The organism is Streptomyces sp. WAC03905 (assembly GCF_057371075.1).
This window is the reverse complement of sequence record NZ_JBXYDZ010000003.1, coordinates 3123586-3179211: the sequence shown is the minus strand read 5'-3', so window position 1 is coordinate 3179211 and position 55626 is coordinate 3123586. Positions and strand designations below refer to the sequence as shown.

General features: G+C 72.2%; 52 protein-coding genes and 3 pseudogenes (2 of these 55 cut by a window edge). 33 read left to right on the top strand and 22 right to left on the bottom strand.

Annotation, left to right across the window (positions count from 1 at the left end; all coding sequences use genetic code 11):
* A protein-coding gene (locus tag AC2RP6_RS16665) for an RNA polymerase sigma factor (protein WP_486450358.1) crosses the window boundary here: on the top strand, positions 1 to 534 show its 3' portion. Its footprint begins 219 nt before the window's first position; the window shows 534 of its 753 coding nt (coding positions 220–753); the start codon falls outside the window, past its left edge; the stop codon is at positions 532 to 534.
* A 496-nt stretch (positions 535 to 1030) separates the two neighbouring features.
* Positions 1031 to 1567: a hypothetical protein gene (locus AC2RP6_RS16660; protein ID WP_486446928.1), complete on the top strand. Its 537-nt coding sequence runs from the start codon at positions 1031 to 1033 to the stop codon at positions 1565 to 1567.
* A 332-nt stretch (positions 1568 to 1899) separates the two neighbouring features.
* Here the strand turns inward: AC2RP6_RS16660 and AC2RP6_RS16655 are convergent, their stop codons facing one another.
* A complete protein-coding gene (locus AC2RP6_RS16655) occupies positions 1900 to 2778 on the bottom strand; it encodes a L,D-transpeptidase family protein (protein ID WP_486444426.1) in 879 nt (292 codons plus the stop codon).
* Between the two features lie 179 nt (positions 2779 to 2957).
* Between AC2RP6_RS16655 and AC2RP6_RS16650 the strand changes: the two genes are divergently transcribed.
* The gene (locus tag AC2RP6_RS16650; RefSeq protein WP_486446927.1) at positions 2958 to 4538 is read left to right on the top strand and encodes an acyl-CoA mutase large subunit family protein; all 1581 of its coding nucleotides are present in this window, start codon (positions 2958 to 2960) and stop codon (positions 4536 to 4538) included.
* A gap of 45 nt (positions 4539 to 4583) precedes the next feature.
* Positions 4584 to 5234, top strand: coding sequence for a leucine efflux protein LeuE (gene leuE, locus AC2RP6_RS16645; protein ID WP_486446926.1), 651 nt, complete (start codon positions 4584 to 4586; stop codon positions 5232 to 5234).
* Positions 5235 to 5256: 22 nt separating this feature from the next.
* On the opposite strand, the gene AC2RP6_RS16640 is transcribed toward leuE, so the two are convergent.
* Positions 5257 to 6591, bottom strand: a complete 1335-nt coding sequence (locus AC2RP6_RS16640; protein ID WP_486446925.1) for a polysialyltransferase family glycosyltransferase — start codon at positions 6589 to 6591, stop codon at positions 5257 to 5259.
* Positions 6591 to 7571, bottom strand: a complete 981-nt coding sequence (locus AC2RP6_RS16635; protein ID WP_486446924.1) for a glycosyltransferase family 2 protein — start codon at positions 7569 to 7571, stop codon at positions 6591 to 6593. The genes AC2RP6_RS16640 and AC2RP6_RS16635 overlap by 1 nt, the downstream gene beginning before the upstream one ends.
* A 176-nt stretch (positions 7572 to 7747) precedes the next feature.
* Here AC2RP6_RS16635 and AC2RP6_RS16630 point away from each other — a divergent pair, with 176 nt between their 5' ends.
* From AC2RP6_RS16630 to AC2RP6_RS16570, 13 genes and pseudogenes are all read left to right on the top strand, one after another.
* A complete protein-coding gene (locus AC2RP6_RS16630; RefSeq protein WP_486446923.1) occupies positions 7748 to 9154 on the top strand; it encodes a DUF6716 putative glycosyltransferase in 1407 nt (468 codons plus the stop codon).
* Positions 9151 to 9516: pseudogene (locus tag AC2RP6_RS16625) on the top strand (acylneuraminate cytidylyltransferase family protein); the annotation flags it as partial. The gene AC2RP6_RS16630 and the pseudogene AC2RP6_RS16625, both read left to right, overlap by 4 nt.
* Before the next feature lie 420 nt (positions 9517 to 9936).
* Positions 9937 to 10845 carry an N-acetylneuraminate synthase family protein gene (locus AC2RP6_RS16620; RefSeq protein ID WP_486450357.1) on the top strand — a complete coding sequence of 303 codons (909 nt, stop codon included), beginning with the start codon at positions 9937 to 9939 and terminating at the stop codon, positions 10843 to 10845.
* Between the two features lie 209 nt (positions 10846 to 11054).
* The gene (locus tag AC2RP6_RS16615) at positions 11055 to 12221 is read left to right on the top strand and encodes a hypothetical protein (protein ID WP_486446922.1); all 1167 of its coding nucleotides are present in this window, start codon (positions 11055 to 11057) and stop codon (positions 12219 to 12221) included.
* Positions 12222 to 12358: 137 nt separating this feature from the next.
* Positions 12359 to 13602 (top strand): annotated as a pseudogene (locus AC2RP6_RS16610) (amidohydrolase).
* Positions 13603 to 13831: 229 nt separating this feature from the next.
* Positions 13832 to 14890, top strand: coding sequence for a BMP family lipoprotein (locus AC2RP6_RS16605; protein WP_486446921.1), 1059 nt, complete (start codon positions 13832 to 13834; stop codon positions 14888 to 14890).
* 232 nt (positions 14891 to 15122) lie between these two features.
* Entirely contained in the window at positions 15123 to 16784 is a 1662-nt protein-coding gene (locus AC2RP6_RS16600) for an ABC transporter ATP-binding protein (protein WP_486450356.1), read from the top strand.
* A complete protein-coding gene (locus tag AC2RP6_RS16595; RefSeq protein ID WP_486446920.1) occupies positions 16781 to 17896 on the top strand; it encodes an ABC transporter permease in 1116 nt (371 codons plus the stop codon). Before AC2RP6_RS16600 ends, AC2RP6_RS16595 begins: the two co-directional genes overlap by 4 nt.
* Positions 17893 to 19155 carry an ABC transporter permease gene (locus AC2RP6_RS16590; protein WP_486446919.1) on the top strand — a complete coding sequence of 421 codons (1263 nt, stop codon included), beginning with the start codon at positions 17893 to 17895 and terminating at the stop codon, positions 19153 to 19155. Before AC2RP6_RS16595 ends, AC2RP6_RS16590 begins: the two co-directional genes overlap by 4 nt.
* Complete coding sequence (locus AC2RP6_RS16585) at positions 19152 to 19550, top strand: cytidine deaminase (protein WP_486446918.1); 399 nt, start codon at positions 19152 to 19154, stop codon at positions 19548 to 19550. Before AC2RP6_RS16590 ends, AC2RP6_RS16585 begins: the two co-directional genes overlap by 4 nt.
* 96 nt (positions 19551 to 19646) lie before the next feature.
* On the top strand, positions 19647 to 20924 hold the full coding sequence (locus AC2RP6_RS16580; RefSeq protein ID WP_486446917.1) for a thymidine phosphorylase: 1278 nt from the start codon (positions 19647 to 19649) through the stop codon (positions 20922 to 20924).
* Between the two features lie 96 nt (positions 20925 to 21020).
* On the top strand, positions 21021 to 21611 hold the full coding sequence (locus AC2RP6_RS16575) for a Uma2 family endonuclease (protein ID WP_486446916.1): 591 nt from the start codon (positions 21021 to 21023) through the stop codon (positions 21609 to 21611).
* A 96-nt stretch (positions 21612 to 21707) separates the two neighbouring features.
* Positions 21708 to 22043, top strand: a complete 336-nt coding sequence (locus AC2RP6_RS16570) for an STAS domain-containing protein (RefSeq protein ID WP_486446915.1) — start codon at positions 21708 to 21710, stop codon at positions 22041 to 22043.
* Here the strand turns inward: AC2RP6_RS16570 and AC2RP6_RS16565 are convergent.
* Complete coding sequence (locus AC2RP6_RS16565; protein WP_486446914.1) at positions 21930 to 22940, bottom strand: sigma-70 family RNA polymerase sigma factor; 1011 nt, start codon at positions 22938 to 22940, stop codon at positions 21930 to 21932. The two genes, AC2RP6_RS16570 and AC2RP6_RS16565, sit on opposite strands and share 114 nt — an antisense overlap.
* 189 nt (positions 22941 to 23129) lie before the next feature.
* On the opposite strand from AC2RP6_RS16565, the gene AC2RP6_RS16560 reads away from it, so the two are divergent.
* Complete coding sequence (locus AC2RP6_RS16560) at positions 23130 to 24554, top strand: MFS transporter (RefSeq protein ID WP_486446913.1); 1425 nt, start codon at positions 23130 to 23132, stop codon at positions 24552 to 24554.
* 2 nt (positions 24555 to 24556) lie between these two features.
* Here AC2RP6_RS16560 and AC2RP6_RS16555 read toward each other — a convergent pair whose 3' ends face one another.
* Together AC2RP6_RS16555 and AC2RP6_RS16550 are read right to left on the bottom strand one after the other, a co-directional pair.
* A complete protein-coding gene (locus tag AC2RP6_RS16555; protein WP_486446912.1) occupies positions 24557 to 25270 on the bottom strand; it encodes a L,D-transpeptidase family protein in 714 nt (237 codons plus the stop codon).
* A gap of 89 nt (positions 25271 to 25359) precedes the next feature.
* Positions 25360 to 26643: an MFS transporter gene (locus AC2RP6_RS16550; protein WP_486446911.1), complete on the bottom strand. Its 1284-nt coding sequence runs from the start codon at positions 26641 to 26643 to the stop codon at positions 25360 to 25362.
* A gap of 93 nt (positions 26644 to 26736) precedes the next feature.
* Here AC2RP6_RS16550 and AC2RP6_RS16545 point away from each other — a divergent pair, with 93 nt between their 5' ends.
* Positions 26737 to 27708 carry a LysR family transcriptional regulator gene (locus AC2RP6_RS16545; RefSeq protein WP_486446910.1) on the top strand — a complete coding sequence of 324 codons (972 nt, stop codon included), beginning with the start codon at positions 26737 to 26739 and terminating at the stop codon, positions 27706 to 27708.
* Positions 27709 to 27770: 62 nt separating this feature from the next.
* A complete protein-coding gene (locus tag AC2RP6_RS16540; protein ID WP_486446909.1) occupies positions 27771 to 28883 on the top strand; it encodes a hypothetical protein in 1113 nt (370 codons plus the stop codon).
* Here AC2RP6_RS16540 and AC2RP6_RS16535 read toward each other — a convergent pair.
* The 3 genes from AC2RP6_RS16535 to AC2RP6_RS16525 form a co-directional block, all read right to left on the bottom strand.
* Positions 28787 to 29884: a helix-turn-helix transcriptional regulator gene (locus tag AC2RP6_RS16535; protein WP_486446908.1), complete on the bottom strand. Its 1098-nt coding sequence runs from the start codon at positions 29882 to 29884 to the stop codon at positions 28787 to 28789. The two genes, AC2RP6_RS16540 and AC2RP6_RS16535, sit on opposite strands and share 97 nt — an antisense overlap.
* A 280-nt stretch (positions 29885 to 30164) precedes the next feature.
* On the bottom strand, positions 30165 to 30533 hold the full coding sequence (locus AC2RP6_RS16530; protein ID WP_486446907.1) for a cupin domain-containing protein: 369 nt from the start codon (positions 30531 to 30533) through the stop codon (positions 30165 to 30167).
* Positions 30534 to 30642: 109 nt separating this feature from the next.
* Entirely contained in the window at positions 30643 to 31377 is a 735-nt protein-coding gene (locus AC2RP6_RS16525) for an alpha/beta hydrolase (protein ID WP_486446906.1), read from the bottom strand.
* Positions 31378 to 31490: 113 nt separating this feature from the next.
* Between AC2RP6_RS16525 and AC2RP6_RS16520 the strand changes: the two genes are divergently transcribed.
* From AC2RP6_RS16520 to AC2RP6_RS16510, 3 genes are all read left to right on the top strand, one after another.
* Positions 31491 to 32639: an adenosine deaminase gene (locus AC2RP6_RS16520; protein WP_486446905.1), complete on the top strand. Its 1149-nt coding sequence runs from the start codon at positions 31491 to 31493 to the stop codon at positions 32637 to 32639.
* Between the two features lie 139 nt (positions 32640 to 32778).
* Positions 32779 to 33027 carry a hypothetical protein gene (locus AC2RP6_RS16515; RefSeq protein WP_030663834.1) on the top strand — a complete coding sequence of 83 codons (249 nt, stop codon included), beginning with the start codon at positions 32779 to 32781 and terminating at the stop codon, positions 33025 to 33027.
* 131 nt (positions 33028 to 33158) lie between these two features.
* Complete coding sequence (locus AC2RP6_RS16510; RefSeq protein WP_486446904.1) at positions 33159 to 33926, top strand: hypothetical protein; 768 nt, start codon at positions 33159 to 33161, stop codon at positions 33924 to 33926.
* A 9-nt stretch (positions 33927 to 33935) separates the two neighbouring features.
* Here AC2RP6_RS16510 and AC2RP6_RS16505 read toward each other — a convergent pair whose 3' ends face one another.
* The 3 genes from AC2RP6_RS16505 to AC2RP6_RS16495 form a co-directional block, all read right to left on the bottom strand.
* A complete protein-coding gene (locus AC2RP6_RS16505) occupies positions 33936 to 34136 on the bottom strand; it encodes a PspC domain-containing protein (protein WP_486446903.1) in 201 nt (66 codons plus the stop codon).
* 38 nt (positions 34137 to 34174) lie between these two features.
* Positions 34175 to 34744: a VanZ family protein gene (locus AC2RP6_RS16500; protein ID WP_486450355.1), complete on the bottom strand. Its 570-nt coding sequence runs from the start codon at positions 34742 to 34744 to the stop codon at positions 34175 to 34177.
* A 94-nt stretch (positions 34745 to 34838) separates the two neighbouring features.
* Positions 34839 to 35486 carry a PH domain-containing protein gene (locus tag AC2RP6_RS16495; protein ID WP_486446902.1) on the bottom strand — a complete coding sequence of 216 codons (648 nt, stop codon included), beginning with the start codon at positions 35484 to 35486 and terminating at the stop codon, positions 34839 to 34841.
* 185 nt (positions 35487 to 35671) lie between these two features.
* Here AC2RP6_RS16495 and deoC point away from each other — a divergent pair, with 185 nt between their 5' ends.
* Genes deoC through AC2RP6_RS16480 form a run of 3 tightly spaced genes read left to right on the top strand, consistent with a single transcriptional unit; the run spans position 35672 to position 39005 of the window.
* Positions 35672 to 36634: a deoxyribose-phosphate aldolase gene (deoC, locus tag AC2RP6_RS16490; RefSeq protein WP_486450354.1), complete on the top strand. Its 963-nt coding sequence runs from the start codon at positions 35672 to 35674 to the stop codon at positions 36632 to 36634.
* A 6-nt stretch (positions 36635 to 36640) separates the two neighbouring features.
* Positions 36641 to 38092, top strand: coding sequence for an aldehyde dehydrogenase family protein (locus tag AC2RP6_RS16485; protein WP_486446901.1), 1452 nt, complete (start codon positions 36641 to 36643; stop codon positions 38090 to 38092).
* Positions 38085 to 39005: an aldehyde dehydrogenase family protein gene (locus AC2RP6_RS16480; RefSeq protein ID WP_486446900.1), complete on the top strand. Its 921-nt coding sequence runs from the start codon at positions 38085 to 38087 to the stop codon at positions 39003 to 39005. The genes AC2RP6_RS16485 and AC2RP6_RS16480 overlap by 8 nt, the downstream gene beginning before the upstream one ends.
* A gap of 198 nt (positions 39006 to 39203) precedes the next feature.
* Here the strand turns inward: AC2RP6_RS16480 and AC2RP6_RS16475 are convergent, their stop codons facing one another.
* Entirely contained in the window at positions 39204 to 39563 is a 360-nt protein-coding gene (locus AC2RP6_RS16475; RefSeq protein ID WP_486446899.1) for a hypothetical protein, read from the bottom strand.
* A gap of 50 nt (positions 39564 to 39613) precedes the next feature.
* On the opposite strand from AC2RP6_RS16475, the gene AC2RP6_RS16470 reads away from it, so the two are divergent.
* A complete protein-coding gene (locus AC2RP6_RS16470) occupies positions 39614 to 40315 on the top strand; it encodes a uridine kinase family protein (protein ID WP_486446898.1) in 702 nt (233 codons plus the stop codon).
* A 153-nt stretch (positions 40316 to 40468) separates the two neighbouring features.
* Here the strand turns inward: AC2RP6_RS16470 and AC2RP6_RS16465 are convergent, their stop codons facing one another.
* Positions 40469 to 41167 carry a SigE family RNA polymerase sigma factor gene (locus tag AC2RP6_RS16465; protein WP_486446897.1) on the bottom strand — a complete coding sequence of 233 codons (699 nt, stop codon included), beginning with the start codon at positions 41165 to 41167 and terminating at the stop codon, positions 40469 to 40471.
* 200 nt (positions 41168 to 41367) lie between these two features.
* Between AC2RP6_RS16465 and afsQ1 the strand changes: the two genes are divergently transcribed.
* The 3 genes from afsQ1 to AC2RP6_RS16450 are packed head-to-tail and all read left to right on the top strand — an operon-like array spanning position 41368 to position 44187.
* Positions 41368 to 42045, top strand: a complete 678-nt coding sequence (gene afsQ1, locus AC2RP6_RS16460) for a two-component system response regulator AfsQ1 (RefSeq protein ID WP_063754818.1) — start codon at positions 41368 to 41370, stop codon at positions 42043 to 42045.
* Positions 41943 to 43529 carry a sensor histidine kinase gene (locus tag AC2RP6_RS16455; protein ID WP_486450353.1) on the top strand — a complete coding sequence of 529 codons (1587 nt, stop codon included), beginning with the start codon at positions 41943 to 41945 and terminating at the stop codon, positions 43527 to 43529. Before afsQ1 ends, AC2RP6_RS16455 begins: the two co-directional genes overlap by 103 nt.
* Positions 43522 to 44187 carry a hypothetical protein gene (locus tag AC2RP6_RS16450; protein ID WP_486446896.1) on the top strand — a complete coding sequence of 222 codons (666 nt, stop codon included), beginning with the start codon at positions 43522 to 43524 and terminating at the stop codon, positions 44185 to 44187. The genes AC2RP6_RS16455 and AC2RP6_RS16450 overlap by 8 nt, the downstream gene beginning before the upstream one ends.
* A 259-nt stretch (positions 44188 to 44446) precedes the next feature.
* Here the strand turns inward: AC2RP6_RS16450 and AC2RP6_RS16445 are convergent, their stop codons facing one another.
* The 3 genes from AC2RP6_RS16445 to AC2RP6_RS16435 all read right to left on the bottom strand — a co-directional run bounded on the left by AC2RP6_RS16445 (position 44447) and on the right by AC2RP6_RS16435 (position 47549).
* The gene (locus AC2RP6_RS16445; protein ID WP_486446895.1) at positions 44447 to 46093 is read right to left on the bottom strand and encodes a phospho-sugar mutase; all 1647 of its coding nucleotides are present in this window, start codon (positions 46091 to 46093) and stop codon (positions 44447 to 44449) included.
* A 35-nt stretch (positions 46094 to 46128) separates the two neighbouring features.
* Positions 46129 to 46935 (bottom strand): purine-nucleoside phosphorylase, encoded by an 807-nt coding sequence (locus AC2RP6_RS16440; RefSeq protein ID WP_486446894.1) that lies wholly within the window; start codon positions 46933 to 46935, stop codon positions 46129 to 46131.
* A gap of 176 nt (positions 46936 to 47111) precedes the next feature.
* The gene (locus AC2RP6_RS16435) at positions 47112 to 47549 is read right to left on the bottom strand and encodes a gamma-glutamylcyclotransferase family protein (RefSeq protein ID WP_030029477.1); all 438 of its coding nucleotides are present in this window, start codon (positions 47547 to 47549) and stop codon (positions 47112 to 47114) included.
* Positions 47550 to 47747: 198 nt separating this feature from the next.
* Between AC2RP6_RS16435 and AC2RP6_RS16430 the strand changes: the two genes are divergently transcribed.
* Positions 47748 to 49187 (top strand): NAD(P)H-quinone dehydrogenase, encoded by a 1440-nt coding sequence (locus AC2RP6_RS16430; RefSeq protein WP_486446893.1) that lies wholly within the window; start codon positions 47748 to 47750, stop codon positions 49185 to 49187.
* A gap of 212 nt (positions 49188 to 49399) precedes the next feature.
* A pseudogene (locus AC2RP6_RS16425) lies at positions 49400 to 50315 on the top strand (DeoR/GlpR family DNA-binding transcription regulator).
* Between the two features lie 82 nt (positions 50316 to 50397).
* Here the strand turns inward: AC2RP6_RS16425 and AC2RP6_RS16420 are convergent.
* Entirely contained in the window at positions 50398 to 52161 is a 1764-nt protein-coding gene (locus AC2RP6_RS16420; protein ID WP_486446892.1) for an acetyl/propionyl/methylcrotonyl-CoA carboxylase subunit alpha, read from the bottom strand.
* A gap of 592 nt (positions 52162 to 52753) precedes the next feature.
* Between AC2RP6_RS16420 and AC2RP6_RS16415 the strand changes: the two genes are divergently transcribed.
* The gene (locus tag AC2RP6_RS16415) at positions 52754 to 53233 is read left to right on the top strand and encodes a hypothetical protein (RefSeq protein WP_486446891.1); all 480 of its coding nucleotides are present in this window, start codon (positions 52754 to 52756) and stop codon (positions 53231 to 53233) included.
* Here the strand turns inward: AC2RP6_RS16415 and AC2RP6_RS16410 are convergent.
* The 4 genes from AC2RP6_RS16410 to AC2RP6_RS16395 form a co-directional block, all read right to left on the bottom strand.
* Positions 53214 to 53843, bottom strand: a complete 630-nt coding sequence (locus AC2RP6_RS16410) for a Maf family protein (protein WP_486446890.1) — start codon at positions 53841 to 53843, stop codon at positions 53214 to 53216. The two genes, AC2RP6_RS16415 and AC2RP6_RS16410, sit on opposite strands and share 20 nt — an antisense overlap.
* A gap of 22 nt (positions 53844 to 53865) precedes the next feature.
* Positions 53866 to 54000, bottom strand: coding sequence for a morphogenic membrane protein MmpB (gene mmpB, locus AC2RP6_RS16405; protein WP_257856429.1), 135 nt, complete (start codon positions 53998 to 54000; stop codon positions 53866 to 53868).
* 80 nt (positions 54001 to 54080) lie between these two features.
* Positions 54081 to 54293, bottom strand: a complete 213-nt coding sequence (locus AC2RP6_RS16400; RefSeq protein ID WP_486446889.1) for an acyl-CoA carboxylase subunit epsilon — start codon at positions 54291 to 54293, stop codon at positions 54081 to 54083.
* Positions 54294 to 54311: 18 nt separating this feature from the next.
* Positions 54312 to 55626 carry the 3' portion of an acyl-CoA carboxylase subunit beta gene (locus tag AC2RP6_RS16395; protein ID WP_486446888.1) on the bottom strand. 278 nt of this gene lie beyond the right edge of the window, so only the last 1315 of its 1593 coding nucleotides appear in the window; the start codon falls outside the window, past its right edge — the gene reads right to left on this strand; the stop codon is at positions 54312 to 54314.

The following is a 55626-nucleotide window of genomic DNA, read 5'->3' as shown; positions in this document are numbered from 1 at the left end:
GGCTGGGCGGCCCGGATCGCCCGCAACCGGGCCCTGGACCACATACGCATGCGCGGACGCCGGCCCGCCATCGGCGGCGACGACACCGAGCTGACGGGCTGGGCCGCCGAGTGCGACACCGCCGGCGCGGCGATGGAGTCCCTCGACACCGGGCGCACCATGGCGCTCATAGCCCAGCTGCCCCAGGACCAGGCCGAGGCCGTCGTCCTGCGCGTCGTGGTCGGCCTCGACGCCAAGAGCGCGGCCGAGACCCTGGGCAAGCGGCCCGGAGCCGTACGCACCGCCGCGCACCGCGGCCTGAAGAAGCTGGCGGAACTGCTCGCCGCACAGGGTGCGGACGGCGGCTTCGAAGCCGGTCCGGGCACCGGCGCCAAGGCGGGCGTCACGGTCGGCCATAATGCCGAAGGCCATGCGTGGGACGGCGGGGGCGGGAGGGATCTCGACGCCGTACCCGCACAGCGTGGCCGGGGCGGCAGCTACGCAGAACAAACCGGTGTGACGCATTCACGTTGGCGGACGCAGAAGGACATGTGATGGCCGACGAGCGCGACAGGTGGCTGGACGAGGCCGCGGCGGAAGCATTCCTGCGCGGCGGACCGACGGAACCTGTGGGGCCCGCCGCCGACACGCGTGCCGCGATGGAGGCCGCCCGGTTGCGGGCCGCCCTGGACTCCCTGGCCGCGATGGCGGCGCCGGCGCCCCCGGGCACGGAACTGCCCGGCGAGGGCGTGGCGGTGGACGCCTACCGCGCGGCGCGCGGCGCGGCGCGCCCCGCCGACGTCCGCCCCGTCCCCCGGCCGTCCGCGGCCGAAGGCTCCGGTGAACCCCTGATCGACCTCGGCCGGGTCGTCCCCGTGCCCGCACCGGCCCGACGGCGTGCCCGCACCGTGAGCCTCGGCCTGGCCGCCGCCCTCGCGAGCGTCGCCGCCGGCGGCCTGGCCGCCGCGGCCGGCGCCGGGCTGCTGGACCGGTCCCGCCACGACACCGCGGGACCGGGCCGGCGACGTCCGTCAGTGCCGGCGAGAGCCCGGTGCCGGGCGTCGGTACCAGCGCCCCGACCCTCACCCCGAAGCTGCGCCCCACCCCGCTGCCGGACGGATCGAACCCGGCGTTCGCCCCCGTCGCGCCGTCACCGGGCCCGGACGTGCCCACGGCGCCCGGCACCGCGCAGGGCCCCGACGCCTCCACGGGCACCGCCACGACCGGCGGCGGCGCGGGCAAGGACACCCCGGACGACCGCGGCGGCCCCGGCGACCGGGAGGCCGGGCGCGACACCCTGGGCACCGGGGAACTCGGCAAGGACCGCCAGCGCGAGCAGGACAGCCGGCTCAAGGCGGACCTCTGCCAGGAGTACCGCAAGGGCCGCCTCAACGACGACCGGCGCGAGCGGCTCACGCGGCTGGCCGACGGGCTCCTGCGGATCCCCGCCTACTGCGCCTCGGTGCTGGACGGGGAGTCCGACGGAACCAAGCGCCGCGACGCCCCGATGGGGGGCGGGGCGCTCCGGGCGCCGTCCCTGTCGCCGGCCGTCCCGCAGGGCTCCACGCCGCTGCGCGTGGGCCGCTGACACCCGTGCCGACCTGCCTGTAACACTTTTCGAACCCCTGGCGCAGTACCTATCGAGCCGACTGGTCATCGGCCGCGCATGAGCCGGGGTTCCCCCCGTACCCCTGGGCTCTGCGCAACCGGCGCGGGCGGGGCACGTTCCCCCGGCCCTGCCCGCGCCCTTTACTTCGACCCGGTCCACCACCTCGACCCGGTCAACGGAACAGGCCGTCCGTTTCGCAGCACCCCGCCGGGGGCGGCGCGAAAGGGACGGCCTGATGTGTTCCTCCGGCCGGTGGCCGGTCGTGCGGTCGGGGCCCGGCCCGCGGGCCCCGGGGATCACCCGGCGCGGGCTCACCAGTAGACGACGACCTTGTCGCCGACCTGGACGTCGTCGAAGAGCTTCGACAGCTTGCCCTTGTCCCGGACGTTCACGCAGCCGTGCGAGGCGCCGGCGTAGCCGCGGGCCGCGAAGTCCGCGGAGTAGTGCACCGCCTGGCCGCCGCTGAAGAACATCGCGTACGGCATCGGCGTGTGGTAGATCGTCGACGTCCACTCCTTGGCCTTCCAGCCCACGTTGAACACGCCCTCGCGGGTCGGGGTGTTCTCCGAGCCGAAGCGCACGTCCATCGTGGAGACGACCTTGCCGTCGATCATCCAGGCGAGCGTGCGGCTCTCCTTGCTGATGCACATGACGCGGCCCGTCATGCAGCGCGGGTCCGGCGCGGCGACCTCGTTGGTGGTCGGCGGGCGCAGCTCTTCGGCGGTGGGCTTCTTGCTGGAGCTCTGGATCTTCTTCCAGGTCTTCTCGTCGACGCCGCCGGTCGCGTCCAGACCGTTCTTCGCCTGGAAGGACTTCACCGCGGCCGTGGTCTTCGACCCGTAGAAGCCGGTCGGCGCCACCGTCATCAGCTTGAGCTGCTTGAGGCGGGCCTGGAGCTCGCGGACCTGCTCGCTCTCGTCGCCGTTGGCCATGATCTGCTTCACCGAGGGCGAAGGGGAGGCCGACGCGGAAGCGGAGGCGGAGGCGGACGCCGACGCCGAGGCCGAGGGCTCGCCGGGCTTGTTGTCGGTGGACGGAGAGGCTTCGGGGGTGGCGCCCGCCGTGGGCGATGACGGTGCCGCGGAGGAGGAGCCGGAGGACTCCGTCTTCTGCGGACCGCAGGCGGTCGCGGCGAGCGCGACGGCGGTGGCAACCCCGATCGTGCGGATTATGGCTCTCTGGCGCTGCATTGCAGTCCCCCGGTTTCTACGTCGTGTATCTAGGTGATGCCTGGCGCGCGTGGAGAGTTGCACAGGGTCCCGGGATGTTGCGCCATTGTGACCAGCAACCGTCCGCAGCCTTACGAAGCGACGCGCGGGCACGGTTGTACCAGCCCCGGGCCCGGTTGCTCTACGGAGGACTTCGTCACATGGCAAGCACGGAGAGCGGAATCCCGGTCGAACCTGTCTACGGGCCGGGCGATCTGACGGAATGGGACCCCGAGGTCCAATTGGGTGCACCAGGGGACTTCCCATACACCCGGGGGATTTATCCGAACATGTACACCGGGCGGCCGTGGACGATGCGGCAGTACGCCGGCTTCGGTACCGCCACCGAGTCCAACGCCCGCTACCGGCAGCTCATCGCGGGCGGCGGCACCGGACTGTCCGTCGCCTTCGACCTGCCCACCCAGATGGGACACGACTCCGACGCACCCCTCGCCCACGGCGAAGTCGGCAAGGTCGGGGTCGCCGTCGACTCGCTCGACGACATGCGGACGCTGTTCGACGGGATCCCCCTCGACCGGGTCTCCACCTCCATGACGATCAACGCACCCGCGGCGCTGCTCCTGCTCCTCTACCAGCTGGTCGCGGAGGAACAGGGCATCGCGGGCACACAGCTGACGGGGACGATCCAGAACGACGTCCTGAAGGAGTACATCGCCCGGGGGACGTACATCTTCCCGCCCGGCCCCTCGCTCAGGCTGACCGCCGACACCTTCCGCTACTGCCGGGCCGAGATCCCCCGGTGGAACACCATCTCCATCTCCGGCTACCACATGGCCGAAGCGGGAGCCTCCCCCGCGCAGGAGGTCGCCTTCACCCTCGCCGACGGCATCGCCTACGTCCGTACGGCCCTGGCGGCCGGGATGGCGGTCGACGCGTTCGCGCCCCGCCTCTCCTTCTTCTTCGTCGCCCGCACCACCCTGCTGGAGGAGGTCGCGAAGTTCCGCGCGGCCCGGCGGATCTGGGCCCGCGTCATGCGGGAGGAGTTCGGGGCGCGGGACCCGAAGTCGATGATGCTGCGCTTCCACACCCAGACCGCCGGCGTCCAGCTCACCGCGCAGCAGCCCGAGCTGAACCTCGTACGCGTCGCCGTGCAGGCGCTCGCCGCCGTCCTGGGCGGCACGCAGTCACTGCACACCAACTCCTTCGACGAGGCCATCGCGCTGCCCACGGAGAAGTCGGCCCGCCTCGCGCTGCGCACCCAGCAGGTCCTCGCCCACGAGACGGACGTCACCCACACCGTGGACCCCTTCGCCGGGTCGTACGCGGTGGAGCGGATGACGGACGACCTGGAGGCGGCGGCCCTGGACCTGATGCGGCGGGTCGAGGAACGGGGCGGGGCCGTGGCCGCCATCGAGGCCGGCTTCCAGAAGGCGGAGATCGAGCGGAACGCCTACCGCATCGCGCGGGAGACCGACAGCGGGGAGCGGGTCGTGGTCGGGGTCAACCGCTTCGCGCTGGAGCGCGAGGAGCCGTACGAGCCGCTGCGCGTGGACCCGGCGATCGAGGAACGGCAGTGCGCGGCGCTGGCGCGGCTGCGCGCGGAGCGCGACGGGACGGCGGTGACGGCGGCGCTCGGGGCCCTGCGGCAGGCGGCCGCGGGCACGGAGAACGTGCTGTACCCGATGAAGGAGGCGCTGCGCGCCCGCGCCACGGTGGGCGAGGTGTGCGGGGCGCTGCGGGAGGTCTGGGGGACGTACGAACCCACCGGGTCCACATGGTGAAACCCCCTGGACCGTCAGGTGCGTCCTCATGGGACACTCCTGCCCATGCTGGGTGTCACCGATCTGCCGACGTACCTCGCCGGCCTCGTCCTGATCATTCTGTTGCCGGGACCGAACTCGCTCTACGTGCTGTCCGTCGCCGCCCGCCGCGGGGTGCGCACGGGCTACAAGGCCGCCGCCGGGGTGTTCACCGGCGACGCCGTGCTGATGGCGCTGACCGCCGTGGGCGCCGGGGCGCTGCTCCGCGCGAGCCCGCTGGTCTTCACCGTGGTGAAGTTCCTCGGCGCCGGCTACCTGGCCTGGCTGGCCGTCGGGATGATGCGGGGGGCCTGGGCGCTGTGGCGCACGCGCCGGGAGCGGGACGAGGCGCGGGCCGCGGGCCCCGCCGACCCGGCCGAGAACGAGCGGCCCTACCGCCGCGCCCTGCTGATCAGCCTCCTCAACCCGAAGGCCATCCTCTTCCTGATGTCCTTCTTCGTGCAGTTCGTGGACCCCTCCTACGCCTACCCGGCGCTGTCGTTCCTGGTGCTCGGCGGACTGCTGCAGACCGGCAGCTTCCTCTACCTGACGCTGCTGATCTTCGGCGGCACCCGCCTGTCGGAGGCCTTCCGCCGCCGCAAGCGGCTGTCGGCCGGGGCCACCTCGGCTGCGGGTGTGCTGTTCCTCGGCTTCGCGGCCAAGCTGGCCGCGAGCTGAGACCGTTCGGCCCGGGGCCGCGTCAGGTGAGGACGCGGCGCAGGGTCCGGGCCATGCGCCGCACCGTCCGGCTGCGCGGCAGGAACGACAGCTGGGCGGGGATGCCGCCGGGCAGGCCCAGCGTCGTCAGCCGGCGCCGGGTGAAGTACCGCCAGGTCGCGGGCGTCAGATGTGCGGCGAGGTACGCCTCGGCCGCGGCCCGGCGCGCGGCCAGGATCTGCGGCTGCATGGTGAACCCGACCGCCGTCAGCAGCCCGGCCCGCTCCGGCGCCGCCCGCCCGACGGAAGCGGGCGTCCACGCGCGGACCGCCTCTGGGTCCGCCAGGTCCGGCAGCAGCGAGTCCACCAGCGCCAGCGGCACCCGGTTGCTGTTCTGGTACGGGGTCAGGCGGGCCAGCACGTCACCGGTGCCGGTGCGCGCGACGGGCAGCCCGTACAGCGTCGCGGCGGTCAGCAGGCCCGTGGAGAAGCAGCCGACGACCAGCGCCGGGCGCAGCCGCCGGTAGAGGATCTCGGCGAGCACCGGGGTGCTCGTCACGGTGAGCCGGGCGCCGAGCCGTTCGGCCTCCGCCGCGGCCCGGCCGGCGTACTCGGCCGGCGCGCCGGGGTGGGGCTTGAAGACCAGCTCCCGGTGGCCGAGCGCGACGGCGCCCCGGACCATCGAGGCGTGCAGCTCCTCCTCCTCGTCCGCGGTCATCAGGTCGAGCGCCGACAGGTACTGCCCCAGCAGCAGGGCCGGGGACCCACCGACGCCGGCCGGCTCCGCGCCGTCCGGGGGGAGTTCCGCGAGGACCTTCAGGAAGGACTCCGTGGGCACCAGCTCCCGTCGCGCCCCGAACTCCGTCAGCAGCAGCGGCTCCAGGCCGGGCACCAGATCCAGGTGCAGCACCCGCCGTACGCGCATCCCGAGCTGCGGGTCGAGGCGGAAGCGGGTGGGGCCGTAGCTCATCAGCCCGTCGGCGTAGACGTCGACGGCCGCGCCCGGGAAGAGCCGGCACAGGGATTGCGCCGGGGGTACCTGCAGGGACTCCACGATCAGCTCGACCCGGTCTTCGCCGAGGCCCCACAGCGTGCGCAGCTGCCGCTCCCAGATCGGGACGTCCTCGGCGCGCGGGGCCCAGCTGCTCGGGTGCTGCGGCGCGATCACCGCGTTCCAGTCCAGCACCTCGTCGAAGCGGGTGCGCAGGGCGGCGAAACCCGGCATGCCCGCCACCCCCGGGCTCACCTCGGCGGTGACGGCGTGGTTGCTGGTCAGCAGGATCCGGCGGTCCGCGGGCGGGAAGCAGCCCGCGTCGACGCCCGCCGCGAGCGTGGCCGCACCGTAGAGGGTGGAGGCCAGGAAGATCTGCGTGAGCATCAGGCGGTCGCCCCCGACGGGGTGCGGCGGCTGCCGCGCAGCCGCCGCAGAACCGTGGAGCGCTCGGCGTCCATCGTGTCCAGCACCTGGTCCAGCACGTCCTGGGGCATGCGGCCGAGCGCGGCCGCGCTCATGAGGCGGAGTTTCTTGGCCACTGCCGGTTCGTACCTTTCCACGGACCCGAAATGGTGCGCGATGATTGCGCAATACGTTCGGACAGATTTGGGGAGCAGGAGATCGGATTCGGGGTCGGTGGCGACCTCGGCGAGTACCTGGTCGAATGCCCGGATGAAATCGAGCTGCCGTTCGTCCTTGATCTGCGTCAACGACGTGGAAACCCCGCGCCGGTAGAAGACCCCGGGCAGGCCGACCGCGGCGAAGGACTCCGCCTGCCGGTGCAGCCGCCAGATCCACGGCCGGTCCTCCGCCGTGCGCAGCCCGTCGGTGAAGTGCAGCAGTCCGCGGTCCAGCAGCCGCCGGTGGTACATGCCGGCCCAGGCGTACGGATAGTCCACCGAGGTCGCCCGGTCGGCGGGCAGGATGGCGCCGCGCGGATCGGCCACCACGGACTGCGGACCGAACGGGACGCGCTGCACGCTGCGCGTCCGGCCCGTGCACCGCACATGGTCGGTCCGGATGAAATCGCAGCTCAGAGCCTCTATGGCAGCCAGCATCCGGGCCAGGTGGCCGGGCGCCAGCCAGTCGTCCCCGTCCAGGAAGGCGAGGTACTCGCCGCGGGCCGCGTCCAGCCCGGTGTTCCGCGCGGTGGCCAGGCCGCCGTTGCGCCCGTGTCTGAGGTGCACCGCGCCGGGCAGCTCGCGCGCCGCCCGTTCCAGCAGGTCGGGCGTGCCGTCCGTGGAGCAGTCGTCGACGAGCAGGAACTCGAAATCCTCCCGGGCGTTCAGTTCGAGACTCTTCAGGGCGTCCGGTGCGTATGTCTGCACGTTGTAGAACGGCACGACAACAGAGAGCTTGGGCACCCGCGAGACATTAGGACGCCGCCCGGCATTCACTGTGGCCCGGATGCGGACTTCATGTGAACGGCGCGGGGCGGACGGGTTAACCCGTGCGCTTTCGCATTCAGTCGACGTTTTGTTAACCCGCTGTTGCGCACTCGTTGGGCCGATCACCGAATTTGCGGAATAGCTTTTGCCGCGTGCCAGAACGCAAACGCGTCGCCGTACTCGCCGATTCCGACACGAGATGGAAATGGGGCGCCTCGACCGCCCGCCGTCTCGTGCCCGACCCCGAGCTCACCGGATACCTGCTGCGCGGCCGTGCCACGCCCACCGCGCGCCAGCTCGGCGAGGTGGGGGAGCGGGCCGACCGGCTGGCCGAGGTGACCTGCGCCGACTTCCTCGCCGAGATCGAACGCGAGCACTACGACGTGGTCGTCCTCGCGCTCGTCGGAGGGGCCGTCCAGGCCGTCCTGCACGGCGCCCGCGCCCTGTGGCCGGCCCCCGCCAGGCGCCCCGTACTCGTCACCGGCTACGTCGGGGTCGTCTACGAGAAGCTCGCCGACGGGCTGCTGCTGCGGCACGGGGCCGACCTCGTCCTCGCCAACTCCCGCCACGACGCGGAGCGCTTCCGCGCCGTGTACGAGGGGGTCGGAGCGGACGCCGGCGCCGTCACCGAGACCGCGCTGCCCTTCCTCGGCGGAGCGCCGTACGAGCCGGCCGGGAGCCGGGCCCACACGGTGGTCTTCGCCGTGCAGCCCTCCGTGCCCGACAACCGGGCCGACCGCGCCTACCTGCTGGAACGTGCCGCCCGGCACGCCCGCAAGCACCCCGACCGGGAGGTGCTGATCAAGCTGCGCAGCAGGCCCGGTGAGCACACCACGCACCTGGAGGAACAGCCCTACCAGCGGCTCGCCGAGCGCGTGCCGGGCGGACTGCCCGCCAACTGCCGACTGGTGTACGGGAACATGAGCGAGGTCCTCGACGGCACCGACCTGCTGGTCACCGTCTCCTCCACGGCCGCCCTGGAGTCCCTGCACCGCTCCATCCCGACGGCGGTCCTCACCGACCTCGGCATCCGCGAGACGCTCGGCAACCACCACTTCCTCGGCTCCGGCTGCCTGGCCTCGTGGGACCAGCTCGACTCCGGGCTGCTGCCCGAGGGCGACCCGGTCTGGCTGGCCGCCCACGGCGTACGGCCGACCGGCCTCCCGGACCCGACCGCGGCTCCGGGCCCGACTGCGGCTCCGGGCCCGAGCGGACCGGTCCCGCAGGCCGCGCCCGGGACGGCCGCCGATGCCGATGCCGGTGCCGACGCCTACGCCGTCGCCCGGGCCAAGGTCGCCGGGCTGCTCGCCGCCGCCCGACTGCCCTCGCCCGCGCCCCACTACACGCTCACCACCGCCCCCGGATACCTCCCCGGCATCCTCGCCCGGCACCGACTCGCACCCGACGGACGCCCCCTGCCCGGCGCCGCCCGGCAGGAGGCGGGGCAGTCCCGGCTGCGCCGCCGGCTCCGCGCCCACCTGCGCGAGGCCGCCCGCGGGGCGTACCGGCACGGGGTGCAGCGCGTCGCCCCGGTGATCCGCAGGCTGGGGGAGCTGTGAGGGTCCTCGCCGTCGTCCCCGCCCGCGGCGGTTCCAAGGGCGTCCCCGGCAAGAACCTCGCCGACGTCCGCGGCACCCCGCTCGTCGCCCGCGCCGTCCTCGCCTGCCGGGCCGCGCCGACCGTCACCGACGTCGTCGTCTCCACCGACTCGGAGGACATCGCCGGGGCCGCCCGCGCCGCGGGCGCCGACGTGATCGCCCGCCCCACCGCCCTCTCCGGCGACACCGCCAGCAGCGAGGCCGCCGTCCTGCACGCGCTCGCCACCTTCGAGGAACTGCACTCCCTCACCGTGGACGTGGTCCTCCTCGTCCAGTGCACCAGCCCCTTCCTCACGGCCTCCGACGTCGAGTCGGTCGCCGTGGCCGTCGCCACCGGCGCCGCCGACTCGGCCCTGACCGTGGCCCCCTTCCACGGCTTCCTCTGGCGCGAGGACCCCGACGGCTCCGGGACCGGGGTCAACCACGACCCCGCCCACCGGCCCCGCCGCCAGGACCGGCCGCGGGACCTGCTGGAGACCGGCGCCGCCTACGCCATGGACGCCGCCGGCTTCCGCACCGCCCGCCACCGCTTCTTCGGCCGCACCCTGCCCGTCCCCACCGACCCCGCCCGGGTCCTGGAGATCGACGACCCGCACGACCTGGACCGCGCCCGGCTGCTCGCCCCGCTGCTCGACCCGCGCCCCGGCGCACCGGCCGACCCGCGGCCCGGCGCGGACACCGCCCCGCACCCCGAGCCGCAGCCCACACCCCGTACACCCCCGCACCGAAGGACGCCCCCTGCCATGACCTCCCTCCCCGACCCGCGCCTGCGCGCCTTCGGAGCGCGCACCGCCGGTCCCGGCCGCCCCGTCTACGTCGTCGGCGAGATCGGCATCAACCACAACGGCGACCTCGGCAACGCCTTCGCCCTCATCGACGCCGCCGCCGAAGCGGGCTGCGACGCCGTGAAGTTCCAGAAGCGCACCCCGGAGATCTGCACCCCGCGCGACCAGTGGGACATCGAGCGCGACACCCCCTGGGGCCGGATGACCTACATCGACTACCGCCACCGCGTCGAGTTCGGTGAGGACGAGTACCGGGCCATCGACGAGCACTGCGCCAGGCGGGGCATCGACTGGTTCGCCTCGCCGTGGGACACCGAGGCCGTCGCCTTCCTGGAGAAGTTCGACGTCCCCGCCCACAAGGTGGCCTCCGCCTCCCTCACCGACGACGAACTGCTGCGCGCCCTGCGCGCCACCGGCCGCACCGTCGTGCTGTCGACCGGCATGTCCACCCCGCAGCAGATCCGCCACGCGGTGGAGGTGCTCGGCAGCGCCAACATCCTCCTCTGCCACGCCACTTCGACGTACCCGGCCAAAGCCGAGGAGCTCAACCTGCGGGTCATCAACACCCTGCGCGACGAGTACCCGAACGTCCCGATCGGCTACTCCGGCCACGAGACGGGCCTGCAGACCACCCTCGCCGCCGTCGCCCTCGGCGCCACCTTCGTCGAACGCCACATCACCCTCGACCGCGCGATGTGGGGCTCCGACCAGGCCGCCTCCGTCGAGCCCGGCGGCCTCGCCCGCCTGGTCCGCGACATCCGCACCATCGAGACCGCCCTCGGCGACGGCATCAAGCGGGTCTACGAGTCCGAGCTCGGCCCCATGAAGAAGCTCCGCCGCGTCCGCGGCGAGCTGGCAGCCGTCTAGGCCCTGTCGTCAAAGTTGCACCTGGCCCGCGGCGTCCGGCACCGCACCTCGCCGCGTTGTCGGGGCGCCCACGTACGTCCAGTACTCGGGCGACCCTCCGCCTTGCGATGCACGGCACCGGACACCGCGGGCCTGACCGGCGCCACTTTGACGACAGGACCTAGGCACGGACGTCCGGGGCCTTCCCCACCCCACGACAAGGAGTACGTGTGAGCACCTCCGCCTCCACCCTGGCGTTCGTCGAGAGCCCGGTCCAACTCCTCAACGTGCTGGAGTGGGCGTACGCGCGCGGCGCGGCGGCCGGCAGACCGCTGGACGGCGTCCCCGGCCAGCGGACGCGCCGCGCCGGACGGGCGGCGGCGCCGCAGCCGGGCCCGCGCCCGGCCGGCGGACTCGCCCCCGTGCGGATCGTCGTCCTGCCGCCCACCGACCCGATGTCCCGCGGCCAGCTGCGCCGGATGGCCGCACTGGCCCGGGACGAGGGCTGCGAGGTGCGCTGGCAGGAGGCGCGCGGCAGCCGGCTCGCCCCGCTGAAGGCGCTCGCCGCCCTGGCCCGCGACGTCCGCGCGGCCCGCACCGTCGTCGTCGGCGACCCCTTCTCCCGCTACGTCCAGCTCCTGCTGACCCTGGTGCGCGCCGAGGAGCTCGTCGTGGTCGACGACGGCACCGCCACCATGGAGTTCGTCGCACAGACCGCCCGCGGCGAACGCCTCGTGCGCTGGCACCGGGTCGGCGGCGGCGGACTGCCCGGCCGTGTCCGCGAGCTGGCCTACGCGCCCGTGTCCGCCGCCGCGCGGCGCCGCTTCGTCCCGGAAGCGGGGCGGGACCGCCGCGTCGAGGTGTTCACCTCCATGCCGGTCGTCCCGCACGGCGGGACCACCCTGCGGGCCAACGAGTTCGCCTGGACCCGCGCCCGCTTCGGCCCGCCCCGCCTCACCCGGGGCACGGACCTGGTCGGCACCTCGCTCGTCGAGACCGGCGTGGTGGACCCCGACCGCTATCAGGAGGCGGTCCGCGCGCTCACCCTGGAGCACGGCGCCACCCGCTACTTCGCACACCGCCGCGAGTCCCCGGAGAAGCTGCGCGCACTGAGCCGGGCGACCGGGCTGGAGATCGTACGCCCGGACCTGCCGCTGGAGCTGATCGCCCGTCGGGGTCCTGTCGGCCGGACGATCCTCAGCTTTCCGTCCACGGTCGTCCACACGCTGCCGTACGCCCTGTCCGGTACCGGCGTCACCGTCGCCGTGTGCGACGTCGACCCGGCGTGGCTCACCGGCTCCGCGTCCCCCCGCGCACGGAGCTTCCTCGCGGGCGTCACCGACACCGCCCGTGATGTGCACAGACTGCCCGCTCAGGTGGCGCCCACGGCCGGATGAGCGCGCGAGTTTACCCCCGGGTCAAGCCTGTCATGCCTCCAGAGGCGGTGTTTCTTTCCCCTAACGGCATGAACTTTTCGTGATCCCCGCTCAGTTGACCCATCCGTGCGCCTACCCTTCAACGGGTGAACCAGTTGATGTCCCGCGAGTCCCAGACCCTCCAGCCCGTCGCGTCCGACCGGCCCGAGCTGCCCGGCAAACTTCCGGACCACCTGCGCACCGAACTGATCGCCTTCCGCCGGGACTTGCACATGCACCCGGAGCCGGACACCAGGAATTCCGCACCACCGCGGCGATCAAGGCCAGGCTCGAAAAGGCCGGCCTGCGACCACGGGTCCTGAAGTCCGGCACCGGCCTGATCTGTGACGTCGGCACCTGGGACGGGGGCCGGCCGATGCTGGCCCTGCGCGCGGACATCGACGCCCTGCCCATCCCCGACACCAAGACGCACGTCTCCTACCGCTCGACCGCCCCGGACCGCGCCCACGCCTGCGGTCACGACGTGCACACCACCGTCGTCCTCGGCGCCGGCCTCGTCCTCGCGGAGCTCGACCGGCAGGGACTCCTGCCCCGCCCCGTACGGCTGCTCTTCCAGCCCGCGGAAGAGGTGCTGCCCGGCGGCGCCACCGACGCCATCGAGTCCGGGGTGCTGGACGGCGTCGGCCGGATCGTCGCAGTGCACTGCGACCCCCGGGTCGACGCCGGACGGATCGGACTGCGGCCCGGCCCCATCACCTCCGCCTGCGACCGGCTGGAGGTCACCCTCACCGGATCGGGCGGGCACACCGCCCGGCCGCACCTGACCACCGACCTGGTGACGGCCGCCGCCCGCGTCGCCGTCGACGCCCCCGCGCTGCTCGCCCGCCGGATGGACGCCCGTTCGGGCATGTCGGTCACCTGGGGCCGGATCGAGTCCGGGCACGCCTGCAACGTGATCCCGATGCATGCCGAGCTGTCCGGAACCGTACGGTGCCTGGACCTGGCCGCCTGGCACGAGGCGCCGGACATGATCCACGCGGCGATCGACGAGATCGCGACCATGCACGGCGCCAAGTTCGAGATCAACCACGTGCGCGGGGTGCCGCCGGTGGTCAACGACCCGGTGATCACGGAACTGCTGCGCGAGGCGATGGGAGCCCGTCGCGGCGCCGAGTCGGTGGAGGACACCGAGCAGAGCCTCGGCGGGGAGGACTTCTCCTGGTACCTGGAGCACGTGCCGGGCGCCATGGCCCGTCTCGGGGTCCGCCCGCCGGGTGACACCGCCAAGCGGGACCTGCACCGCGGCGACTTCGACGTGGACGAGGACGCGATCGCCGTCGGGGTCGAGTTCTTCACGGCCGCCGCACTGATCGACGGCCGCCGCACACCGCCCGCGAGGTAGCGATCGGGTCGGAGTCCCTACAACATCGGCGCGCCTCCCGGCGGACCTGTCCAGCCCTTGGTACACAAGGGCTGGACGCCCTGGCAGTTACCGATCGGTCACTGTCCGGTTCGCGACGATCCGATAACGACTCATGAACGGGCCTTTAACTGACATCTACGCGCGTTACGATCGCCGCGAAACCAGCGCCGGTCGTGGCGCTTCGGTCAGGTTTTGAAGGAGCCTCCCCTTGCGCCGGATCACCAGGATCGCCACCGTGGGCATCGCGTCCGCGGCGCTGGCCCTCTCGGCCACCGCCTGTGGCGGAAAGAAGTCCTCTGACGCCTCCTCCTCCCCGTCGGAGTCGGGTCAGAAGTCCGCAGCCATCGCGTACGACATCGGTGGCCGCGGCGACCAGTCGTTCAACGACGCCGCCTACGCCGGTCTGAAGAAGGCCGAGACGGACCTGAAGATCAAGGGCGCCGAGGCGGAGCCCACCGACGGCGAGGGCGAGGCCGACAAGGTCCAGCGCCTCACCGAGCTGGCCCGCAAGGGCAACAACCCGGTCATCGGCGTCGGTTTCGCCTACGCCCCGGCCATCAAGAAGGTCGCGCCGAAGTTCCCGAACACCACGTTCGGCATCATCGACGACACCTCGGTCACCGGTGACAACATCGCCAACCTCGTCTTCAACGAGGAGCAGGGCTCCTACCTGGCCGGCGTCGCCGCCGCCAAGGCGTCCAAGACCGGCACGGTCGGCTTCATCGGCGGTGTCGAGGTCCCGCTGATCAAGAAGTTCGAGGCGGGCTTCGCCCAGGGCGTCAAGGACACCAACCCGAACGCCAAGGTGCTCTCCGCGTACCTGACCCAGCCGCCGAACTTCGACGGCTTCGCCAAGCCCGACCTGGGCAAGGCCGCCGCGCAGGGCCAGCTGGACGCGGGCGCCGACGTGATCTACGCCGCCGCCGGTCTCGCCGGTTCCGGTGCCATCGAGGCCGCTTCCGCCAAGGGCAAGTGGGCCATCGGCGTCGACTCCGACCAGTACAACCAGGCCGGTCTGGCGAAGTACAAGGACTCCATCCTGACCTCGGTCACCAAGGACGTCTCGGACTCCGTCTTCAACCTGATCAAGTCGGTCGAGGACGGCAAGCCCGCCACCGGTGAGATCCGCTACGGCCTGGACAAGGACGGCGTCGGCCTGGCCGACTCCAACCCGAAGTACAAGGAGATGACCGACGTCATCGCCGCGGTGGAGAAGGCCAAGGCCGACATCATCGCCAAGAAGATCACCGTCAAGACCGCGCCGTAAGGTCGTCTTGGACGTGTAGTCCTGGCCCCCGGGGTCCGGGAAGCGGTCGACATCGCTCCCGGGCCCCGAGCCTCATTCTGTGATCACTAGTCTGTGACCAAGCAGCTTTGGTGGCTGCGAGTTTTCACTTCCGACAGTGCTACGCGCGTAGAAGCATCGTGGACGCGATACTTTCACTCCCCGCCCTGTCCCCCCCTGCCTTCCGCTCCTTTCGCGCCAAGGAGAGTGCGTCATCAACGCGTCCAGCCCGCCCCCCGCCGTAGAACTGCACGGCATCACGAAGCGCTTCCCCGGCGTCGTCGCCAACAAGGACATCGCGATCACCGTCCGCAAGGGCACGGTCCACGCCCTGATCGGTGAGAACGGCGCCGGCAAGTCGACCCTGATGAAGATCCTCTACGGCATGCAGAAGCCGGACGAGGGCACCATCGCCATCGACGGGGAGCAGGTCGCCTTCAACACGCCCGGCGACGCCATCGCCCGCGGCATCGGCATGGTGCACCAGCACTTCATGCTCGCCGACAACCTCACCGTCCTGGAGAACGTCGTTCTCGGCGGCGAGAAGCTGTACGGCATCGGCGCCAAGGCCCGTAAGAAGATCATGGAGATCTCGGACGCGTACGGCCTCGGCGTGCGTCCCGACGCCCTGGTCGAGGACCTCGGTGTCGCCGACCGCCAGCGCGTGGAGATCCTCAAGGTCCTCTACCGCGGCGCGAAGATCCTCATCCTCGACGAGCCGACCGCCGTGCTCGTGCCGCAGGAGGTGGACGCGCTCTTCGACAACCTGCGCGAGCTCAAGTCCGAGGGCCTGACCGTCATCTTCATCTCGCACAAGCTGGGCGAGGTCCTGAAGGTCGCCGACGACATCACCGTCATCCGGCGCGGCACCACGGTCGGCACCGCCGACCCGAAGACCGCCACCCCCAAGCAGCTCGCCGAGCTGATGGTCGGTGCGGAGCTGCCCTCGCCCGAGACCCGCGAGTCGACGGTCACGGACGTTCCGATGCTGAAGGTCGAGGGCCTGACCGTCCTCGAGACCGGAGTCGTCGCTCTCGCCCCCGAGACCTCGGCGCGCTTCGTCATGCCGACGGACTCCATCGTGCGCGAAGGCGCGGAGGTCGGCCGCCGGCTGCTGGACGACGTCAGCCTCACCATCCACAAGGGCGAGATCCTCGGCATCGCGGGTGTCGAGGGCAACGGCCAGACGGAGCTGATCGAGGCCCTCATGGGCATGATGGCCCCCGACGCGGGCGTCATCACCCTGGACGGCGCGGACATCACCAGGATGTCGGTGCGCAAGCGCCGCGAGGGCGGCATCGGTTACATCCCCGAGGACCGCCACCGCCACGGCCTGCTGCTGGAGTCCCCGCTCTGGGAGAACCGCATCCTCGGCCACGTCACCGAGGCGCCCAACTCCAAGAAGGGCATCCTCGACCCGAAGGCGGCCCGCAAGGACACCGAGCGGATCGTGCGCGAGTACGACGTGCGCACGCCCGGCATCGACGTCACCGCGGCCTCGCTCTCCGGCGGAAACCAGCAGAAGCTGATCGTCGGCCGCGAGATGAGCCACAACCCGAAGTTCCTCATCGCCGCCCACCCCACCCGCGGTGTGGACGTCGGCGCGCAGGCGCAGATCTGGGACGCGATCCGCGAGGCCCGCCGCGAGGGCCTGGCCGTGCTGCTGATCTCCGCCGACCTGGACGAGCTCATCGGCCTGTCCGACACCCTGCGCGTGATCTACCGCGGCCGCCTGGTCGCGGACGCCGACCCGGCGACCGTCACCCCCGAGGAGCTGGGCACCGCCATGACGGGCGCCGCCTCGGGGCACCTGGAAGCAACCGACAACCACTCCGCCGCTGCCGACGGTGACACGACGGAGGACGAGGCCCGATGAAGAAATTCGACAAGGACCGGCTGCTGCTCGCCATCGCCGGACCCCTGCTCGCGCTGCTCAGCGCCTTCGTGCTGACCATGATCGTGCTGGCGGCGACGGGCATCAACCCGATCGAGCCCCTGCGCATCATGGTCGAGAACGGTGGCTACGAGGACGTCCAGATCCTCATCGTCAACCAGGCCGGCACGTACTACCTGGCAGCCCTGGCCGTCGCCATCGGCTTCCGGATGAACCTCTTCAACATCGGCGTCGACGGCCAGTACCGCCTCGCCGCGATGATCTCCGCCGTGGTCGGTGGCGCCATCGCGCTGCCCGGTCCGCTGCACATCCTGCTGATCGTGGTCGTCGCCATGCTGACCGGTGCCTTCTGGGCCGGTATCGCCGGTGTCCTCAAGGCCAAGCGCGGCGTCAGCGAGGTCGTCTCCACGATCATGCTGAACGCCATCGCCACCAGCCTCATCGCCTGGCTGATCCTGCCGAAGAACCTGGGTGTCCAGGTGGAGGGCTCCAACGACCTCACCACCGGCGAGATCGCCCAGTCGGGCTGGTTCCCGGCCCTCTCCATGGGTGACTCCGGCGAGATCTACGGCTTCACCTTCATCGCCTTCGCGCTCGGCGTCGTCTACTGGTTCGTCCTGAACCGCACCCGCTTCGGCTTCGACCTGCGCGCCAGCGGCGCGAGCGAGTCCGCCGCCGCGGCCTCCGGTGTCGACTCCAAGAAGATGATCATCACCGCGATGCTCATCTCGGGCGCCGTCGCGGGCCTGTCCGGCATGCCGGTGCTGCTCGGCGAGAGCCACACGTACACCCTCGTCTTCCCCGTGGGCGTCGGCTTCACCGGCATCACCATCGCCCTGCTCGGCCGCAACAGCCCCGTCGGCATCTTCTTCGCCGCCCTCCTGATGGCCTTCATCGACAAGGCGTCCGCCGGCCTCGACACGGCCGGCTACGCCAAGGAGATCGGCACGATCATGAAGGGCCTGATCGTGATCGCGGTGGTCGTCTCCTACGAGCTCATCCGCCGCTACGGCATCCGCCGCCAGCAGCAGAAGGTCGGCGAGGAACTGGCCGCGGGCCACGCCATGAAGACCGAGAAGGAGGTCGCGGCGTGAGCGCCAGCACCGTTTCCACGAAGAAGGCGGCGCCCGCGCCGGGCAGCCGCAAGAAGCTCACCCTCCCCTGGATCCTGCTGATCATCGCGGGTGGTCTCGCGCTGGTCTCGCTGGTCCGCCTGATCTCCGGCGCCAACGACCTGACCTCCGTCGGCCAGGTCTCCGGAGCCCTCTCCCTCGCCGTGCCGATCGGTCTCGCCGGTCTCGGCGGTCTGTGGGCCGAGCGCGCGGGCGTCGTCAACATCGGTCTCGAAGGCATGATGATCCTCGGCACCTGGTTCGGTGCCTGGGCCGGCTACCAGTGGGGCCCGTGGACCGGTGTGCTCGTCGGCATCGCCGGCGGCGCCGTCGGAGGCCTGCTGCACGCGATCATCACGGTCACCTTCAACGTCAACCACATCGTCTCCGGTGTGGCCATCAACATCCTCGCGCTGGGCTTCACCCAGTACCTCTCGAACTTCACGTTCGCCGAGGCGCCGGGCGGCTCCTCCAAGCAGTCCCCGCAGGTCGAGCCGATCACCAAGATCACCATTCCGGGGCTCTCGGACTGGATGGCCGATCTTCAGGGCAAGCACTGGTTCTTCGTCTCGGACCTCGCCGGCGTCATCGGCGGCCTGATCACCGAGATCTCGCTGCTGACCATCGTGGCCCTGCTGCTGATCCCCGCCACCTGGTGGGTGCTGTGGCGGACCTCCTTCGGTCTGCGCCTGCGCTCCTGCGGTGAGAACCCGATCGCCGCCGAGTCCCTCGGCGTCAACGTCTACAAGTACAAGTACATCGCCGTGATCGTCTCCGGCGCCCTGGCGGGCCTCGGCGGCGTGTACCTGTCCGAGGTCGCCAGCCCCATCTACCAGGAGGGCCAGACCGGCGGCCGCGGCTACATCGGTCTCGCCGCGATGATCTTCGGTAACTGGATGCCGGGCGGCATGGCGCTGGGCGCGGGCCTGTTCGGCTTCATCGACAGCCTGAAGCTGCGCGGCGGCGCCGAGAACGTCCACGCGATGCTGCTGCTGATCGCGATCCTGCTGGTCATCGTCTGCGTCTGGCAGCTCTACAAGAAGAAGTACATCCAGGCGGGCATCTCGGCGGCCTTCGCCGCCCTGCTGTTCGTCTGGTACGCGCTGACCGACGCCGTGCCGAGCCAGTTCGTCGACGCGGCCCCTTACCTGACCACCCTGCTCGTGCTCGCCCTGTCGGCGCAGCGCCTGCGGATGCCCAAGGCGGACGGCATGCCGTACCGCAAGGGCCAGGGCAAGTGACCGCGGAGCACGCGGTGGACTGGGAAGCCCTGCGGACGCACGCCCGGGACGCGATGACCCGGGCGTACGCCCCGTACTCCGGCTTCCCGGTCGGGGTCGCCGCCCTCGTGGACGACGGCCGCATCGTGACCGGCTGCAACGTCGAGAACGCCAGCTACGGGCTGGGCCTGTGCGCCGAGTGCGGCCTGGTCTCCTCCCTCCAGGCCACGGGCGGCGGCCGCCTCACGCACTTCACGTGCGTGGACGGCAAGGGCGAGATCCTCGTCCCGTGCGGGCGCTGCCGCCAGCTGCTCTACGAGTTCGGCGGCGACGAGCTGCTGGTGGAGACCCCGGACGGGATCCTGCCGCTCTCGGCGATGCTGCCGCAGGCCTTCGGCCCCGACCACCTCAGATAGCCGTGCCCACGGCCCTTCGCCCCTGCCGGGCGGAGGGCCGTCGCACTTCCGTTCCCGAACTCTCCCTCTCTCTATGCGCGTAGAAGGAAGCACCTCATGGACGTCATCTCCGTCATCCGGACCAAGCGGGACCGCGGTGAGCTGAGCCCCGAGCAGATCGACTGGGTCATTGACGCCTACACCCGCGGCGTCGTGGCGGACGAGCAGATGTCCGCGCTGGCCATGGCCATCCTGCTCAACGGCATGAACCGGACCGAGATCGCCCGCTGGACCGCGGCCATGATCGCCTCCGGCGAGCGCATGAACTTCGACGCCCTGTCCCGCCCGACCGCCGACAAGCACTCCACCGGCGGCGTCGGCGACAAGATCACCCTCCCGCTGGCCCCGCTCGTCGCCGCGTGCGGCGCGGCCGTGCCGCAGTTGTCGGGCCGCGGGCTCGGCCACACCGGCGGCACCCTCGACAAGCTGGAGTCCATCCCCGGCTGGCGTGCGCTGCTCTCCAACGACGAGATGATGCACGTCCTCGACACCACCGGCGCGGTCATCTGCGCGGCGGGCGACGGCCTGGCCCCGGCCGACAAGAAGCTGTACGCGCTGCGCGACGTCACCGGCACGGTCGAGGCGATCCCGTTGATCGCCTCCTCGATCATGTCGAAGAAGATCGCCGAGGGTACGGGCTCCCTCGTCCTGGACGTCAAGGTCGGCTCCGGCGCCTTCATGAAGAACATCGAGGACGCCCGCGAGCTGGCCCGCACCATGGTCGGCCTCGGCACCGACTCGGGCGTCAAGACCGTCGCGCTGCTGACCGACATGTCCACCCCGCTCGGCCTGACCGCCGGCAACGCCCTCGAAGTCCGCGAGTCGGTCGAGGTCCTCGCCGGCGGCGGCCCCGCCGACGTCGTCGAGCTGACCATCGCGCTCGCCAAGGAGATGCTGGACGCGGCGGGCATCAAGGACGCCGACCCGGCGAAGGCCCTGGCCGACGGCTCCGCGATGGACCACTGGCGCCGGATGATCGCGGCCCAGGGCGGCGACCCGGACGCGGCTCTCCCTGTCGCCCGCGAGCAGCACGTGGTCACCGCCCCCGAGTCGGGCGTCCTGACCCGCCTGGACGCGTACGGTGTCGGCGTCGGCGCCTGGCGCCTCGGCGCGGGCCGCGCCCGCAAGGAGGACCCGGTGCAGGCGGGCGCCGGCATCGAGCTGCACGCGAAGCCGGGCGACAACGTCACGGCGGGCCAGCCGCTGATGACCCTGCACACGGACACCCCGGAGAAGTTCGACTACGCCCTCGCGGCGCTGGACGGCTCCTTCGACATCGCCGCGACGGGCACGTCCTTCACCGCCACGCCGATCGTTCTGGACCGCATCGCCTGACCTGCGGCTTCCCCTACGAGTGAACGGGACCGGTGGACCCCCGCCGGTCCCGTTCGGCATGCTGGGATCGGTGATGAACCGAGCGAGGAGCACACCATGAGCGCACTCACCGTCCAGCAGGAGCCGCGGGGCGGCGACAGCTGGGAGGGCCTCGTCCGCCTCTGGAAGGAGACGGACTGGCCCGAGGGCTGCAAGGTGGAGATCATCGAGGGGATCATCACCGTGGCACCACCGCCCGTGAACCACCACAACTACATTGCCCACCAGGTGCATCGTGCACTTCTGGCCGTCGTTCAGGACGACTTCGAGGTCTACCAGACCCTGAGCGTCGCCGTCCCCTCCCGTAGCGGGCTGTTCATCCCGGACCTCGTCGTCGCCCACGACGACGTGGTCCTGGAGGACGCCAACTACATTCCTGCGGCAGCCGCCGAACTCGTCGTCGAGATCACCTCCAGGTCGAACGCGGTCAATGACCGCGTCGCCAAGCTCCACGGATGTGCCACTGCAGGCATCCCGCTCTACCTCCTCATCGATCCGCACGCGACCGGAGAACCAGCGATCCACCTGTACGGCGAGCCGACGAGCGGCACGTACCGCCTGCTGTGGGCGGGCAAGTTCGGCGAGACCGTGAAACTCCCGGCGCCGTTCGACCTGGCCCTCGACACCTCCGGTTTCCCCCGCCCCTGAGCCCAGAGGCGCGGCAGGGCCTCGCCCGGTGGCGGTTCGCGCCGCTGGTGCGTGTCCGGGCCGATGAGTTCCGGCGGGCCGGGGAGTCATCCCCTCGTGGAGACCACCCGACTCGTGCTGCCCGGACCCGCCCCGACCGCACGCGACGCCGCGACCCTGTGCGCGCGCCTGGCCCGCCTGTACGAGGGCGGGGCCCGCGCGGTGGAGTGCGACGCGCGCGCCGTCACCGCGCCGGGACTGGGTGCCGTGGAGGTGCTGGCCCGGTTGCGGCTGACCGCGCGGGGGCGGCCGCTGCGGGTGACCGGGGCCGCGCCCGCCCTACGCGCCCTGCTGGGCCTCGTCGGACTCGTCGAGCTGCTCGGGGAGGCCGAAGAGCGGGAACCACCGGGCCGTGTCCAGGAAGGCGTTGAGGCCGACGATCCGGCCGTCTGAGACCTCCAGCACCTGGAGCGCCCACGGGGTGTGCCCGGGCCGGCCGTCCTCGCGCGGGCGGTACTGGCCGAAGGCCGGCATGCCGTTCGCGGTCGTCGGGACCAGGCGGGAGCCCTTGCAGCCGATGCCCTGGTTGAGGTGCCACGCGGCGATGTCCGCCCTGCCCTGCAGCCACAGGTCGAAGGGCGGCATGGACAGGACGGCGTCCTCGTGCAGCAGCGTCGTCAGGCGCGAGATGTCGTAGGACTCGAAGGCGGCGAGGTACTGCTCCAGCAGCTTGGCCTGCTCCGCGTCCAGCGGGTCGGCCGACTCGCTCTCGCGCATCCGCTGCCCGGCCAGCGTGGCCCGCGCCCGCTGGAGCGCGCTGTTCACCGACGCCACCGTGGTGTCCAGCAGCTGCGCGACCTCGTCCGCCTTCCAGGCGAGCACCTCGCGCAGGATGAGCACCGCGCGCTGCTTGGCCGGCAGGTGCTGGAGGGCGGCGACGAAGGCCAGCCGCACGGACTCCTTCGCGAGCGCCATCTCGGCCGGGTCCGCGGTCTGCGGCAGCACCCGCCCGTCCGGCACGGGCTCCAGCCAGGTCACCTCGGGCCGCTGGTTGAGCACGGCGGAGGACTGGTGCTGGGGGGCGGTCAGGTCCATCGGGCGGGCCCGCTTGTTCCCGGCGTTCAGCAGGTCCAGGCAGACGTTGGTGGCGATCCGGTAGAGCCATGACCGCAGCGACGAGCGGCCCTCGAACTTCGCGTGGCTGCGCCAGGCACGGATGTAGGTCTCCTGCACGGCGTCCTCGGCGTCGAAGGCGGAGCCGAGCATCCGGTAGCAGTAGCCGGTGAGCTCGACCCGGTACCGGTCCATCGCCGCATCGAGGTCGCCGCCGGTGGTCGCGAGGTCGCTCATGTCGGTCCATCCCCCTGACGTTCGTGGCTCCTTCGGAACTTACCGGAGGGGTCTGACAACGGCAGCCCGAAGCGGACGACCGCCCTGGTGTGTCGACATCGAGTATCTTGACGTCAAGATTATTGTGCGGCAAGGTTCCCTCGTATCTCGACATCGAGATACTTCGACCAACGGCGGGGGAGGCCTGGGATGCGGCACGGCGGGACGTTGCGGAAGGAGCGGCGGCGGGGCGAGCGGGAACCGGGCCTGCTGGCGCAGCTGCGCCGGCCGCCCGGCGGCCGCGACGCGCGGATCATGCTCCTCGCCCAGCTGCTGGACCGCGCCGGCACCGGCGTGTGGGCCGCGGCCTGCGTCCTCTACTTCACCTTCGTGATCGGCCTCGACGCCGGGCAGGTCGGCATGCTGCTCGGCGCGGCCGGGGTGGCGGGCATCGCCGGCTCACCCCTGGCGGGCCACCTGGCCGACCGCTTCCCCGTCCGCTCCCTGCTGATCGGCGCCCACCTGCTGCGCCTGGTCACCCTCTGCCTGCTGCTCGTCGTCACCGACTTCGCGCTGCTGCTGCCCGTGGTGGCCGTCACCCATCTCGGAGACCGGGCGGCCAAGACGCTGGAGATGCTCTTCGCCACCCGGGTCGCCGGCGAGCGCCGCGCCACCTACCAGGCGCTGTCCCGCAGTTCTGCGAACGCCGGCTACGCACTCGGCGCCGGCCTGGCCGCCATCGGCCTCGCCGTCGGCACCCGCGGCGCCTACCACGTGCTCATCCTGGCCAACGCGCTGTCGTTCCTCGTGGCCGCCGCCCTGGTGTGGCGCACCCGGGAGCCGCGCGGCCGGGGACTCGTCGCGGCGCCCACCGCGTCCGTCGCGTCCGCCGCACCCACGGCGTCCGTCGCGTTCACCGCACCCACCGCGTCCGCCGGGTCCGCCGCGCCCACCGCACCGGCCGCCGACGCCGCGCACGCAGCCGACCGGCGGCCGGCCGGCGGACCGGGTCCCTGGCGCGACCGCGGCTACCTCCGCTTCGTCCTGCTGGACATCCCGATGAACCTCGACGACTCCATCCTGGGCATCGGGATCCCGCTGTGGCTGGTCAGCCACACCAGGGCGCCCCACGAACTGATCCCGGCCTTCCTGGTCGTCAACACCGTGCTCGTCGTCGTCCTCCAGCTCCGCGTGTCGGCGAAGGTCCGGGGCCCCCGCCGGGCGGCGGGCGCCGTCGCCCTCTACGGGCTGACCACCCTGCTGTGCTGCGTCCTGCTGGCCGCCTCCACCGGCGGCGGAGCCCGGGCCGCCTCGGCCGCCCTGCTCGCCGCGGCGGTGCTGGCCACCGCCGCCGAACTGATGCGCTCCGTGAGTTCCTGGGAGCTCGCCGTCTCCCTCGCGCCCCCGCAGGCGCGTGCCTCGTACCTGGGCGTGGCCGGCATGGCCCAGTCCGTCCAGAAGTCCGCCGGACCGCTGCTGCTCACCGGCGCGGTGATGGCCGCGGGCCCGGCCGGCTGGCTGGCCCTCGGGGCGGCGGTGGCGGGCCTGTCCCTCGTCCAGCGCGGGGCCGCCCTGCGCAGGCTGGACGCGCTGGCCGGGGCGCCGGCCCCGGCCTCCGCCGCCGCGCCCGCCTGAGACTACGTACCCGGCTTGCGCCCGTACACGTGGACGTCCTCGCCCTTCGCCAGCAGGTTCCAGTACGCCTTGGCGTCGGCGGGACGCATGTTCACGCAGCCGCCCGAACCGGGCGGGTTCCACATGCTCTTGGTCGTCGAGTGGAAGGCTATGCCCCCGTCGAAGAACTGCGCGTACGGCATCGACACGTCGTAGAGCGTCGACCAGTGGTCGATGCTGCGGTGGTAGATCTTCTTCGGTCCGGTCCGGGTCTCCGTGCCGTCCTTGCCGGTGCGCACCGGGACGGGGCCGTACTTCAGGACGGCGCCGTCCTGGATCCAGCTCAGTTGCCGCGTCAGGTCCACGCAGGCGATCCGCCCGCGGTCGACCGGGCACTCACCGGCCCGGTTCGGGGTGCTGCCCGCCGCCCGCTGGGCCAGCATCGTGCTCATCACCTGCCAGGTCAGCGGTCCGGCATGGCCCCGGGCCGGACTGATGCCGTGCTTCGTCTGGAACGCCCTGACGGCCGTGCAGTCGGCCGCCGACTGCCTCCCGTCCACCGGCCGCCCCAGGAACTGCTCGACCTGGCGCTGGTACGGCCCCGCGGAGGCGGTGCAGGAGGCGGCCTCTGCCGTACCGCCCCCCGCGACCACCACCAGCGGCAGCGCCAGCCCGGCCGCCCCGGCCCACACCGCCGCGCGCCGACCCGGCCGCCCGTGCGCACTTCGCGTCCCCATCCGGTCCTCCCCTGCTCACCGCACTTCGTCCTCCGTGTTGAATGCCCGGAAAACGAGCAGGGGTTGCCTCCGGCGGAAGCGAAGTCCCGTCAGCGCGCGCCCGCCGCGGAAGCCGGTACGCGCCGCTGCGCGCGGGCCGCGTGCGTCCCGTACAGGGTGATCGACACGACGCCCAGCACCGCGAGCAGCGCGATGCCGACCGTGCCCGCCCAGCCGGCCCCGTGGTAGACGAGGGCGCCGAGGGTGCCGCCCACGCTGGAACCGAGGTAGTACGCCGACTGGTAGAGCGCGGAGGCCTGTGCCCGGCCCGTCTTCGCCGTCCGGCTCACCGCGGCCGAGGCCACCGCGTGCCCGGCGAAGAAGCCCGCCGTGATCAGCACCAGCCCGAGCACGATCGTCACCAGCGTGTCGGACAGCGACAGCAGCAGGCCCAGCGCCGTGGTGGTCACGGCCAGGTACAGCGCCCCGCGCCGCCCGGTGCGGGCCACCAGCTTGCCGGCGGCGGCGGAGGAGACCGTACCGACCAGGTAGATCAGGAAGATCGAGCCGATCACGCCCTGTCCCAGCGAGAACGGCTCGGCCACCAGGCGGTAGCCGATCACCGTGTAGACCGCGCCGAAGACCGTCATGAACAGCGCGCCGATCCCGTACAGCCGCAGCAGCAGCGGGTCGCGCAGGTGGCCGACGACCGTACGCCCCACCGCGCGCGGGTTCAGCGACGCCGGGCGGAAGAACCGTGCGCGCGGCAGCATCACCAGGAAGGTCACGGCGCAGACCAGCGCCATCACGGCGACGGCCGCCAGGCCCGCCCGCCAGCCGCCCAGTTGCGCCGCCCAGCCGGTGACGAGGCGACCGCTCATGCCGCCGATGGAGTTGCCCGCCACGAACAGGCCGATCGCGGCCACCAGGGCGCGCGGCTGCACCTCCTCCGCCAGGTACGCCATCGCGGAGGCCGGGATGCCGGCGATGGCCGCACCCTGCACGGCGCGCAGCACCACCAGCCACTCCAGGTTCGGAGCGAAGGGGACGAGGAGTGCCACGCCGACGGCGACCGCCATCGACCAGGTCATCATCCGGGTCCGGCCGAACCGCTCGGACAGAGCGCTCAGCGGCAGGACGAACAGGGCGAGGGCACCGGTGGCCGCGGACACCGTCCAGCTGGCCTGACCCGCCGTCACCCCGAGGCCGCCGGAGATCGCGGGCAGCAGTGCCTGGGTGGAGTAGAGGAGGGCGAAGGTCGCCAGTCCGGCGGCGAAGAGCGCGAGGCTCATCCGGCGGTAGCCGGGGCGGCCGGGGGAGTGGGGCTCCGGTGCGGGGGACGACGCGGTGGAGGCACCCGGGATGACGGGTGCCCCGGTATGAACGGGAGGCATGCCATCGACGGTAGGCCCGTGTTTTTCATGCGTCCAATGCGCAGAATCGCGATAATCGATGCACTGCTGCATCAGTCCAGGTCAGGATCGCGGATGTCGACGAACCGTTACGTAGAAGACATGGCGGTGACAAGTCTGCTCGCTCCCCGGCTGGCGCATTTCGTCGCGGTCGCCCGGCACGAGCACGTCACCCGCGCCGCCCAGGAGCTGGGCGTGCCCCAGTCCACGCTGTCCCGGGCCATGGTCCGCCTCGAACAGGACCTGGGCGTCTCGCTGTTCGCCCGCAAGGGCCGCACCGTCGCCCTCACCACGGCGGGCCGCACCTTCCTCGCCTCCGCAGAACAGGCTCTGGATGGCATCGCCCGCGCCGCCGAATCCGTCCAGCAGGACGCCGACCCGGCCTACGGCAAGGTCGCCTTCGGCTTCCTCCACACCCTCGGCCCCGAGACCGTACCCGGCCTCATCCGCGCCTTCCGTGCCGACCACCCGCGCGTGCGCTTCTCCCTGGTCCAGAACTACGGCGAAGCCATGCTGGAGAAGCTGCGCGCCGGCGAACTCGACCTCTGCCTCACCTCGCCCCTCCCGGACGCCCCCGACCTCGTCGCCCGCCGCCTCGACGAACAACGGCTGCGGCTGGTCGTCCCCGACGACCACCGCCTCGCGGGCCGCAAGCGCATCCGCCTCGCCGAGGCGGCGGAGGAAACCTTCGTCACCCTGGAGGCCGGCTACGGCCTGCGCCGCATCACCGACGACCTGTGCGCCGAGGCCGGTTTCACCCCGCGCGTCGCCTTCGAGGGCGAAGAGGCCGAGACCCTGCGCGGCCTGGTCGCCGCCGGCCTCGGCGTGGCCCTGCTGCCACCCCCGGCCGTGGCCCGCCCCGGCGTCGTCGAGCTGACGGTCACCGCGCCGCGCGCCGTCCGGGAGATCGGGGTCGCCTGGCTCGACGGCCACCCCGACACCCCGCCGGTCGCCGAGTTCAAACGCTTCCTGATCTCCCGCCGCGGCCGCCTCATCCCGGAGCTGGAACCACTGCCGGCACCGGAGGGCCCCCAGCCCGAAACCTGATGGCACTCCACCGCCGCCGCGAGCAGAATCACCGGGGGTGCCGGGGACGAGGGGGACGGCTGTTGGACGTGTTCGCGTGCGCGGGGTGCGGTGCGGAGCTGACGGCCCCCGTCTCCCGGGTCGCCCTCCCCGTCCACACCCATTACGGGGCGTGGGAGCAACTGCACCCGCCCCTGATGGCGCCGGCGACGTACGCCGTCGACCCGCTGCCCACCGGCCCGCCCTGGCGGCCGTGGGACGACGTGGGCGAGGACCTGGCGGCCGAACAGGGGGTGTACCTGCCGCAGTACGCCGTGTCCTTCGGTTCGCGGGACCGGATCGTCATCGCGCCCGGCGACTCCCGGGGCATGACGCTGATACCCGAGAAGTGCGAGGGGTACTGCAGGGGCATCGACGGCCGCGACGGACCCAACCTGGCATGCGCGGGCTGCGGGCGGGCGGTGGCGACACGGATGGACGACTGCGGCCTGTGGCAGACGGTGTGGCTGGAGCCCGACGCCGTGCGGCGGGTGCCCTCGGGTGCGCCCGCCGCCCCGGTCCCCGGCTGGGACGACCTGGACCTGGCGGCCTGCGCCGTGGCGCCCGTCGAACTCGACGGCTCCTGGAACCACCGCTGGGAAGCCGCCGTCCCGGTGGCCCTCGCGCACCTGCTGGTGGCCTGCGAAGGCCGTCCGGTGAAGCTGCCGGGTCCACTCGCCGACCTGGTCGGCGACGCCGTCGCCGGCTGCCTGCCGGCCGGGCCCCCGGTCCTCACCAGCAGCCTGGCCGGGCCGGGGGTGCACGCGGACCGGCCTCACGGCGACATCCTCCTCGTACCCCGTCATCCGGTCACCGGGGATCCGTGGCGGCCCCCGGACGGCACAGTGCCCGTCGTGCCGCTGGACATCGGCGTCTGGGCCCATCTCGTGCTCCCGGGGGAGACCTCGCCGCTGCCCGCGACCGGCACCCTGCCCGAGGGCGTCCTGCGCGACGACTACCCGCTGCCGCCGCGCCCCCGGCTCGGCTTCTACCCGCACGATCGGGCCTTCAGGGACACTCTGGCCCGCCTCCCCGCCATCCACCGTCCCGAGCTGCGCGCCTACCGCGACCGGTACGGCGGGCCGGGGCCGTACCAAGGGGTGTCCGGCGGGGACGCGGGCGGCGCGGGCGGGGTGGGGGGCGGGCCCAGCAGGTAGCCCGCCTGGAAGCGGGACTTGGCGCCCACCGCGCGCATGATCTCCGCGATGTGGCGCTGACACGTCCGCTCCGACATGCCGAGGCGGCGCGCGATCACCTTGTCCTCCAGCCCCTCCGACAGCAGCCGCACGATCGTCTGCCGCAGCTCGTCCGAGATCGACCGCGCCGCATCAGGGCTCACCGACGTGGGGAACGGCTCCGCACCCAGCCACGACCGCTCGAAGGCCGCGGTCATGAAGTGCACGACGCTCGGTTCCCGCACCACCAGCGCCGCCCCGCTCCGGTCCGGCACCGCCATCAGCCCCGTGCGCCCGTCGAAGACGAGCATCCGCATCAGCCCGTCGCCCAGCGTCCGCACCTGCGCGCCCAGCGCCGTCACCCGCTCGACGTACGCCGCCGTGGGCCGCGAGTACCGCGCCGTGTGCTGGTAGATGGTCCGCATCCGGACCCCGCGCGTCAGCAGGGACTCGTCCCGCCCGATCGACTCCTCCAGGGTCTCCGGCGGACGTCCGCCCCCCGGCTGCGAGGTCAGCAGCTCCTGCTCGCAGCCCGCGGCCAGCTCGGCGATGAGCCCCCGCACCGCGCCGAGGTCCGTGACCAGCTCCAGGCGCCCCGCCCCGCTGAGGTCCCGGTGCGCGGTGCCCGCCTCGTACGCCGGCACCAGCGCCTCCAGCCGCCCCCGCAGGCGGTCCATCTCGTCGTGGGTCTCCCGTACGAGCAGGGCCAGCGGGGCCAGCGCCCGGGCCGCCGCCGCCCGCGGCGCCACCGCGCTCCACCGGTCCGGTCCGCCGCCCGGTGCCCGCTGCAGCAGGTGCGCCGCGGCCAGCTCGGTGATCGCGGCGGCCGCGCGCACGCCGAGGGCCCGCGTGGCCTCGCAGCCGTCGAAGGCGTGCCGCTCCACGGCGTACGCGTACAGGCGCCGGGCGGCGGGCGTCAGTTCCCCGGACACACCGGCGGGCCCGGCCGCCGCCCCGGACGCTCCGGTTCCCTCGGCTGACATGTGGCTATTCGTGCCGGTCTGGACCAGTTCGTAAACCCCTCGTGTTCCCGCAAGGCGGCAAGACGACGCCTGAGACGACCCATTCGGCACATGCCGACGGGGCACAGTGGTCACACGGCGTGAAGGGGGAGCACGATCGCGCCGGGCCGTCCGGGCCATCCGACCGTGAGGGGGCGGAGCGGCGGGCACGCGCGGCCCGGCGCGACCACCGGGAACCCGCGGGACCAGGCGGCGGTCCGGCCCCCGACCCCGGTCCGGCCCCCGCCCGGTCCGGGGACCGTCAGTCGGCGGGCTTCGCGTAGTCGGCGAAGCCGGTCCAGTCCAGCGTCACGCAGGGCTCGTCGCCGACCACCCAGGCGTCGTGTCCGGGACGCACCCTCATGTAGTCCCCGGGGCCGAACTCGGCGCTCTCGCCGCCGTCGGTCACGACCTTCATCCTGCCGCTCACGACGTAGCCGGTGTGGTCGGCCCTGCAGCTGTCCGTCCCGGCCAGCGGCCGGACGTGCTCCGACCACTTCCAGCCCGGCAGGAAGACGGCCCGCCCGACCGCCCCGTCCCCGGTGTCCACCAGGTCCAGCCTGCCCATGCCGCCGACGAACGGCCTGCTCTCGTCCGGCTCGTCGAAGTTCCTGCGGTCCATCGCTGCCATGGCGGATCGCCTCCGGGGGAGAAGCGGGCACCCCGAGTCCACTTCTCACGGTACGCCGCGCGGTCCGCCGCGCGGAGTACCGTTCCGGCAGCGCCCGCGGCCCCCGCCCTCACCCCCGCAGGGACCTCCCGAAGCCCGAGGCCAGGGGCATCCGCAGGCCCAGCGGCGGCGGCGCGGCCAAGGCGTCGGTGACGGGTCGCGAGTACCGGCCGGAGAAGACCGCGCCCAGGACGAAGTCCACGCCCAGCGCCACCACTTCCGCCTGGTGCTCGCGCAGCCCGTGACCGTCCGAGTGCACTTCGAACCGGCACGTCGAGCGGTTCGCCTTCTTCGCCCGCTCCGCCAGCCGGAACGAGGTCTCCGGGTCACTGCGCGCGTCGTTCGTGCCGTGCACGATCAACACCTGGCGCCCCGACAGGTGTTTCACCGGTTCAGGGGAGTCCGCGGGCGCGCCGTCCCCCAGACAAGGGGCCAGGACCAGAACCGAGTTGACGGCGTCGTGCCCCGCCGCCCGCAGCGCGGCCAGCCCTCCCGCGTCGTAGCCGGCCAGGCACACCGGCACGTCGCCGTACCGCCGCACCGCCTCGTCGGCCGCCCACCGCGCCTGCTCCTCCCGCGCGGAGTCCCCGCCGTGGATGACGGCATGGGTGACCAGCCCGTCCCCGCCGCCGGCCCGGGCCAGCGCCCGCGCGAGCGGCCGCAGGGGGCCGGGGGAGAATCTGGACGCCCCGGGAAGCAGGAGCACCACCCCGTTGACCGGGCTTTCCGTCGGACCCGTGCCGGTTCTCGCGCCGGCCGCCCGCCCCAGGCGGGCCCCGCGCGCCGGCGGCGCATGCTGTGCCATGGCGGAACAGTCTCAGACCTTCGGGTGTACGCCATCCGTCCGCGCGGTCTCTGTTACATATCGACGCCCGCCGGGGACACGACGCTCTACGCGCGTAGGAGTAGAGTGCGCAGATGACGAGCGAGACCCCCAACCTGCCGACCCCGGATCAGATCCGTCGTTCCCCGAAGGTGCTCCTGCACGATCACCTCGACGGTGGACTGCGTCCCGGGACCATCATCGAGCTGGCCCGCGAGGTCGGTTACGAGAACCTCCCCGAGGCCGACGCCGACAAGCTCGGCATCTGGTTCCGCGAGGCCGCCGACTCCGGCTCCCTCCCGCGCTACCTGGAGACGTTCGCCCACACCTGCGCGGTCATGCAGACCAAGGCGGCCCTCTTCCGCGTCGCCGCCGAGTGCGCCGAGGACCTGGCCGAGGACGGCGTCGTGTACGCCGAGATCCGCTACGCCCCCGAGCAGCACCTCGAAGCCGGCCTGACCCTCGAAGAGGTCGTCGAGGCCGTGAACGACGGCTTCCGCGAGGGCGAGCGCCGCGCCAGGGCCAACGGCCACCGCATCCGCGTCGGCGCCCTGCTGACCGCGATGCGTCACGCGGCCCGCGCGCTGGAGATCGCCGAGCTGGCCAACCGCTACCGCGACAACGGCGTGGTCGGCTTCGACATCGCCGGCGCCGAGGCCGGGTTCCCCCCCACCCGTCATCTCGACGCCTTCGAGTACCTCAAGCGCGAGAACAACCACTTCACGATCCACGCGGGCGAGGCCTTCGGCCTGCCGTCGATCTGGCAGGCCCTGCAGTGGTGCGGCGCGGACCGCCTCGGTCACGGCGTGAAGATCATCGACGACATCGAGGTCGCCGAGGACGGCTCGGTCACGCTGGGCCGCCTGGCCAGCTACGTCCGGGACAAGCGCATCCCCCTGGAGATGTGCCCGACCTCGAACCTGCAGACCGCCGCGGCCGCCTCGTACGCCGAGCACCCGATCGGTCTGCTGCGGAAGCTGCACTTCAGGCTGACGGTCAACACCGACAACCGGCTGATGAGCGGCACCAGCATGAGCCGCGAGTTCGAGCACCTGGTGGACACCTTCGGCTACACCCTCGACGACATGCAGTGGTTCACCGTCAATGCGATGAAGTCCGCGTTCATTCCTTTCGATGAACGACTGGCCATGATCAACGAGGTCATCAAGCCCGGTTATGCGGAGCTGAAGTCGGAGTGGCTGTTCCGCCAGACCGCTTCCACCAGCGGTTCCGTCACGGCGTAGGCCACGGCATGACGTACTGAAAGCGCCCGGGAGAGGCAATTTCCGGGCGCTTTCTCGTATAAACGGATGTTTGCGGGCCGGGGTTTGAAGTGACTAGTTTGCGGAGCCGCTCAATTCCCCGTCGCAAGGAATACCTTTCATGAAGCAGTCAGCTGCCAAGTTCCTCGGTGCCGCCGCCGTCGGTGCCGCCCTCGCCGCCGTCGCCGCCGGTACCGCCTCCGCCGCCGTTCCCGCCATCGGCATCACCGACGCGCTGGGCACCGCCACCGGCGCGCTGGAGGGCGTCACCAGCCAGCAGCAGATGAAGCACGAAGAGGGGCAGCCGAGCGACCCCACCGCCGCCGTCACCGGCCTGCTGGGCCCGGTCACCGGCGCCCTCAACGGCTGACGCCCACGCGACACGGACGAACGCACGCGCGGCGGTCGCACGCCTCTTCGACGAGGTGTGTGTGCCGCCGCGCGGTGTGCCACGATCACCACCAACTGCCCGCCGACGCACTGGGTATGAGGTTCTCGGTCATGCGCATGAAGGTACGGGCGACACTGGTCGCCCTGGTTCCCGCCCTGCTGTTCGCCGCGGTGGGGTGCAGCAGTACGGACGCCCCCGCGACGGGCAGGTCCCCCGACCCCAAGGGCTCCGAAGGCAGCGCCGCCGGAGCGCCGGGCGCTCCCGCGGCGTCCCCGGACCCGGCCGGCTCGGCCCCGCCGAAGACCGGCGGCACCGCGCTGGAGCGCTCCGCGCTCGCCCAGGGCGACCTGCCCGGCTACCAGATCTCCGCCCAGGGCAAGAACCCCAACGCCCCCGACGGCCAGCCGCAGGCCGACAAGAAGGCCTGCCAGCCGCTGGCCGACATCATGGGCGACAAGCCCGACCCCGCCGCACGCGAGACCGTCAACCGGGGCATCGGATCCCAGAAGCAGATGGGGCTCGCGGTCTCCGCGTCCGTCAGCTCCTACTCCGAGAGCGACGCCAAGGCACTGATCTCCCGGCTCAAGGCCGCCGTCGCCGCCTGCGGCGCCGGTTTCACCGCCACCGTCGACAAGCAGACCGGCAGCTACCGCGAGGTGCGCGCCACCGACTACCGCACCAGCGGCGACGAGAGCGTCAGCTGGACCACCACCGCGGCCGGGCAGGGCGTCTCGGCGCAGGTCCACCTGGTCGTCGTGCGCGAGGGGGACACCGTCGTGCGGCTGATGGCCCTCAACGTGGCGGCGGCCCAGCAGAAGACCCAGGTGCCGCAGGAAGTGACCGACAAGCAGCTGGAGAAGGTCCGCGAGGCCGGCTGAGCGGATCCGCTACCAGGCGGTCGAGGCGGACTTCTCGTTCGGCAGCAGCACCCACAGTGCGATGTAGATCAGGAACTGCGGGCCGGGCAGCAGGCACGAGACGGCGAATATGGCGCGCATCGTGTTCGCGGAAATTCCGAAACGCCGTGCGAGTCCGGCGCAGACTCCGCCGATCAAACGGCCGTCACGGGGGCGGACCAGGGCGCTCATGAGGTTCTCCTTCGTCGGGATCGCTTTCGTGCGATGGCTCAATACTCCCGCTGGACCGCGGACAGAACGTCGGTCCAGGGGCCGAGCCCGACCCTGGAAATCCTCGGGGTGTCCCCCTGATAAACGGCATGTGAGCGGCGCAGCCGGGCCCGCAGCGCCGGCACCACGGCGGCGTGCGCGATCAGTACGCCGAGGGTGCTGAGCAGCACCGAGTCCACGTCCACGACCCGGCCCGGAACCCCGCTCTGGAGCATCTCGATGCTCAGCGAGACCAGCGCGCCCGCCGCGGTGGTCCGCACCAGGGAGGACCACGCGGCCAGCCGCGACAGCAGCAGCCGCCCGCTGACCAGCGGCACCAGCACCCCCAGCGGGGCCAGCAGCGCCAGCCCCTCCCCGATCCGCCGCGCGGCCTCCAGCGGCCCGAGGGCGAGGTCGGCCCGGATCCCCTCCAGCGGGGTCAGATTGCCGGCGGCGGCCCAGGGGACGTCGAGGGGGCGCAGGGTCAGCCAGCCGACGACCGCGAGATGGGCGGCGAGCAGGACCCCGGCCAGGAGTCGGAGGCGGAGGGGGATCGCGGGGGCGCCGGCGGGAGCGCCGTCGGCCTCAATACGCTGCACACCTGCGAGGACGCACCACTTGGCAACCACGGTTCCGCCTCCCTGGTGTGGTGCTGGGCACGGACCGTCGTCGACCGGGGCCCGCTCAGCGGGTGGCGACCAGGACGATCAGCAGCAGCGCGCCGGCCACCGCGGGCGCGATGATCTCGTACGACCACTGCACGCGCACGCTGCCCTGGGCACCGGCCCGCTCGGCCCCGCGCTCGGCCATCCGCTGGAGCTCGTCGACGATCCGGTCGGCGCTGGCCCGCATCGGCTCGGCCGGGACCCGCGCCTTCTCACCGGGGGACCGGCCCGGCGACCGCTCCTCGCGGTCGCGGAGCCCCTCGTGGCGCAGGCGCTGGCGGTTGGCCTTCTTCCGCTCGCGCAGCGACACGGGCACGGACCACAGCTGGTACTTCGAACCCTCGGCCAGCACCTCGGCCGAGTAGCCGGAGCGGACGGCGTCCACGGAGGCCCACGGCAGCTCGATGATCCGGAACGGGTTCCGCACGCGCATCCGGTCGTCGTTGGCGAAGACGGCCGGGCGGATCGTGAACGCCACGATCAGCGGTACGACGCACAGCGCCACCGCCAGCGCGATCCACGGGGTGTTCCCCGTACCGCGCACCACGGCGTCCCCGCAGAGCCACGCCGTCAGCGCGAGCAGCAGTACCCCCGACGCGACGCCCATGGAGGAGCGGTAGACCCGGTCGTCGTAGACCGGCTCATCGGTCGGCTGCTGGCTGCTCATGGGGTCGATTCTGCCCCACGGCGCCGCGTGGGCCTATCGGCCGCGGGGATCGGCGTACAGGGTGACGCCGCGGGCGCGGTGGCCGTCCGTGATCCGCGGAGGTGTCGATTCCATAGCGGATCGGTCAGAACCGGCGCAGGGGGGTGACAGGTCGCTACGCGCGTAGATATGCTCATCTGGTGACCATGCCCACCACCCTCACCGCATTCGCTGACGTGACGACGTCCGACAGTGCGCTGCGCCGCTTCCTGCACGGGCTGCCCGGCGTCGACGCTGTCGGTCTGGAGGCCCGCGCGGCCTCCCTCGGCACCCGTTCGATCAAGACGACGGCCAAGGCGTACGCCATCGACCTGGCCATCTCGATGATCGACCTGACGACGCTGGAAGGCGCGGACACCCCGGGCAAGGTCCGGGCGCTCTCCGCCAAGGCCGTCAATCCCGATCCGACCGACCGTACGACCCCGATGACGGCCGCCGTCTGCGTCTATCCCGACATGGTGGCCACTGCCAAGGCCGCGCTGAACGGCGCCGACGTCAAGATCGCCTCCGTCGCCACCGCCTTCCCGGCCGGCCGCGCCGCGCTGCCGGTCAAGCTCGCGGACACCCGTGACGCCGTCGCCGCCGGCGCCGACGAGATCGACATGGTCATCGACCGTGGCGCCTTCCTCGCGGGCCGCTACCTGGAGACGTACGAGCTGATCAAGGCCGTCAAGGAGGCCTGCGTCCGTGAGGACGGCAGCGCCGCCCGCCTGAAGGTCATCTTCGAGACCGGCGAGCTGTCCACCTACGACAACATCCGCCGCGCCTCCTGGATCGGCATGCTCGCGGGCGCCGACTTCATCAAGACGTCGACCGGCAAGGTGGGCGTCAACGCCACCCCCGCGAACACCCTCCTCATGCTGGAGGCCGTCCGCGACTTCAAGGCGCAGACTGGAATCCAGATCGGCGTGAAGCCGGCCGGCGGCATCCGCACCACCAAGGACGCGATCAAGTTCCTGGTCCTGGTCAACGAGACCGTGGGCGAGGACTGGCTGAGCAACACCTGGTTCCGCTTCGGCGCCTCCAGCCTGCTCAACGACCTGCTGATGCAGCGCCAGAAGCTGAGCACCGGCCGGTACTCCGGTCCCGACTACGTGACGGTGGACTGAGACCCCATGAACATGGACCACAAGACTTCCCCCTTCGAGTACGCACCGGCTCCCGAGTCCCGCTCGGTCGTCGACATCGCCCCCTCCTACGGGCTTTTCATCGACGGCGAGTTCACCGATGCCGCCGACGGCAAGGTCTTCAAGACCGTCTCGCCCAGCAGCGAGGAAGTCCTGTCCGAGGTCGCCCAGGCCGGCGCCGCCGACGTGGACCGCGCCGTCAAGGCCGCCCGCAAGGCGTTCGAGAAGTGGTCCGCGCTGCCCGGCTCCGAGCGCGCCAAGTACCTCTTCCGCATCGCCCGGATCATCCAGGAGCGCAGCCGCGAACTCGCCGTCCTGGAGACCCTGGACAACGGCAAGCCGATCAAGGAGACCCGCGACGCGGACCTCCCGCTCGTCGCCGCGCACTTCTTCTACTACGCGGGCTGGGCCGACAAGCTCGACCACGCCGGCTACGGCGCGAACCCGCGCCCGCTCGGCGTCGCCGGCCAGGTCATCCCGTGGAACTTCCCGCTGCTGATGCTCGCGTGGAAGATCGCCCCGGCGCTCGCCACCGGCAACACGGTCGTCCTGAAGCCCGCCGAGACCACCCCGCTCTCCGCGCTCTTCTTCGCCGACATCTGCCGCCAGGCGGGCCTGCCCAAGGGCGTCGTCAACATCCTCACCGGATACGGCGACGCCGGCGCGGCCCTCGTCGAGCACCCGGACGTCAACAAGGTCGCCTTCACCGGCTCGACCGCCGTCGGCAAGGCCATCGCCCGCTCGATCGCCGGCACCGACAAGAAGGTCACCCTGGAACTGGGCGGCAAGGGCGCCAACATCGTCTTCGACGACGCCCCCATCGACCAGGCCGTCGAGGGCATCGTCAACGGAATCTTCTTCAACCAGGGCCAGGTCTGCTGCGCGGGCTCCCGCCTCCTGGTCCAGGAGTCGATCCACGACGAGCTGCTGGACTCCCTCAAGCGCCGCCTCTCCACGCTGCGCCTGGGCGACCCGCTCGACAAGAACACCGACATCGGCGCGATCAACTCCGCCGAGCAGCTCGCCCGGATCACCGCCCTCGCGGACACCGGCGAGGCCGAGGGTGCCGAACGCTGGTCCCCGGCGTGCGAGCTGCCGACCGCCGGCTACTGGTTCGCCCCGACGCTCTTCAGCAACGTCACCCAGGCGCACACCGTCGCCCGCGACGAGATCTTCGGCCCGGTGCTGTCCGTGCTGACCTTCCGCACGCCCGACGAAGCCGTCGCCAAGGCCAACAACAGCCAGTACGGGCTCTCCGCCGGCATCTGGACGGAGAAGGGCTCGCGCATCCTCGCCGTCGCCAACCAGCTCCGCGCCGGCGTGGTGTGGGCCAACACGTTCAACAAGTTCGACCCGACCTCGCCCTTCGGCGGCTACAAGGAATCGGGCTTCGGCCGCGAAGGCGGCCGCCACGGTCTGGAGGCCTACCTCGATGTCTGATTCCTCGGCGGCGCCTGCACGCCTGACCGTCTTCAAGACCTACAAGCTGTACGTCGGGGGCAAGTTCCCCCGCTCCGAGAGCGGCCGGGTGTACGAGGTGAGCGCGCAAACATCGTCGGGTGGCAAGGGCAAGTGGCTGGCCAACGCCCCCCTGGCCTCCCGCAAGGACGCCCGTGACGCCGTCGTCGCCGCCCGCAAGGCCTTCGGCGGCTGGTCGGGCGCCACCGCCTACAACCGCGGCCAGATCCTCTACCGCATCGCCGAGATGCTGGAGGGCCGCCGCGAGCAGTTCGTCCGCGAGGTCGGCGAGGCCGAGGGCCTGTCCAAGTCCAAGGCGGCCGCCGTCGTCGACGCTGCCATCGACCGCTGGGTCTGGTACGCGGGCTGGACCGACAAGATCGGCCAGCTCGTCGGCGGGGCCAACCCCGTCGCGGGCCCGTTCTTCAACCTCTCCACCCCGGAGCCGACCGGCGTCGTCACGGTCGTCGCCCCGCAGGACTCCTCGTTCCTGGGCCTGGTCTCCGTGATCGCCCCGGTGATCGCGACCGGCAACACCGCCGTCGTCATCGCCAGCGAGAAGTCCCCGCTGCCCGCCCTCTCCCTGGGAGAGGTGCTCGCCACCTCCGACCTGCCGGGCGGCGTCGTCAACATCCTGTCCGGCAAGGCCGACGAGATGGGCCCGCACCTGGCGTCCCACCAGGACGTCAACGCGATCGACCTGGCCGGAGCCGGTCCCGCCCTGGCCAAGGAACTGGAGATCGCGGCGGCCGACAACCTCAAGCGCGTCCTGCGTCCACAGCCTGTGGACGACTGGAACGCCGACCCGGGCACGTCGCGCATGACGGCGTTCCTGGAGACCAAGACCGTCTGGCACCCCACCGGGTCGCTGGGCGCGGGCGGCTCGTCCTACTAGGACCGGCCCCCACGAGACCGGCCCCGGCAGCGTCCCCCGCGCTGCCGGGGCCGCCTTTTTCAGGGCTCGGTTCGCCTCCGGCGGCGCTTCTGCCGGCTGCAGGCGGGCGTACGTCCTCGGAACCGCTCGTGCCTCGCGGTTCCTCCGGGCGCTCGCCCGCCTTCGCCGGCGCGCCGCCTTCGGCTCACTCGCCGGGGGTCAGCGGGGGGCGAGGGGGCCTAGGAGGGACGAGACCGCCGCCGTGGGCAGTTCGCCCACCGACGGGCCCTGGGTGAGGATCCCCGTGACCGCCGTCGTCCCCACGGACGGGAAGTCCGCCACCTTCGTGGCGACCCCGTTGTCCAGCGGATCCACCCCGGTGTGCGCCAGCGGGTTGACCTTGAGGTTCGCGATCGGGTCCGTGACCCCGGCCACGGCGGCCGGAACGTCCAGCTCACCGGCCTGGGCGCCGCCCGCGGCCAGTGCCAGCGCGGCGCCGGCCATCGAGAGGGTCAGCCCCGCGCCGCGGAGCCGGTTCGGTGCCGAAGGGCCTGCGTGACGGCCTGCGTGACGTGCCATGGGATCCCGCCTGTGGTCGTAGTCGCGTGCGCACGCAGCGTAGTGGAGGTGTGTTCCTGGACACCAACCGGTCACCGGGAGGATCCCCTACCCGGGGGAATGGTTCAGACTGGTGTCCCGTGAGCTCTTCCTCTCCTTCGCCGACCCGGGTCGTCCTGCTGACCGGTCCGTCGGGCTCCGGCAAATCCTCCCTGGCCGCCCGCTCCGGGCTCCCCGTGCTGCGCCTCGACGACTTCTACAAGGAGTGCGAGGACCCCACCCTCCCGCTGGTGGAGGGCAGCTCCGACATCGACTGGGACTCCCCGCTGTCGTGGGACGCCGACAGCGCCGTCGCCGCGATCGCCGAACTGTGCGCGTCGGGACGCACGGACGTGCCCGTGTACGACATCTCCACCAGCTCCCGCACCGGCTGGGACACCCTCGACATCGCCCGTACCCCGCTGTTCATCGCCGAAGGCATCTTCGCCGCGGACGTCGCCGCCCGCTGCCAGGAACTCGGCCTCCTCGCGGACGCCATCTGCCTGCGCGGCCGCCCCTCGACGACCTTCCGCCGCCGGCTCGCCCGCGATCTGCGCGAAGGCCGCAAGTCCGTGCCGTTCCTGCTGCGCAGGGGCCTGCGGCTGATGCGCGCCGAACGCGGCATCGTGGCCCGCCACGTCGCCCTCGGCGCACACGCCTGCGGCGGTGACGAGGCCCTCGGGCGGCTGGCCGCAGCCGCGGCGGGCCGCCACCGCACGACGACTCCCGCGTAGGCGCCGGGACCCTGCACCGTTCGGCCCGCGGACGCGAAAAGGCGGGATCACGCGGACCCCCGGCCGCTTGATCCCGCCTCTTCTTCCCCCCCAACGGCCCCCGTCCCACCCCCGCAGGACGGGCCCCCGGCCCGATGGTCCATGTGGGTCGCGTTACGCGACCAGCTCCTCGAAGGACTCCGCCTCGTCGCGGCCGAAGCTCAGCGACTCGTCCTCCCGCAGGCGCCGCAGCGAGCGCCAGATGCTCGACTTCACCGTGCCGACGCTGATCCCGAGGATCTCCGCGATCTCCGGGTCCGTACGGCCCTCGTAGTAGCGCAGCACCAGCATCGTGCGCTGCGGCTCCGGGATCCGGGTCAGCGCCTGCCACAGCACCGCGCGCAGCTCCGTACCGCGCATCGCGTCCGTGTCCGACGCCGTCTCCGGCAGCTCCTCCGTCGGGTACTCGTTCAGCTTCCGCCGCCGCCACGCGCTGATGTGCAGGTTCGTCATCGTGCGGCGCAGGTACCCGCCGACCGCCGCCTTGTCGCTGATCCGGTCCCAGGCGCGGTACGTGGAGAACAGCGCGCTCTGCAGCAGGTCCTCGGCCTCGTAACGGTCGCCGGTCAGGTGGAAGGCCGTCGCGTACAGGGCGGCCCGCCGCTCCTGGACGTACGCGGTGAACTCCGCCTCCGACGTGGAGGACGGCGTCCGCTGCTCGGCGGGAACCGCCTGGTACTGGTTCGCGTCAATGGCTACGACGTGGGCCGGCCGGGGCCGGGCGACCGCCACCGTACGGACACCCGTCCGGCGGTTCACATCGTGCAGCCGCGTGACAACCGCGCTGGTGCTGGTGCTGTGCAGCGTGTTCATCTCGCGCCCCCCGTCGTGGAGTGTCTCTGCTTCGGTATTGCTGTGCGTTGAGAAGAAGATTGCCCGGCCGACTTAACCGGGGTGTCCGTCGACTGTCACAGCACTGTCACAGCGACCACCGGGAGGACGCGGGCGACTCCCGCAGGATCTCGTCCACCTGACGGTCGAACTCCCGACGGGCTATGGGACAGAATGAGCCCGTGCCTTTCCTGTTGCTGATCGAGGACGACGACGCCATCCGCACGGCCCTCGAACTCTCCCTGTCCCGCCAGGGCCACCGTGTGGCCACCGCGGCGACGGGCGAGGACGGCCTCAAACTGCTCCGCGAGCAGCGGCCGGATCTGATCGTGCTGGACGTGATGCTGCCCGGCATCGACGGTTTCGAGGTGTGCCGGCGGATCCGCCGCACCGACCAACTGCCGATCATCCTGCTCACCGCGCGCAGCGACGACATCGACGTGGTCGTGGGCCTGGAGTCCGGAGCCGACGACTACGTGGTCAAGCCCGTCCAGGGGCGGGTCCTCGACGCCCGCATCCGGGCCGTACTGCGCCGCGGCGAACGCGAGTCGAGCGACTCGGCGAGCTTCGGCTCCCTCGTCATCGACCGGGCCGCCATGACGGTGACGAAGAACGGCGAGGACCTCCAGCTCACTCCGACCGAGCTGCGCCTGCTCCTCGAACTGAGCCGTCGGCCCGGCCAGGCACTCTCCCGCCAGCAGCTGCTGCGCCTGGTCTGGGAGCACGACTACCTCGGCGACTCGCGGCTCGTGGACGCCTGCGTCCAGCGGCTGCGCGCCAAGGTCGAGGACGTGCCCTCCTCGCCCACCCTGATCCGTACGGTCCGGGGTGTCGGATACCGCCTGGACTCCCCGCAGTGATCCGGTCGTTGCTCGCGGGCCGGCGCTGGACCAGCCTGCGGCTGCGGCTCCTCGTGGTCTTCGCGCTGGTCGCCCTGACGGCCGCCGTGTCCGCCTCCGGGATCGCCTACTGGCTCAACCGCGAGGCCGTGCTCACCCGCGTCCAGGAGGCCGCCCTCGGCGACTTCCGGCAGGAGATGCAGAACCGTGCCGCCGCGCTGCCCGCCGACCCCACGCCCGACGAACTGCAGCGCACCGCCGAGCTGATGGCGGGCAGCAGCCCCGGCTACAGCGTGCTGCTCGTGCAGGAGGGCAAGAACAACCGCCAGATGTACGGAGCGGCCGGGCCGGACAACTTCCGCCTCGCGGACGTGCCCGAGTCCCTGCAGAGCGCGGTGAACGACCGGCAGAAGACGACCGCGGCCAACGACGCCGAATACCACGTGTACTGGCAGCGGACGAAGCCGCGCGGCAACCCCTACCTGGTCGGCGGCACGCGCATCGTGGGCGGCGGGCCGACCGGCTACATGTACAAGTCCCTCGCCCAGGAACGGGACGACCTGAACGCGCTCGCCTGGTCATTGACGATCGCGACCGGCCTCGCACTGCTCGGCTCCGCGCTGCTCGCACAGGCCGCGGCCCGTACCGTCCTCAAGCCCGTGCAGCGGCTCGGGGACGCGGCGCGGCGGCTCGGCGAGGGCGAACTGGACCACCGGCTCGACGTGTCGGGCACGGACGAACTCGCCGACCTCTCCCACACCTTCAACAAGACGGCCGAGGCGCTGGAGAAGAAGGTCGCCGACATGAGCGCGCGGGAGGAGGCCAGCCGGCGCTTCGTCGCGGACATGTCGCACGAGCTGCGTACCCCGCTGACGGCGCTGACGGCGGTCGCCGAGGTGCTGGAGGAGGAGGTCGAGGACCTCGATCCGATGATCGCACCGGCTGTGGGCCTGGTGGTCAGCGAGACCCGCCGGCTGAACATCCTGGTCGAGAACCTGATGGAGGTGACCCGCTTCGACGCGGGTACCGCCAAGCTGGTCCTGGACGACGTCAACGTCGCCGACCAGGTCACGGCCTGCATCGACGCCAGGGCCTGGCTCGACGCGGTCGAACTCGACGCCGAGCGGGACATCACGGTGCGGCTCGACCCGCGCCGCCTCGACGTCATTCTGGCCAACCTCATCGGCAACGCGCTCAAGCACGGCGGATCGCCGGTGCGGGTGTCGGTGTCCGTGGAGGGGGACTGGCTGGTCATCGCGGTCCAGGACAACGGCCCGGGCATCCCCGAGGAGGTCCTGCCGCACGTCTTCGACCGCTTCTACAAGGCGAGTGCCTCGCGGCCGAAGTCGGACGGGAGCGGGCTCGGTCTGTCGATCGCCGTGGAGAACGCGCACATCCACGGCGGCGACATCACCGCGGCCAACGTGCCGGGCGGCGGGGCGCTGTTCACCCTGCGGCTGCCGGTGGACGTGGGAAAGGCGATCAGTGGTGACCCGGATGCTTAGGCCCCTGCCGGCGGTGCCGGCCGTACTGGTCCCGCTCGTCGGGATCGCGCTGCTCGCGACGGCGGGCTGCGGGATCCGGGCGACGACCGTGCCCGTGGACGTGGGCGCGGCGCCGTCGCGGGTCTCGTGCGACACTCCGGCGCAGCCGGGCGGGCAGAGCGGCGCGTCCGGTTTCCCGGCCACGGTGGAGCTGGTCTGCGGCTCGCAGCTGGTCGGCGTGGAGCGGCTGGTCCCGATGCCGGAGAAGGGCGCCGCCCGGGATCCCGCGGTGCAGGCCGCGCAGGCGCTGCTGGAGGCGCTGGAGCGGACGCCGAGCGCCGAGGAGCGGGACGCCGGCTTCACGACCGGAGTCCCGGCCGGGCTGACGGCGGGCGCGCCGAAGGCGGGCGACCCGGCGGGCACGGTGCGGCTCAGCCGCAAGCCGGAGGATCTGCCGCCGGTGGCGCTGTCGCAGATCGTGTGCACGCTGGCGGGCAGCGAGACGGTGTCGGCCGGGCCGGGCCCGGTGGTCCTGGGCGGACCGGACGCCGATCCGCCGCGGGCGTGGGAATGCACGGACGCGGTCCGCTCCCGCCCGGAGTCGGTCCCGACGCTGGGCGAGATCGTCCGCCCGACGCCGACGCCGACGCCGACGCCGACGCCGTCCACCGGACGCTGAGCCCCGAGCCGAGGCTCCCGCCGCGAGGGCGGGGCGCCGGGCTCCGCCCGCGGGTCCGGGCAGAGCCCGGGAAACGGCGAAAGCGCGGGGCGGGGAGAAAGCTCCGCGCAGCGGCCCGGATACGCCGCGGCCCCCTGAGCCGGGGCTCAGGGGGCCGGGGGAAGAGGGTGGCCAGGCCCCGCCGGACGGGGCGGGAACCTGGCCGGGCGGGGCCGGAGCCCCGGAACCGGTCCGGCGGACGGAGTCCTGCGCCGATGGGTCAGAGGCCCATTGCCGCCGCGAGGTCCTTCTTGATCGCGTCCAGGAATTCCTGGCCCGTCACGCGGGCGGCCGCGAGGTCGGAGGCCTCCGCCACCGGGACGACGACCTCCAGGTAGCACTTCAGCTTGGGCTCCGTGCCCGACGGGCGGCAGATCACCCGCCCCTTGTACGCACCGTCCAGGTAGTACCGCAGGCCGTCCGTCGGCGGCAGCGACTCCGTGCCCTTCGCCAGGTCCTCCGCCGAGACGACCCGCAGGCCCGCCAGCGCGGCCGGCGGCTCCGCCCGCAGCGCGGCCATCGCCGAGGCGATGACGGACAGGTCCGAGACGCGGACCGACAGCTGGTCGGTCGCGTGCAGCCCGTGGGCCATCGCCAGGTCGTCCAGCAGGTCGCCCAGCGTGCGGCCCTGCTCCTTGAGCGCCGAGGCCAGTTCGGCGACGAGCAGGGCGGCGGTCACGCCGTCCTTGTCGCGGACGCCCTCGGGGTCCACGCAGTAGCCGAGCGCCTCCTCGTAGCCGTAGCGCAGGCCCTCGACGCGGGCGATCCACTTGAAGCCGGTGAGGGTCTCCTCGTGGCCGACGCCCGCCGCCCGCGCGATCCGGCCCAGCAGACTGGAGGAGACGATCGACTCCGCGAACACGCCGGTCGCGCCCTTGTGGACCAGGTGGGCCGCGAGCAGGGCGCCGACCTCGTCGCCGCGCAGCATCCGCCAGCCGTCCGCGGTGGGGACGGCCACCGCGCAACGGTCCGCGTCGGGGTCGTTCGCGATCACGATGTCCGGCTGGACCTCGGCGGCCCTGGCGAAGGCCAGGTCCATCGCGCCCGGCTCCTCCGGGTTGGGGAACGCCACCGTCGGGAAGGCCGGGTCCGGCTCGGCCTGCTCGGCGACCAGGACCGGCTCGGGGAAGCCGTGCCGGGCGAAGGCCGCCATGACCACGTCCTTGCCGACACCGTGCATGGCCGTGTAGACCGTCCGCACGCCCCGGGGGGAGCCGGGGGTCAGGACGGCGTCCGTGCGGGCCAGGTAGGCCTCAAGGACCTCGTCGCCGAGCTGCTCCCAGCCGGACTCCGGGCGGGGCACCGAGGCGAGCGTCTCCACGCGGGCGATCTCCGCCGCGATCTCGGTGTCCGCCGGGGAGACGATCTGCGAGCCGTCGCCGAGGTAGACCTTGTAGCCGTTGTCCCGGGGAGGGTTGTGGCTCGCGGTCACCTCGACGCCGGCGACGGCGCCCAGGTGCCTTATGGCGTACGCGAGGACGGGCGTGGGCAGCGGGCGGGGCAGGACGGCCGCGCGCAGGCCGGCGCCGGTCATGACGGCCGCGGTGTCGCGGGCGAAGTCCGCCGACTTGTAGCGCGCGTCGTAGCCGACGACGACCAGGCCGCCGGCGTGGCCCTGGGCCTTCAGGTAGGCCGCGAGGCCCGCCGCGGCCCGGATGACCACGCTGCGGTTCATCCGCATCGGGCCCGCGCCGATCTCACCGCGCAGTCCGGCCGTGCCGAACTGCAGGGTGCCGGAGAAACGGTCGGTCAGCTCCGCCGTGTCGCCCGCCGCGATGAGGGCGTCGAGCTCGGCCGCCGTCTCCGGGTCGGGGTCCTCCGCCAGCCAGGCCTGCGCCCGGGTGATCAGGTCGTCCTGTTCCTGCACTACTTCCGCCTTACCTCTCGTACGGTCCCGGGGCCTCAGATGCGGGCGAGGACCTGGGTCAGCAGCTTGCCCATGCGCGCGGCCGAGTCGCGGCCGGCCTGAAGGACCTCTTCGTGGTTCAGCGGCTCGCCGGAGATGCCCGCCGCCAGGTTCGTGACCAGGGAGATGCCGAGCACCTCGGCGCCGGCCTCACGGGCGGCGATGGCCTCCAGCACGGTGGACATGCCGACCAGGTCGGCGCCCATCACGCGGATCATGTTGATCTCGGCCGGGGTCTCGTAGTGCGGGCCGGGGAACTGGACGTAGACGCCCTCCTCCAGGGAGGGGTCGATGTCCTTGCACATCGCGCGGAGCTTCGGCGAGTACAGGTTCGTCAGGTCCACGAAGTTCGCGCCGATGATGGGCGAGGTGGCCGTCATGTTGATGTGGTCGCTGATCAGGACCGGCTGGCCGGGCTGCATGCCCTGGCGCAGACCGCCGCAGCCGTTGGTCAGCACGACGGTCTTGCAGCCCGCGGCGACGGCGGTGCGGACACCGTGGGCGACGGCGGCGACGCCGCGGCCCTCGTAGTAGTGGGTGCGGCCGAGGAAGACCAGCGCGCGCTTGTCGCCGATCTTGTACGAGCGGACCTTGCCGCCGTGTCCTTCGACGGCGGCCGGGGGGAACCCGGGCAGCTCGGTCACGAGGAACTCGGCCTCGGGGGCGCCCAGGGCCTCGGCGGCGGGGGCCCAGCCGGAGCCCACGACGAGGGCGACATCGTGGGTCTCGGCGCCGGTGAGCTCCCGCAGGCGAGCGGCTGCGGCGTCGGCGGCGGCGGTGGGATCGGTAACAGATGCGTTCACGCAGACGAGCGTAGCCGCTCATTGCCTACGCGCGTAGATGGCGCAGCTCACCATGCTCGGATCGTTGTCTTGTCGTTTCCGACCAAATGTCCGCCGTGACCGCGCGTGACCCGCGGTGACCGGACGGAGTGCCGGACGGAGGGCCGCTCGGTGGGCTCCACCGGCCCGCCGGGGGATCAGCAGGGGCGCTTGCGCAGCTCCATCACGTAGTCGTGCGGGGCGCCCGCGGACTCGGCGGCGTCGGCGATCTCGCCCAGGTAGCGCGCGGAGGGCAGGCCGCCCTCGTAGCCGTTCAGCACGTAGCACCAGGCGGCCTCGTCGCCGTCGAGGGTGTGCACGCGGATCCTCATGCGCCGGTAGATGTCGAGCCCGACGCCCTCCCAGCGGTCCATCGAGTCCTCGTCCAGCGGCGCGATGTCGTACAGGGCGACGAAGACCTGGTGGCGCGGCGCCTCGACGATCGTGGCGAGGGAACCCTCCCAGCCCATCTGCTCGCCGCCGAAGGTCAGCCGCCAGTCGTTGATCCAGCCCGTGCCGCGCAGCGGCGAATGGGGAGCACGGCGCGTCATCAGCCGCGGGTCGAGGTTGCCGGCGTACGCGGCGTAGAGCGACATGAGGTCGAGGGTACGGGAGGGGCGGCCGTGGGGGCGTGCCAGGCAGGGGTACACCCGGACGGAGTCCCGGGCGGGGACCGGGCGCGAAGCACCTTGAAGCGTGCGGGACAATGGAGCACGGAATGCATCCCCCGGGGAGACCCCCCGGACCGCCGGCCGGGGCGGCAGCCGGCCGGGTAGACGTGAGGCGGACTTTTCGTGACCCGGATCGTGATCATCGGCGGCGGACCCGGCGGGTATGAGGCGGCGCTGGTCGGCGCCCAGCTCGGCGCGGAGGTGACCGTCGTGGACTGCGACGGCCTGGGCGGGGCCTCGGTCCTGACCGACTGCGTACCTTCCAAGACCCTGATCGCGACCGCCGAGGTGATGACCACCTTCGACTCCTCGTACGAGGAGCTGGGGATCATCGTCGCCGACGACACGCCGCACATAGAGCAGGCGGCTCGCGTGGTCGGCGTGGACCTCGGCAAGGTGAACCGGCGTGTCAAGCGCCTCGCGCTCGCCCAGTCGCACGACATCACGGCCTCCGTCACCCGGGCCGGCGCCAAGGTCATGCGCGGCCGCGGCAAGCTGGGCGGCCCGCAGGGCATCGACGGCACCCGGGACGTCATCGTCACCGCCGCCGACGGCACCGAGACGATCCTGACGGCCGACGCCGTCCTGATCGCCACCGGCGGCACCCCGCGCGAGATCCCCGACGCCCAGCCCGACGGCGAGCGCATCCTGAACTGGACCCAGGTCTACGACCTGGAGGAGCTCCCCGAGGAGCTCATCGTGGTCGGCTCCGGTGTGACCGGCGCCGAGTTCGCCGGCGCGTACCAGGCTCTCGGCTCCCGGGTGACGCTGGTGTCCTCCCGCGACCGGGTGCTGCCGGGCGAGGACCCCGACGCGGCCGCCGTCCTGGAGGACGTCTTCCGGCGCCGCGGCATGAACGTCGTCGGGCGCTCGCGCGCCGAGTCCGCCAAGCGGGTCGGCGACCGGGTCGAGGTCACCCTGTCCGACGGCCGGGTGCTGACCGGCAGCCACTGCCTGATGGCGGTCGGCGCGGTCCCGAACACCGCGAACATGAACCTGGAGGAGTCCGGCGTCCGCCTCAAGGACTCCGGGCACATCTGGACCGACAAGGTCTCCCGCACCTCGGCGCCGGGCGTGTACGCGGCCGGTGACGTCACGGGCGTCTTCGCGCTCGCGTCGGTGGCGGCCATGCAGGGCCGTATCGCGATGTACCACTTCCTCGGCGACGCGGTGGCCCCGCTGAACCTGAAGACGGTGTCGTCGAACGTCTTCACCGACCCGGAGATCGCGACCGTCGGTTACACGCAGGCGGACGTGGACGCCGGCAAGATCGACGCCCGTGTGGTGAAGCTGCCGCTGCTGCGCAACCCGCGCGCCAAGATGCAGGGCATCCGGGACGGCTTCGTGAAGATGTTCTGCCGGCCGGGCACCGGCATCGTGGTCGGCGGCGTGGTCGTCTCCCCGCGCGCGAGCGAGCTCATCCACCCCATCTCGATCGCCGTCGACAACAATCTGACGGTCGAGCAGATCGCAAACGCGTTCACCGTGTACCCCTCGCTGTCCGGGTCGATCGCCGAGGTGGCGCGCCAGCTGCACACCCGGAAGGCCGGCGGGGAGGCGTAAACGCACCCAACCGCCCCACGCCGCAAGGGCGTTGGGGCGGTGCGCGGCCCGCGTGGCCGGGTGTTCACCCAGACCTCGGGCCGCGTATACCACTAGTCGCCCCGCCATATGGACAACTTCGGTATTCCGGCGCAAAGAGCTGAAACCAGACGGTCGTTGGGGTTACTGTCAGTTTCGTGTTCGCTGCAGAACGTCGCCAATTGATCCTCGAAATGGTGCGGGCCAACGGAGCGGTTTCGCTCCGGGAGCTTCGCCCGCGTCGTCCAGACCTCCGAAGTGACCGTACGGCGGGACGTGCGGGCGCTGGAGGCCGAAGGACTCCTCGACCGCCGGCACGGCGGTGCGGTCTTGCCGGGCGGTTTCACGCGAGAGTCCGGCTTTCCGCAAAAGTCCCATCTCGCGACGGCGGAGAAGACCGCCATTGCCGATGTCGCGGCCGGCCTCGTGGAAGAGGGCGAGGCCGTCGTCGTCGGCGCGGGCACCACGACGCAGGAGCTGGCCCGCCGGCTCGCCCGCGTGCCCGGCCTGACCGTCGTCACCAACTCCCTCCTGGTCGCCCAGGCGCTGGCCCACGCCAACCGGGTCGAGGTCGTCATGACCGGCGGCACCCTGCGCGGGTCCAACTACGCCCTCGTGGGCAGCGGGGCCGAGCAGTCCCTCCAGGGGCTCCGGGTCTCCCGCGCCTTCCTCTCGGGGAGCGGCCTGACGGCGGAGCGGGGCCTGTCCACGTCCAACATGCTCTCGGCGAGCGTGGACCGCGCCCTCGTCCAGGCGGCGGCGGAGGTGGTCGTCCTCGCGGACCACACGAAGCTCGGCACCGACACCATGTTCCAGACGGTGCCGACGGACGTGATGACCCGACTGGTGACGGACGAGCCGCCGCCGCACGACGACCGGGCGGCGACGGAGCTCCAGGCGCTGGCCGACCAGGGCGTCCAGATCACCGTGGCGGGCGGCCCCGTGGCCTCCGGCGGCGTGGACGGCATGCAGGGCCGCCGCCCGCGCCGGGAGTCCCCCCTCCCGGTGCAACGCCGCGGCGGCCCGACGGCCCAACTCCGCAGCGCGACCGGCGGCATGATGGAGCAACAGGCGGAACGCGCCCGGGTCGCCGACATGCGGCGCCGGTAGACGTCTCTCCCTGACATCGCGAAGGCCCCACCCGGTTCGACCGGGCGGGGCCTTCGCGTGTCCGCGGACGCGGTCCGGGACGTCAGTCCTTGATCTCGCAGATCGTGGCGCCGGAGGTGACGGAGGCGCCGACTTCGGCGGTGAGGCCGACGACGGTGCCGGAGCGGTGGGCGTTGAGCGGCTGCTCCATCTTCATCGCTTCGAGGACGACGATCAGCTCGCCCTCGGTGACCTGCTGGCCCTCCTCGACGGCGACCTTGACGATCGTGCCCTGCATCGGGGAGGCGAGGGTGTCGCCGGAGGCGGCCGGGCCGGACTTCTTGGCCGCGCGGCGCTTCGGCTTGGCGCCGCCCGCGGCGGCGGTGCGGGCCAGGGTCATGCCCAGGGACGAGGGCAGCGAGACCTCGAGGCGCTTGCCGCCGACCTCGACGACGACCGTCTCGCGGCCCGGCTCGTCCTCGGTCTCCTCCGCGGCCGGAGCCGTGAACGCCGGGATCTCGTTGACGAACTCGGTCTCGATCCACCGGGTGAAGACGGTGAACGGAGTTCCGTCGGTGGGGGCGAACGCCGGGTCGGCGACGACCGCACGGTGGAAGGGGATGGCGGTGGCCATGCCCTCGACCTCGAACTCGGCGAGCGCGCGGGCGGCGCGCTGCAGGGCCTGCTCGCGGGTGGCGCCGGTGACGATCAGCTTGGCCAGCAGGGAGTCCCAGGCCGGGCCGATGACGGAGCCGGACTCGACGCCCGCGTCGAGGCGGACGCCCGGACCGGTGGGCGCGACGAACTTCGTCACGGTGCCGGGCGCCGGCAGGAAGCCGCGGCCGGGGTCCTCGCCGTTGATGCGGAACTCGATGGAGTGGCCGCGCAGGACCGGGTCGCCGTAGCCGAGCTCCTCGCCGTCGGCGATGCGGAACATCTCGCGGACCAGGTCGATGCCGGCGACCTCTTCGGTGACCGGGTGCTCGACCTGGAGGCGGGTGTTGACCTCCAGGAAGGAGATCAGGCCGTCGGCGGAGACGAGGAACTCCACCGTGCCCGCGCCGACGTAGCCGGCCTCCTTCAGGATGGCCTTGGAAGCGGCGTACAGCTCCGCGTTCTGAGCCTCGGTCAGGAACGGCGCCGGGGCCTCCTCCACCAGCTTCTGGTGGCGGCGCTGGAGGGAGCAGTCTCGGGTCGAGACGACGACGACGTTGCCGTGCGAGTCGGCCAGGCACTGGGTCTCGACGTGGCGCGGCTTGTCGAGGTAGCGCTCGACGAAGCACTCGCCGCGGCCGAAGGCGGCGACGGCCTCGCGGACGGCGGACTCGTAGAGCTCCGGTACCTCTTCGAGGGTGCGGGCGACCTTCAGGCCGCGGCCGCCACCGCCGAAGGCCGCCTTGATCGCGATCGGCAGGCCGTGCTCCTTGGCGAAGGCGACGACCTCCTCGGCCCCCGAGACCGGGTCCGGGGTACCGGCGACCAGCGGCGCGCCGGCGCGCTGGGCGATGTGACGGGCGGCCACCTTGTCGCCGAGGTCACGGATGGCCTGCGGCGGCGGGCCGATCCAGGTCAGACCGGCGTCGAGCACGGCCTGGGCGAAGTCGGCGTTCTCGGACAGGAATCCGTATCCGGGGTGGATGGCGTCCGCACCCGAGTCGGCGGCGGCCTGGAGGACCTTGGAGATGTCCAGGTAGCTCGCGGCCGGGGTGTCACCGCCCAACGCGAAAGCTTCGTCTGCCGCGCGGACGTGCAGAGCGTCCCGGTCCGGATCGGCGTAGACGGCTACGCTCGCGATCCCGGCGTCCCGGCAGGCCCGAGCAACGCGGACAGCGATTTCGCCACGGTTGGCGATGAGCACCTTGCGCACGATGGCTCCCTCCTTGAAACAAGCTGAGTTTAGGGACAGCCCACACGGCCTTTCGACCCTTCCCCGGTGGTGACCTTGCCCACACAGAGTGTGATGCGAGGCCCGCTCCGCCGGGGAACCCTTGTGGCGCCCCAGGTCAGGGGGATCCCCGACTGCACAGTAACCCCGTCATGTATCCAAGGTCTCTGTCCCCCGGGTCAGCGGCCCCGGGTGATTCTTTGTCGAGTCCCTACGAACGGCCCACATTTTCTTTGCGGTCGTGAGCGGAGTTGTCCCCTTGTTTACTGATTGGTAGCAACCCCGTCGTCCCGGCCCTACCGGGACAACACCGTACCCACAGCGATGCAGCCCGCGCGGGTGCCGGGCGGGGCGCAGCGCGCCGGGGTGTACTCCGGATGGCCGACGCGGGGTCCCGGGGCGGAATCGAGCGCCGGGGTCGGGCGCGCCGTCCGGGACGCGACCCGTTGCGGCGCGAGCCACCGGCTGGACCGCTCCGGCGCGAACCGTGGGCGCCGACGTCTTGTCCATCCGGCTACCCGTTAGTAGCCTCCAGGCGTCGAACAGGCTTGTGACACGTGGGGGGTGGCGCATCGTGCTGCGAAGACTCGTGGCCGGACTGGCCGCGATCGTGCTCGTCGCGGAGGCGGCGGTGCTCGTGCTCGTCCACATCGTGCTGGGCCGGACCACGGCCAACCAGTCGATGTCCATCGCGGGCAGCGACCCCGACGTCATGTCCAGGGCCACCTACGCCATGGGCGCGGGCATGGGCGCCTTCCTGCTGCTGTGCGCGGTGTTCGCCGCCGTCGCCGCGCTGCGCGACCGCCCGCCGGGGCGCTTCGCCCGCGTCGTGCTCATCAGCGCCGCCGTCGTCCACGCCGTGCTCGGCATCCTCGCCGTCGGCCTGGTCGGGTGGGCCGCCTTCGCGACGCTGATGCTGATCCTGTGTCTGCTCGTACTGATCCTGACGCTCTACCCGGTCACCGCCCGACGGGCCGAGGGGGACGGCGGCGGACCGGTCGAGGACACCCCGCCACCGCCGCCGTTCGGGGAGCTCAAGCCCACAAGTCCGTGATGGACACGCCCAGTTCGCCCAGCAGGGAGCGCAGCAGCGGCATGGACAGCCCGATCACGTTGCCGTGATCCCCGTCGATGCCGTCGATGAACGGCGCCGACAGCCCGTCCAGGGTGAACGCGCCCGCCACGTGCAGCGGCTCGCCGCTCGCCACGTACGCCGCGACCTCCGCGTCCGTCGGCTCGCCGAAGCGGACCGTCGTCGACGCCGTGGCCGAGACCTGCCGCCCGGTCGCCGTGTCGATCACGCAGTGCCCGGTGCGCAGCACGCCCGCCCGGCCGCGCATCGCCTTCCAGCGCGCGGTGGCCTCCTCGGCGTCCGCGGGCTTGCCCAGCGCTTCGCCGTCCAGCTCCAGCACCGAGTCGCAACCGATCACCAGGGCGCCCGTGGCCTCGTCCAGACCGGCCACGACGGCCGCCTTGGCCTCGGCCAGCGCGAGCGCCAGCTCGGCCGGCTCGTCGTGCTCCAGGGTGTCCTCGTCGAAACCGCTGACGATCACGTGCGGGGCCAGGCCCGCCTGCCGCAGCAGGTTCAGCCGGGCGGGGGAGGCGGAGGCGAGGACGAGCTTGCGCACGCTCGCGGGCTGGGGTGTGGCAGTCATGCCCGCCATCGTAGGTGCGCCCGGGGGCGGCTCAGAAGTGGCTCACGCCGAGGACGTAGACCACCACGAGCATGGCGAGGGCGAGCACCACGGTGAGCCGCCGGATCATCGCCTGCGCGTCGCGCATGTCCTTGGGCGGCTCGTTCTTCGGGTCGGACCAGAGCATGCTCCGATCCTGGCCCCGGGGGCGGGTCCGGCGCCTGAGTACGGGTACTCAAGCGCCGTCCCGCGTTCACCACATCCCGGCTACCCGGGCCAGTACGTACGGCCCCAGGCCCGCGGTCCCGGCTGCGGCAGCCGCCGCCGTGCCACCCGGGACGGCGTCGACCACTCGTCCGTGACCCGCGGGGCGCCCGACGGCTGCGACGAGGCCAGCAGCGCCGCGCGCGCCTGGACCACCGCCAGTGCGGCGGCCAGCTCCTCCGGGGTCGGATTGCCCTTGACGACCTTGATCACCACGGTGACCTCCTGGAGGGACTAGAGGGGGATGTTGCCGTGCTTCTTCGGCGGCAGGGACTCCCGCTTGGTGCGCAGCTGGCGCAGCCCCTTCACCACGTGCGCGCGGGTCTCGGACGGCATGGTGACGGCGTCGATGTAGCCGCGCTCGGCCGCCGTGTACGGGTTGAGCAGCGCGTCCTCGTACTCGGTGATGAGCCGGGCCCGGGTCTCCTCCACCTCCTCGGGGGCGGTCTCGGCGAGCGTGCGGCGGTGCAGGATGTTCACCGCTCCCTGCGCGCCCATGACGGCGATCTGCGCGGTCGGCCAGGCCAGGTTCAGGTCCGCGCCGAGGTGCTTGGAGCCCATGACGTCGTACGCGCCGCCGAAGGCCTTGCGGGTGATGACGGTGATCAGCGGGACGGTGGCCTCGGCGTAGGCGTAGATCAGCTTGGCGCCGCGCCGGATGATTCCGTTGTACTCCTGGTCGGTGCCCGGGAGGAAGCCCGGGACGTCGACGAAGGTCAGGACCGGGATGTTGAAGGCGTCGCAGGTCCGCACGAAGCGGGCCGCCTTCTCGGAGGCGTCGATGTCCAGGCAGCCGGCGAACTGCATCGGCTGGTTGGCGACCACGCCCACCGGGTGCCCCTCGACGCGGCCGAAACCGGTCAGGATGTTCGGCGCGAAGAGCGACTGGGTCTCCAGGAACTCCGCGTCGTCCAGCACGTGCTCGATCACGGTGTGCATGTCGTACGGCTGGTTCGCGCTGTCCGGGATCAGCACGTCGAGCTCGCGGTCGGTGTCGGAGACCTCGGTGTCGGCCTCCTCCGGGAACGCGGGCGGCTCGGAGAGGTTGTTCGACGGCAGGTAGGACAGGAGCGACTTCACGTACTCGATGGCGTCCTTCTCGTCACCCGCCATGTGGTGCGCGACGCCGGACGTGCTGTTGTGCGTGCGCGCGCCGCCCAGCTCCTCGAAGCCGACGTCCTCGCCGGTGACCGTCTTGATGACGTCCGGGCCGGTGATGAACATGTGCGAGGTCCGGTCGACCATCACCGTGAAGTCGGTGATCGCGGGCGAGTACACGGCGCCGCCGGCGCAGGGGCCGACGACCAGGCTGATCTGCGGGATCACGCCCGAGGCGTGGACGTTGCGGCGGAAGATTTCGCCGTACATGCCCAGCGCGCTGACGCCCTCCTGGATGCGGGCGCCGCCGGAGTCGTTGATGCCGACGAGCGGGCAGCCCGTCTTCAGCGCGAAGTCCATCACCTTCATGATCTTCTGGCCGAAGGTCTCGCCGAGGGCGCCGCCGAAGACGGTGAAGTCCTGCGAGAACACGGCGACGGGGCGGCCGTCG

What these genes read in the sequence shown, in the direction of transcription:
- AC2RP6_RS16655 (WP_486444426.1), bottom strand. Translation starts at nt 2,778, where the DNA reads ATGCAGCGCCAGAGAGCCATAATCCGCACGATCGGGGTTGCCACCGCC.
- AC2RP6_RS16650 (WP_486446927.1), top strand. Translation starts at nt 2,958, where the DNA reads ATGGCAAGCACGGAGAGCGGAATCCCGGTCGAACCTGTCTACGGGCCG.
- leuE (WP_486446926.1), top strand. Translation starts at nt 4,584, where the DNA reads ATGCTGGGTGTCACCGATCTGCCGACGTACCTCGCCGGCCTCGTCCTG.
- AC2RP6_RS16640 (WP_486446925.1), bottom strand. Translation starts at nt 6,591, where the DNA reads ATGCTCACGCAGATCTTCCTGGCCTCCACCCTCTACGGTGCGGCCACG.
- AC2RP6_RS16620 (WP_486450357.1), top strand. Translation starts at nt 9,937, where the DNA reads ATGACCTCCCTCCCCGACCCGCGCCTGCGCGCCTTCGGAGCGCGCACC.
- AC2RP6_RS16595 (WP_486446920.1), top strand. Translation starts at nt 16,781, where the DNA reads ATGAAGAAATTCGACAAGGACCGGCTGCTGCTCGCCATCGCCGGACCC.
- AC2RP6_RS16580 (WP_486446917.1), top strand. Translation starts at nt 19,647, where the DNA reads ATGGACGTCATCTCCGTCATCCGGACCAAGCGGGACCGCGGTGAGCTG.
- AC2RP6_RS16575 (WP_486446916.1), top strand. Translation starts at nt 21,021, where the DNA reads ATGAGCGCACTCACCGTCCAGCAGGAGCCGCGGGGCGGCGACAGCTGG.
- AC2RP6_RS16565 (WP_486446914.1), bottom strand. Translation starts at nt 22,940, where the DNA reads ATGAGCGACCTCGCGACCACCGGCGGCGACCTCGATGCGGCGATGGAC.
- AC2RP6_RS16560 (WP_486446913.1), top strand. Translation starts at nt 23,130, where the DNA reads ATGCGGCACGGCGGGACGTTGCGGAAGGAGCGGCGGCGGGGCGAGCGG.
- AC2RP6_RS16555 (WP_486446912.1), bottom strand. Translation starts at nt 25,270, where the DNA reads ATGGGGACGCGAAGTGCGCACGGGCGGCCGGGTCGGCGCGCGGCGGTG.
- AC2RP6_RS16550 (WP_486446911.1), bottom strand. Translation starts at nt 26,643, where the DNA reads ATGCCTCCCGTTCATACCGGGGCACCCGTCATCCCGGGTGCCTCCACC.
- AC2RP6_RS16545 (WP_486446910.1), top strand. Translation starts at nt 26,737, where the DNA reads ATGTCGACGAACCGTTACGTAGAAGACATGGCGGTGACAAGTCTGCTC.
- AC2RP6_RS16535 (WP_486446908.1), bottom strand. Translation starts at nt 29,884, where the DNA reads ATGTCAGCCGAGGGAACCGGAGCGTCCGGGGCGGCGGCCGGGCCCGCC.
- AC2RP6_RS16530 (WP_486446907.1), bottom strand. Translation starts at nt 30,533, where the DNA reads ATGGCAGCGATGGACCGCAGGAACTTCGACGAGCCGGACGAGAGCAGG.
- AC2RP6_RS16525 (WP_486446906.1), bottom strand. Translation starts at nt 31,377, where the DNA reads ATGGCACAGCATGCGCCGCCGGCGCGCGGGGCCCGCCTGGGGCGGGCG.
- AC2RP6_RS16520 (WP_486446905.1), top strand. Translation starts at nt 31,491, where the DNA reads ATGACGAGCGAGACCCCCAACCTGCCGACCCCGGATCAGATCCGTCGT.
- AC2RP6_RS16515 (WP_030663834.1), top strand. Translation starts at nt 32,779, where the DNA reads ATGAAGCAGTCAGCTGCCAAGTTCCTCGGTGCCGCCGCCGTCGGTGCC.
- AC2RP6_RS16510 (WP_486446904.1), top strand. Translation starts at nt 33,159, where the DNA reads ATGCGCATGAAGGTACGGGCGACACTGGTCGCCCTGGTTCCCGCCCTG.
- AC2RP6_RS16505 (WP_486446903.1), bottom strand. Translation starts at nt 34,136, where the DNA reads ATGAGCGCCCTGGTCCGCCCCCGTGACGGCCGTTTGATCGGCGGAGTC.
- AC2RP6_RS16495 (WP_486446902.1), bottom strand. Translation starts at nt 35,486, where the DNA reads ATGAGCAGCCAGCAGCCGACCGATGAGCCGGTCTACGACGACCGGGTC.
- deoC (WP_486450354.1), top strand. Translation starts at nt 35,672, where the DNA reads ATGCCCACCACCCTCACCGCATTCGCTGACGTGACGACGTCCGACAGT.
- AC2RP6_RS16485 (WP_486446901.1), top strand. Translation starts at nt 36,641, where the DNA reads ATGAACATGGACCACAAGACTTCCCCCTTCGAGTACGCACCGGCTCCC.
- AC2RP6_RS16480 (WP_486446900.1), top strand. Translation starts at nt 38,085, where the DNA reads ATGTCTGATTCCTCGGCGGCGCCTGCACGCCTGACCGTCTTCAAGACC.
- AC2RP6_RS16475 (WP_486446899.1), bottom strand. Translation starts at nt 39,563, where the DNA reads ATGGCACGTCACGCAGGCCGTCACGCAGGCCCTTCGGCACCGAACCGG.
- AC2RP6_RS16465 (WP_486446897.1), bottom strand. Translation starts at nt 41,167, where the DNA reads ATGAACACGCTGCACAGCACCAGCACCAGCGCGGTTGTCACGCGGCTG.
- AC2RP6_RS16450 (WP_486446896.1), top strand. Translation starts at nt 43,522, where the DNA reads ATGCTTAGGCCCCTGCCGGCGGTGCCGGCCGTACTGGTCCCGCTCGTC.
- AC2RP6_RS16435 (WP_030029477.1), bottom strand. Translation starts at nt 47,549, where the DNA reads ATGTCGCTCTACGCCGCGTACGCCGGCAACCTCGACCCGCGGCTGATG.
- AC2RP6_RS16410 (WP_486446890.1), bottom strand. Translation starts at nt 53,843, where the DNA reads ATGGCGGGCATGACTGCCACACCCCAGCCCGCGAGCGTGCGCAAGCTC.
- mmpB (WP_257856429.1), bottom strand. Translation starts at nt 54,000, where the DNA reads ATGCTCTGGTCCGACCCGAAGAACGAGCCGCCCAAGGACATGCGCGAC.